Origin of the sequence: Bacillus sp. ES1-5, from assembly GCF_022487605.1 — a bacterium.
In the GTDB taxonomy this organism is placed as follows: domain Bacteria; phylum Bacillota; class Bacilli; order Bacillales; family Bacillaceae_G; genus Bacillus_A; species Bacillus_A wiedmannii.
In genome coordinates, this window is record NZ_JAKVPU010000012.1 from 57,672 (window position 1) to 115,342 (window position 57,671).

General features: G+C 36.2%; 63 protein-coding genes and 2 pseudogenes (2 of these 65 cut by a window edge). 15 read left to right on the forward strand and 50 right to left on the reverse strand.

What is annotated here, in order from left to right:
• From ytaF to MKO96_RS26235, 6 genes and pseudogenes are all read right to left on the reverse strand, one after another.
• Positions 1–525 carry the 5' portion of a sporulation membrane protein YtaF gene (ytaF, locus tag MKO96_RS26210; protein ID WP_000281739.1) on the reverse strand. 108 nt of this gene lie to the left of the window's left edge, so only the first 525 of its 633 coding nucleotides appear in the window; it begins with the start codon at positions 523–525; its stop codon lies off the left edge, out of view.
• A 72-nt stretch (positions 526–597) separates the two neighbouring features.
• A complete protein-coding gene (gene mutM, locus MKO96_RS26215; protein WP_087982317.1) occupies positions 598–1,428 on the reverse strand; it encodes a DNA-formamidopyrimidine glycosylase in 831 nt (276 codons plus the stop codon).
• 12 nt (positions 1,429–1,440) lie between these two features.
• Positions 1,441–4,074 (reverse strand): DNA polymerase I, encoded by a 2,634-nt coding sequence (polA, locus tag MKO96_RS26220; RefSeq protein WP_140386899.1) that lies wholly within the window; start codon positions 4,072–4,074, stop codon positions 1,441–1,443.
• Between the two features lie 284 nt (positions 4,075–4,358).
• Positions 4,359–6,122 (reverse strand): sensory box histidine kinase PhoR, encoded by a 1,764-nt coding sequence (gene phoR / locus MKO96_RS26225; RefSeq protein ID WP_001032126.1) that lies wholly within the window; start codon positions 6,120–6,122, stop codon positions 4,359–4,361.
• The gene (gene phoP, locus MKO96_RS26230) at positions 6,115–6,834 is read right to left on the reverse strand and encodes a two-component system response regulator PhoP (RefSeq protein ID WP_001065222.1); all 720 of its coding nucleotides are present in this window, start codon (positions 6,832–6,834) and stop codon (positions 6,115–6,117) included. Before phoP ends, phoR begins: the two co-directional genes overlap by 8 nt.
• A gap of 159 nt (positions 6,835–6,993) precedes the next feature.
• A pseudogene (locus MKO96_RS26235) lies at positions 6,994–7,229 on the reverse strand (hypothetical protein).
• Between the two features lie 101 nt (positions 7,230–7,330).
• On the opposite strand from MKO96_RS26235, the gene MKO96_RS29435 reads away from it, so the two are divergent.
• Positions 7,331–7,462, forward strand: coding sequence for a hypothetical protein (locus MKO96_RS29435; protein ID WP_001241581.1), 132 nt, complete (start codon positions 7,331–7,333; stop codon positions 7,460–7,462).
• 57 nt (positions 7,463–7,519) lie between these two features.
• On the opposite strand, the gene MKO96_RS26240 is transcribed toward MKO96_RS29435, so the two are convergent.
• The 5 genes from MKO96_RS26240 to MKO96_RS26260 all read right to left on the reverse strand — a co-directional run bounded on the left by MKO96_RS26240 (position 7,520) and on the right by MKO96_RS26260 (position 12,617).
• Entirely contained in the window at positions 7,520–7,993 is a 474-nt protein-coding gene (locus tag MKO96_RS26240; RefSeq protein WP_000914190.1) for a MaoC family dehydratase, read from the reverse strand.
• 216 nt (positions 7,994–8,209) lie between these two features.
• Positions 8,210–9,148, reverse strand: a complete 939-nt coding sequence (mdh, locus tag MKO96_RS26245; protein WP_000153236.1) for a malate dehydrogenase — start codon at positions 9,146–9,148, stop codon at positions 8,210–8,212.
• Positions 9,149–9,167: 19 nt separating this feature from the next.
• The gene (icd, locus tag MKO96_RS26250; protein ID WP_048562141.1) at positions 9,168–10,460 is read right to left on the reverse strand and encodes an NADP-dependent isocitrate dehydrogenase; all 1,293 of its coding nucleotides are present in this window, start codon (positions 10,458–10,460) and stop codon (positions 9,168–9,170) included.
• A 160-nt stretch (positions 10,461–10,620) separates the two neighbouring features.
• On the reverse strand, positions 10,621–11,769 hold the full coding sequence (gene citZ, locus MKO96_RS26255; protein ID WP_240589140.1) for a citrate synthase: 1,149 nt from the start codon (positions 11,767–11,769) through the stop codon (positions 10,621–10,623).
• 386 nt (positions 11,770–12,155) lie between these two features.
• Positions 12,156–12,617 (reverse strand): DUF441 domain-containing protein, encoded by a 462-nt coding sequence (locus tag MKO96_RS26260; RefSeq protein WP_000625511.1) that lies wholly within the window; start codon positions 12,615–12,617, stop codon positions 12,156–12,158.
• 421 nt (positions 12,618–13,038) lie between these two features.
• On the opposite strand from MKO96_RS26260, the gene ytvI reads away from it, so the two are divergent.
• Entirely contained in the window at positions 13,039–14,157 is a 1,119-nt protein-coding gene (gene ytvI / locus MKO96_RS26265; RefSeq protein ID WP_240589141.1) for a sporulation integral membrane protein YtvI, read from the forward strand.
• Between the two features lie 634 nt (positions 14,158–14,791).
• Here the strand turns inward: ytvI and MKO96_RS26270 are convergent.
• The 8 genes from MKO96_RS26270 to dnaE all read right to left on the reverse strand — a co-directional run bounded on the left by MKO96_RS26270 (position 14,792) and on the right by dnaE (position 25,620).
• Positions 14,792–15,181, reverse strand: coding sequence for an FxsA family protein (locus MKO96_RS26270; protein WP_087982329.1), 390 nt, complete (start codon positions 15,179–15,181; stop codon positions 14,792–14,794).
• A gap of 195 nt (positions 15,182–15,376) precedes the next feature.
• Positions 15,377–17,134: a pyruvate kinase gene (gene pyk, locus MKO96_RS26275; RefSeq protein ID WP_087982331.1), complete on the reverse strand. Its 1,758-nt coding sequence runs from the start codon at positions 17,132–17,134 to the stop codon at positions 15,377–15,379.
• Between the two features lie 53 nt (positions 17,135–17,187).
• Positions 17,188–18,147 carry a 6-phosphofructokinase gene (pfkA, locus tag MKO96_RS26280; RefSeq protein WP_000821162.1) on the reverse strand — a complete coding sequence of 320 codons (960 nt, stop codon included), beginning with the start codon at positions 18,145–18,147 and terminating at the stop codon, positions 17,188–17,190.
• A 128-nt stretch (positions 18,148–18,275) separates the two neighbouring features.
• Entirely contained in the window at positions 18,276–19,250 is a 975-nt protein-coding gene (accA, locus tag MKO96_RS26285) for an acetyl-CoA carboxylase carboxyl transferase subunit alpha (RefSeq protein WP_000818786.1), read from the reverse strand.
• The gene (gene accD, locus MKO96_RS26290; RefSeq protein WP_087982333.1) at positions 19,238–20,107 is read right to left on the reverse strand and encodes an acetyl-CoA carboxylase, carboxyltransferase subunit beta; all 870 of its coding nucleotides are present in this window, start codon (positions 20,105–20,107) and stop codon (positions 19,238–19,240) included. Before accD ends, accA begins: the two co-directional genes overlap by 13 nt.
• A 185-nt stretch (positions 20,108–20,292) precedes the next feature.
• Positions 20,293–20,937: a FadR/GntR family transcriptional regulator gene (locus tag MKO96_RS26295; RefSeq protein ID WP_000204434.1), complete on the reverse strand. Its 645-nt coding sequence runs from the start codon at positions 20,935–20,937 to the stop codon at positions 20,293–20,295.
• A 14-nt stretch (positions 20,938–20,951) separates the two neighbouring features.
• On the reverse strand, positions 20,952–22,160 hold the full coding sequence (gene ystJ, locus MKO96_RS26300) for an NADP-dependent malic enzyme (protein WP_170957615.1): 1,209 nt from the start codon (positions 22,158–22,160) through the stop codon (positions 20,952–20,954).
• 133 nt (positions 22,161–22,293) lie between these two features.
• Entirely contained in the window at positions 22,294–25,620 is a 3,327-nt protein-coding gene (gene dnaE / locus MKO96_RS26305) for a DNA polymerase III subunit alpha (protein ID WP_240589142.1), read from the reverse strand.
• Positions 25,621–25,662: 42 nt separating this feature from the next.
• Here dnaE and ytrH point away from each other — a divergent pair, with 42 nt between their 5' ends.
• Positions 25,663–26,076: a sporulation membrane protein YtrH gene (ytrH, locus tag MKO96_RS26310; protein ID WP_073516695.1), complete on the forward strand. Its 414-nt coding sequence runs from the start codon at positions 25,663–25,665 to the stop codon at positions 26,074–26,076.
• Positions 26,073–26,576, forward strand: a complete 504-nt coding sequence (ytrI, locus tag MKO96_RS26315) for a sporulation membrane protein YtrI (protein WP_001265727.1) — start codon at positions 26,073–26,075, stop codon at positions 26,574–26,576. Before ytrH ends, ytrI begins: the two co-directional genes overlap by 4 nt.
• Before the next feature lie 51 nt (positions 26,577–26,627).
• Here the strand turns inward: ytrI and MKO96_RS26320 are convergent, their stop codons facing one another.
• Entirely contained in the window at positions 26,628–27,560 is a 933-nt protein-coding gene (locus MKO96_RS26320) for a DHH family phosphoesterase (protein ID WP_240589143.1), read from the reverse strand.
• Positions 27,561–27,798: 238 nt separating this feature from the next.
• Between MKO96_RS26320 and MKO96_RS26325 the strand changes: the two genes are divergently transcribed.
• A complete protein-coding gene (locus tag MKO96_RS26325) occupies positions 27,799–28,095 on the forward strand; it encodes a YtpI family protein (RefSeq protein WP_001144772.1) in 297 nt (98 codons plus the stop codon).
• 17 nt (positions 28,096–28,112) lie between these two features.
• On the opposite strand, the gene MKO96_RS26330 is transcribed toward MKO96_RS26325, so the two are convergent.
• The 3 genes from MKO96_RS26330 to MKO96_RS26340 form a co-directional block, all read right to left on the reverse strand.
• Complete coding sequence (locus MKO96_RS26330; RefSeq protein ID WP_240589144.1) at positions 28,113–28,376, reverse strand: DUF3949 domain-containing protein; 264 nt, start codon at positions 28,374–28,376, stop codon at positions 28,113–28,115.
• 121 nt (positions 28,377–28,497) lie between these two features.
• The gene (locus MKO96_RS26335; RefSeq protein ID WP_240589145.1) at positions 28,498–28,821 is read right to left on the reverse strand and encodes a hypothetical protein; all 324 of its coding nucleotides are present in this window, start codon (positions 28,819–28,821) and stop codon (positions 28,498–28,500) included.
• 148 nt (positions 28,822–28,969) lie between these two features.
• On the reverse strand, positions 28,970–30,283 hold the full coding sequence (locus MKO96_RS26340; protein ID WP_240589146.1) for a DRTGG domain-containing protein: 1,314 nt from the start codon (positions 30,281–30,283) through the stop codon (positions 28,970–28,972).
• Positions 30,284–30,527: 244 nt separating this feature from the next.
• On the opposite strand from MKO96_RS26340, the gene MKO96_RS26345 reads away from it, so the two are divergent.
• Positions 30,528–30,689: a hypothetical protein gene (locus tag MKO96_RS26345; RefSeq protein WP_000976299.1), complete on the forward strand. Its 162-nt coding sequence runs from the start codon at positions 30,528–30,530 to the stop codon at positions 30,687–30,689.
• Positions 30,690–30,729: 40 nt separating this feature from the next.
• On the opposite strand, the gene MKO96_RS26350 is transcribed toward MKO96_RS26345, so the two are convergent.
• Positions 30,730–31,413, reverse strand: coding sequence for a metal-dependent hydrolase (locus MKO96_RS26350; RefSeq protein ID WP_240589147.1), 684 nt, complete (start codon positions 31,411–31,413; stop codon positions 30,730–30,732).
• A gap of 149 nt (positions 31,414–31,562) precedes the next feature.
• Between MKO96_RS26350 and pepQ the strand changes: the two genes are divergently transcribed.
• On the forward strand, positions 31,563–32,660 hold the full coding sequence (gene pepQ / locus MKO96_RS26355; RefSeq protein WP_240589148.1) for a Xaa-Pro dipeptidase: 1,098 nt from the start codon (positions 31,563–31,565) through the stop codon (positions 32,658–32,660).
• A 29-nt stretch (positions 32,661–32,689) separates the two neighbouring features.
• Here the strand turns inward: pepQ and MKO96_RS26360 are convergent, their stop codons facing one another.
• Both MKO96_RS26360 and MKO96_RS26365 read right to left on the reverse strand, forming a co-directional pair.
• Entirely contained in the window at positions 32,690–33,061 is a 372-nt protein-coding gene (locus tag MKO96_RS26360; RefSeq protein ID WP_240589149.1) for a DUF3221 domain-containing protein, read from the reverse strand.
• Positions 33,062–33,084: 23 nt separating this feature from the next.
• Positions 33,085–33,471, reverse strand: a complete 387-nt coding sequence (locus MKO96_RS26365) for a hypothetical protein (RefSeq protein WP_240589150.1) — start codon at positions 33,469–33,471, stop codon at positions 33,085–33,087.
• Between the two features lie 226 nt (positions 33,472–33,697).
• Between MKO96_RS26365 and MKO96_RS26370 the strand changes: the two genes are divergently transcribed.
• Positions 33,698–34,525 carry a DUF2785 domain-containing protein gene (locus MKO96_RS26370; protein ID WP_240589151.1) on the forward strand — a complete coding sequence of 276 codons (828 nt, stop codon included), beginning with the start codon at positions 33,698–33,700 and terminating at the stop codon, positions 34,523–34,525.
• A gap of 14 nt (positions 34,526–34,539) precedes the next feature.
• Here MKO96_RS26370 and MKO96_RS26375 read toward each other — a convergent pair whose 3' ends face one another.
• The 9 genes and pseudogenes from MKO96_RS26375 to MKO96_RS26415 form a co-directional block, all read right to left on the reverse strand.
• Positions 34,540–34,746 carry a hypothetical protein gene (locus MKO96_RS26375; protein ID WP_001248905.1) on the reverse strand — a complete coding sequence of 69 codons (207 nt, stop codon included), beginning with the start codon at positions 34,744–34,746 and terminating at the stop codon, positions 34,540–34,542.
• Between the two features lie 63 nt (positions 34,747–34,809).
• Positions 34,810–35,010: pseudogene (locus MKO96_RS26380) on the reverse strand (anti sigma factor C-terminal domain-containing protein); the annotation flags it as partial.
• A 138-nt stretch (positions 35,011–35,148) separates the two neighbouring features.
• Positions 35,149–35,604, reverse strand: a complete 456-nt coding sequence (locus MKO96_RS26385; RefSeq protein WP_240589152.1) for a GNAT family N-acetyltransferase — start codon at positions 35,602–35,604, stop codon at positions 35,149–35,151.
• Positions 35,605–35,676: 72 nt separating this feature from the next.
• On the reverse strand, positions 35,677–36,021 hold the full coding sequence (locus MKO96_RS26390; RefSeq protein ID WP_240589153.1) for a DUF6176 family protein: 345 nt from the start codon (positions 36,019–36,021) through the stop codon (positions 35,677–35,679).
• A 2-nt stretch (positions 36,022–36,023) separates the two neighbouring features.
• The gene (locus MKO96_RS26395) at positions 36,024–36,812 is read right to left on the reverse strand and encodes a GNAT family N-acetyltransferase (protein WP_240589154.1); all 789 of its coding nucleotides are present in this window, start codon (positions 36,810–36,812) and stop codon (positions 36,024–36,026) included.
• Complete coding sequence (locus tag MKO96_RS26400; protein WP_240589155.1) at positions 36,809–37,141, reverse strand: cupin domain-containing protein; 333 nt, start codon at positions 37,139–37,141, stop codon at positions 36,809–36,811. Before MKO96_RS26400 ends, MKO96_RS26395 begins: the two co-directional genes overlap by 4 nt.
• 44 nt (positions 37,142–37,185) lie before the next feature.
• Positions 37,186–37,614 (reverse strand): hypothetical protein, encoded by a 429-nt coding sequence (locus tag MKO96_RS26405; RefSeq protein WP_240589156.1) that lies wholly within the window; start codon positions 37,612–37,614, stop codon positions 37,186–37,188.
• 138 nt (positions 37,615–37,752) lie between these two features.
• Positions 37,753–38,886: an alanine dehydrogenase gene (ald, locus tag MKO96_RS26410; protein WP_240589157.1), complete on the reverse strand. Its 1,134-nt coding sequence runs from the start codon at positions 38,884–38,886 to the stop codon at positions 37,753–37,755.
• Between the two features lie 211 nt (positions 38,887–39,097).
• Positions 39,098–39,889: an SDR family oxidoreductase gene (locus MKO96_RS26415; protein WP_098275990.1), complete on the reverse strand. Its 792-nt coding sequence runs from the start codon at positions 39,887–39,889 to the stop codon at positions 39,098–39,100.
• Between the two features lie 147 nt (positions 39,890–40,036).
• Between MKO96_RS26415 and MKO96_RS26420 the strand changes: the two genes are divergently transcribed.
• Positions 40,037–40,495, forward strand: a complete 459-nt coding sequence (locus tag MKO96_RS26420) for a universal stress protein (RefSeq protein ID WP_001066680.1) — start codon at positions 40,037–40,039, stop codon at positions 40,493–40,495.
• Between the two features lie 272 nt (positions 40,496–40,767).
• Here MKO96_RS26420 and MKO96_RS26425 read toward each other — a convergent pair whose 3' ends face one another.
• Positions 40,768–41,190 carry a VOC family protein gene (locus tag MKO96_RS26425; RefSeq protein ID WP_098275928.1) on the reverse strand — a complete coding sequence of 141 codons (423 nt, stop codon included), beginning with the start codon at positions 41,188–41,190 and terminating at the stop codon, positions 40,768–40,770.
• Between the two features lie 98 nt (positions 41,191–41,288).
• Positions 41,289–41,984, reverse strand: a complete 696-nt coding sequence (locus MKO96_RS26430; RefSeq protein WP_240589158.1) for a hypothetical protein — start codon at positions 41,982–41,984, stop codon at positions 41,289–41,291.
• Positions 41,985–42,080: 96 nt separating this feature from the next.
• Here MKO96_RS26430 and MKO96_RS26435 point away from each other — a divergent pair, with 96 nt between their 5' ends.
• Positions 42,081–42,260, forward strand: coding sequence for a ProA domain protein (locus MKO96_RS26435; RefSeq protein WP_088097985.1), 180 nt, complete (start codon positions 42,081–42,083; stop codon positions 42,258–42,260).
• Between the two features lie 39 nt (positions 42,261–42,299).
• On the opposite strand, the gene MKO96_RS26440 is transcribed toward MKO96_RS26435, so the two are convergent.
• From MKO96_RS26440 to MKO96_RS26450, 3 genes are all read right to left on the reverse strand, one after another.
• Positions 42,300–42,653, reverse strand: coding sequence for a DUF3139 domain-containing protein (locus MKO96_RS26440; RefSeq protein WP_087982382.1), 354 nt, complete (start codon positions 42,651–42,653; stop codon positions 42,300–42,302).
• A gap of 98 nt (positions 42,654–42,751) precedes the next feature.
• Positions 42,752–44,140 carry an argininosuccinate lyase gene (gene argH, locus MKO96_RS26445; protein WP_240589159.1) on the reverse strand — a complete coding sequence of 463 codons (1,389 nt, stop codon included), beginning with the start codon at positions 44,138–44,140 and terminating at the stop codon, positions 42,752–42,754.
• A complete protein-coding gene (locus MKO96_RS26450) occupies positions 44,137–45,342 on the reverse strand; it encodes an argininosuccinate synthase (protein ID WP_087982386.1) in 1,206 nt (401 codons plus the stop codon). The genes argH and MKO96_RS26450 overlap by 4 nt, the downstream gene beginning before the upstream one ends.
• 166 nt (positions 45,343–45,508) lie before the next feature.
• Between MKO96_RS26450 and MKO96_RS26455 the strand changes: the two genes are divergently transcribed.
• The gene (locus tag MKO96_RS26455) at positions 45,509–45,826 is read left to right on the forward strand and encodes a radical SAM protein (protein WP_098275932.1); all 318 of its coding nucleotides are present in this window, start codon (positions 45,509–45,511) and stop codon (positions 45,824–45,826) included.
• Between the two features lie 28 nt (positions 45,827–45,854).
• Here MKO96_RS26455 and MKO96_RS26460 read toward each other — a convergent pair whose 3' ends face one another.
• Positions 45,855–46,049 (reverse strand): hypothetical protein, encoded by a 195-nt coding sequence (locus tag MKO96_RS26460; RefSeq protein ID WP_240589160.1) that lies wholly within the window; start codon positions 46,047–46,049, stop codon positions 45,855–45,857.
• Positions 46,050–46,902: 853 nt separating this feature from the next.
• Between MKO96_RS26460 and MKO96_RS26465 the strand changes: the two genes are divergently transcribed.
• Positions 46,903–47,565, forward strand: a complete 663-nt coding sequence (locus tag MKO96_RS26465) for a YitT family protein (protein ID WP_048544413.1) — start codon at positions 46,903–46,905, stop codon at positions 47,563–47,565.
• A 31-nt stretch (positions 47,566–47,596) separates the two neighbouring features.
• Here the strand turns inward: MKO96_RS26465 and MKO96_RS26470 are convergent, their stop codons facing one another.
• On the reverse strand, positions 47,597–48,430 hold the full coding sequence (locus MKO96_RS26470) for an EcsC family protein (RefSeq protein WP_240589161.1): 834 nt from the start codon (positions 48,428–48,430) through the stop codon (positions 47,597–47,599).
• Between the two features lie 137 nt (positions 48,431–48,567).
• Here MKO96_RS26470 and MKO96_RS26475 point away from each other — a divergent pair, with 137 nt between their 5' ends.
• Together MKO96_RS26475 and MKO96_RS26480 are read left to right on the forward strand one after the other, a co-directional pair.
• The gene (locus MKO96_RS26475) at positions 48,568–49,197 is read left to right on the forward strand and encodes a DUF1796 family putative cysteine peptidase (RefSeq protein ID WP_240589162.1); all 630 of its coding nucleotides are present in this window, start codon (positions 48,568–48,570) and stop codon (positions 49,195–49,197) included.
• Positions 49,198–49,274: 77 nt separating this feature from the next.
• Positions 49,275–49,730: an NUDIX hydrolase gene (locus tag MKO96_RS26480; RefSeq protein ID WP_240589163.1), complete on the forward strand. Its 456-nt coding sequence runs from the start codon at positions 49,275–49,277 to the stop codon at positions 49,728–49,730.
• Between the two features lie 4 nt (positions 49,731–49,734).
• Here MKO96_RS26480 and ackA read toward each other — a convergent pair whose 3' ends face one another.
• The 5 genes from ackA to MKO96_RS26505 form a co-directional block, all read right to left on the reverse strand.
• Entirely contained in the window at positions 49,735–50,928 is a 1,194-nt protein-coding gene (ackA, locus tag MKO96_RS26485; RefSeq protein WP_087982400.1) for an acetate kinase, read from the reverse strand.
• 299 nt (positions 50,929–51,227) lie between these two features.
• Positions 51,228–52,214 (reverse strand): class I SAM-dependent methyltransferase, encoded by a 987-nt coding sequence (locus MKO96_RS26490; protein ID WP_240589164.1) that lies wholly within the window; start codon positions 52,212–52,214, stop codon positions 51,228–51,230.
• Between the two features lie 199 nt (positions 52,215–52,413).
• Positions 52,414–52,914: a thiol peroxidase gene (tpx, locus tag MKO96_RS26495; RefSeq protein WP_000024525.1), complete on the reverse strand. Its 501-nt coding sequence runs from the start codon at positions 52,912–52,914 to the stop codon at positions 52,414–52,416.
• Positions 52,915–53,048: 134 nt separating this feature from the next.
• Positions 53,049–53,444 (reverse strand): GerW family sporulation protein, encoded by a 396-nt coding sequence (gene ytfJ / locus MKO96_RS26500; protein WP_000350003.1) that lies wholly within the window; start codon positions 53,442–53,444, stop codon positions 53,049–53,051.
• A 12-nt stretch (positions 53,445–53,456) separates the two neighbouring features.
• Complete coding sequence (locus MKO96_RS26505; protein ID WP_240589165.1) at positions 53,457–54,095, reverse strand: DUF2953 domain-containing protein; 639 nt, start codon at positions 54,093–54,095, stop codon at positions 53,457–53,459.
• Between the two features lie 204 nt (positions 54,096–54,299).
• On the opposite strand from MKO96_RS26505, the gene MKO96_RS26510 reads away from it, so the two are divergent.
• Positions 54,300–55,103, forward strand: a complete 804-nt coding sequence (locus MKO96_RS26510; protein WP_000785181.1) for an NAD kinase — start codon at positions 54,300–54,302, stop codon at positions 55,101–55,103.
• A 103-nt stretch (positions 55,104–55,206) separates the two neighbouring features.
• Here the strand turns inward: MKO96_RS26510 and MKO96_RS26515 are convergent, their stop codons facing one another.
• The 3 genes from MKO96_RS26515 to mbcS form a co-directional block, all read right to left on the reverse strand.
• The gene (locus tag MKO96_RS26515) at positions 55,207–56,775 is read right to left on the reverse strand and encodes an amidohydrolase (RefSeq protein ID WP_240589166.1); all 1,569 of its coding nucleotides are present in this window, start codon (positions 56,773–56,775) and stop codon (positions 55,207–55,209) included.
• A gap of 88 nt (positions 56,776–56,863) precedes the next feature.
• On the reverse strand, positions 56,864–57,295 hold the full coding sequence (locus tag MKO96_RS26520; protein ID WP_088048009.1) for a VOC family protein: 432 nt from the start codon (positions 57,293–57,295) through the stop codon (positions 56,864–56,866).
• A gap of 91 nt (positions 57,296–57,386) precedes the next feature.
• A protein-coding gene (mbcS, locus tag MKO96_RS26525; protein WP_240589167.1) for an acyl-CoA synthetase MbcS crosses the window boundary here: on the reverse strand, positions 57,387–57,671 show its 3' portion. It continues 1,302 nt past the right edge of the window; the window shows 285 of its 1,587 coding nt (coding positions 1,303–1,587); the start codon falls outside the window, past its right edge; its stop codon occupies positions 57,387–57,389.

The window sequence follows — 57,671 nt, forward strand, 5'->3', positions numbered from 1 at the left end:
TAAAAACAAAGAACTCATAACCGCAACCAATATTGCCATCATAGCGGGCGCATACCCTAATAAAGATGCACCAATTCCAGCACCGAACGAATCTATAGAAAGAGCGATACCAAGAAGTAACGCTTCTCCTGCAGAAATGGTGCCTGATTTATCAAAATCTGCAACAGTCGGTTTCCGTAAAATTTGAATCACTAGCCCGAGCGAAGCAATTTCTAATTTCCAAACCTTCTCCTCTTGCTTTGGTTCTTCTTTTTTCTCACTTCGAAAAAATTGGTATAATACCCAAATTCCTATTCCAATAAGAACAAGCCCACCGATACGCGTTGCGATAACAGGTGAAAATATTTTCGCGATCATATGTCCAATTCCCATTGAAACAAGCATAACAGCCGCTGAACACATTCCGATAATTATAATTGATCTTAGTGGAATTCTTACGCTTCTTAAACCATATGTTAGCCCTACACTACAGCTATCTAAGCTTAATGTAAAAGCTAATAAAATAAGAGATAAATAAAGGTACATCGGTAAGCTCCTCCCTTATACATAGCCCTGCTGTATGTATATGACAAATGCCTATCCGATGTTATCTCTTTTCTATATTCTTGGCTGACAAATCGGGCAGTAATGCGTTCCTCTTCCGCCAACAACTGTTTTTTCTAATATCGTACCGCAAGTTACACACGGTTCTCCCTTTTTTCCATATACATTTAGAAGTTCTTGGAACGAACCAATTTGCCCTTGCGAGTTGATATACGTTCGAATTGTACTTCCGCCACGCTTCACTGCTTCGCCTAACGTTGTAACAGTCGCCTCATAAATTCGTTCAATTTCTTCTGCTGTTAAAGACGAAGCTTCTCGTTCCGGATGAATTTGAGAACGGAATAAAACTTCATCTACATATATATTTCCAAGCCCTACTAAAAGACGCTGGTCTAATAATACGACTTTTATTTTACGATTGGTCTTTTGCAATCTTTCTTGTAAATACTGCGGTGTCAATTCAGCATCAAACGGCTCCGGACCTAAGTCAGCAAGAGGCATTTGATTCAATTCTTCACCTTTCTTAAAGAGATGCATCGTACCAAACTTTCTCACATCTTTATAATGTAATTCAGTTCCATCTGTAAATAAGAAACGGACGTGCGTATGCTTATCAATTAGTTCACCCTCTTGATGCAGTAAAAACTTACCTTCCATACGTAAGTGTGAAACAATAACATAATTCGTTACATATAAAAGTAAAAACTTTCCTCTTCGCTTTATACTTTCAATCTTCTCGCCTCTTAGCATTTCTTTAAAAATTTCTGCATCATCCGGTCGTTTTACTATTTTCGGATAAGTAACAATGACATCTTCAATTGTTTTTCCTGTCACAAGATTTTCAAGTGTCCGTCTGACGTTTTCAACCTCTGGTAATTCAGGCATTTCATCACTTCCTTATTTTGCGTCGTACCAAGTTGGACCGTAAGAATAATCAACTTTCAGCGGAACTGCGAGTTCAATTGCATGCTCCATTACTTCTGGTACAAGCTTCTCTAATTTTTCAATTTCTTCTTGTGGTGCTTCAAATATCAATTCATCGTGTACTTGCAGAAGAAGACGAGCTTGTAATCCTTCTTCTTCTAAACGATCTGCCATAATAATCATCGCTTTTTTAATAATATCTGCTGCAGTACCTTGAATTGGTGTATTCATAGCTGTACGCTCAGCAAAGCTACGTAAATTGAAATTACGACTCGTAATTTCCGGAATATAACGGCGGCGATTTAATAATGTAGCCACATATCCTTTTTGTTTCGCATCTTTTACGATGTCACTCATGTAATCTTGTACACCAGGGAAGCTTTCTAAATACTTTTCAATAAATTCCGCTGCTGCTTTTCTTGTAATTCCTAAGTTTTGTGAAAGACCATAATCACTAATACCATACACAATTCCGAAGTTAACAGCTTTCGCTTGTCGTCTCATATTTGAAGTTACTTCATCTTTTTCAACGCCAAATACATCCATCGCTGTTTTCGTATGAATATCCATATCATGTTGGAACGCGTCAACTAGCCCTTTATCATTTGCAATATGAGCTAATACGCGAAGTTCAATTTGTGAATAATCTGCCGCGTACATAATCCATCCTTCTTCTGATGGAACAAATGCCTGACGAATCTTTCTTCCTTCTTCTAATCGAATCGGGATATTTTGCAAGTTCGGATCCGTTGAACTTAATCGACCTGTTTGCGTTAATACTTGATTGAAACGAGTATGGATTTTAGATGAATCTTCATGTACAACTTTTAATAAACCTTCAATATAAGTTGAATTTAGTTTCCCTAATTGACGATAATGTAAAATGTTTGGAATGATTTCATGACGATCCATAAGCTTTTCTAGTACATCAGCTGACGTAGAATAACCTGTTTTCGTCTTTTTAATAACTGGTAAGTTTAAGTTCTCAAATAGAATAACACCAAGCTGCTTCGGTGAATTAATATTAAATTCTGTTCCCGCAAGCTTATAAATTTCCTGTTCCATTTCCTTTAATCTACCTGCAAGTTCTTCTCCCATATTACGAAGACGCTCCGTATCAACTTTGACACCTTTTACTTCCATATCAGCTAATACACGCGCAAGTGGTAATTCTAACTCTGTAAACAGTTCATATTGCTCATTCTTTTGTAACTCTTCTACGAATGTTTGCTTTACATCATATAATACGTGCACTTTACGAGCTACATGCTCCGCTACTACTTCTAGCTCTGGAACAGCACGCTTCGCACCTTTTCCATAAACTTCTTCGTCGGATTTCACAGCATGTGTTTCTTTCATTTTTGCTACAGTACGGAAATCTTTATCCGTATCAGCCGGGTCAAGTAAATAAGCAGCGATTAATAGATCAAAGTCAATCCCTTGCATATCTATCCCGTTCCATTTAAGTGCAACGATTGCGCGCTTCGCATCAAATGTATGCTTTCTCATTTCTCCATCTGCAAGCCACTCTTTAAAAGCGTCTGACTTAAGAGCAATGTCTGTTTGAATAAAGTAACAGCCATTTTCATTTTGAATACCAAAACCTTGAATGTCCGCTCTATGATAGTTATCTTCTTGTACTTCAACGATAAGCGCACTATCTTGCTGAAGCATTTCTTCTGTAACTTCTTCCACAATATCAAATGTAATATCATCTAATTCAGCTGGAGTCGTTTCTTCTGGCGTAACACCTAATTTATTTAAGAGGGATGTAAATCCTAAATTCTCGAACATCGGAATCACATCACTTGCTTCATACCCTTTATACTCCATATCATCCACATGCACTGTAATCGGTGCATCTGTAATAATAGTTGCAAGATCTTTACTCATAAGAGCTTGATCTTTATTTGCTTCTAGCTTTTCTTTTAATTTCTTCCCGCTTACTTGATCTATATTTTCATACACTGCCTCGACCGTTTCAAACTGTGTTAACAATTTAATCGCAGTTTTTTCACCAACTCCTGGTACACCTGGAATATTATCTGACTGGTCTCCCATTAAACCTTTCATATCGATAATTTGCTTTGGTGATAAGCTGTATTTCTCAAATAAAGCTTCTTTCGTATATTCATCCACTTCTGTAATCCCTTTGCGTGGAATACATACGAGTGTATTATCTGAAACAAGTTGCAGTAAGTCTTTATCTCCTGAAATAACTTTTACATGAAACCCTTGTTCACTCGCTTCTTTCGCTAACGTCCCCATAATGTCATCCGCTTCATAATTTTCTAATTCATAACGCGGTACGTTGAATGCATCAAGCATCTCACGAATAAACGGGAATTGCTCTGATAATTCAGGTGGAGTCTTTTGACGTCCTCCTTTATACTCACTATACGTTTTATGACGGAATGTCGTTTTACCCGCATCAAACGCTACTAACATATGCGTTGGTTTTTCTTCCTCTAATATTCTCATTAACATCATTGTAAAACCGTAAATTGCGTTCGTATGTATACCTTTGTCGTTATTTAAAAGCGGTAGTGCAAAGAAAGCACGATACGCGATATTATTACCATCTACTAATACGACCTTTTTTTCCAAACCAGAAACCTCCCCATACAAATTTGAAATGATTTTTTTCACAGAAAAAAAACCGTTCCTTTCCTCTCTCTATATTAACATGACTAATAGAGAGAAGAAAAATAACGGCTATTTTCTATCATATATACAAACGTTTACTAACATAAAAGGGAAGTGACGAGAACAGCATAACTATTCTCGTCCAAAATTACTCCTTGGATGAAGGGGTTTTCATGTATTATATTAACAGACCTTTATTAATATTTAATTAAGCCATTGTTAATATATTGTAAACATCCTTCATCCTATTTTTCAGTTGCTGATTTTGGTAAAACAACTGTAAATGTTGTCCCTTCCCCAACTTCACTATCCACTGTAATCGTACCGTGATGTGCCTCAACTAAATGCTTTACAATCGATAATCCAAGGCCTGTACCACCAGTATTTCTACTTCTCGCTTTATCCACTCGGTAAAAGCGTTCAAAAATACGCGGAATTTCATCTTTACTAATACCAATCCCCGTATCTGATACTTTTATATAAGCATTATATTTATCTTCTGCTAATTCTACAGAAACAACGCCTCCAGCCGGCGTATATACGATTGCGTTATTCATTAAATTAATAAAGATTTGCTTTAAACGACTTGGATCTCCAATGACCGAGACTCCTTTTAGCGCATTTACTTGTAAAGAAATTTCTTTTTCTCCTGCTTTGTTATCAAGCACCATATGAATGTCTTCAAGAAGTCCCTTCATATCAACGGTCCCCATACTCAATTTAAATCCTTGTTGCTCAATCTTTGATAAATCTAATAAATCTTCAATTAACCCTTGCATGCGTTCACTTTCTTTTAAAATAATGTGCAAGAAATGTTCGCAGAATTTTTTATTATCCATCGCTCCATCCAAGAGCGTTTCTGAAAAACCTTTAATAGAAGTAATCGGTGTCTTTAGTTCATGAGAAACATTCGCTAAAAAGTCTTTTCTCATTTGTTCTAATTTCTTTAGCTCAGTAATGTCATGGAATACAAGGACAATCCCTTTCCATTCATGGTTCGTCCCGATAATCGGTGCTCCATATACTTCGAAATGCTTTCGCTCAATTCCAAGCGGCAGCAACATTTGTTTACGCACTTTCACTTCTGTCATAAAGATTTCTTCCACGAGCTCTATAATTTCTGTATGATGAAACGACTCATAATATAAACGATCTAAATATTCTTCATCTGTTACGTGGAAAGTCTCCTTATAAGAACGGTTTACAAGGTTTATATAACCGCGGCTATCAATTAAAATCATTCCGCTTCCCATATTTTCAATTAACGTATGCAGACGATCTTGTTGCATTTCTTGCTCAAGTGTCATCTCTTGTAAATTACGGGCTAAAATATTAATCGCTTTACTCAGCATTCCCGTTTCATCCGAATGACTTTCATAAGCGCGTGCTTTATAATTTCCCTTCGCTAATTCGATAGCAACTTTCGTAACGGATTCAATCGGCCTAATATATTGCCCTGTAATTTTCATACCTAAAAATACGACTACGAGACAAGCGATAACAAATCCGATAATTAATAATCCCCACGTTTTTTGATGAACAGATTTCAAAGGCTCAATTGTACTTTTCACCAAAATGTACCCTTGTTTTCCTGCTACATCTTGAACGAACACCGCATGGTAAAATTCATTATTCTGCTCTGTTTCTTTCGTAATGACTTTATTTCTTTGTTTCGTTGTTTCAGAAGTAAGTTCTTTAATTATTCCTTGGCTAAAAGCAGACTGTTCTCCTCCGCTATATTGAACTTTCTTTTTTTCATCTACAAATGCAATAGAAGCCTGTATTTTTTCTTCTAACTTTTCAAATACATATGGATTTTTTAAAACATCATCAAAACCCTGTTCTTCTGCTAATACCGCAACATACTCTGTCTCTTTTACCATTCTCTCTTTGGCATGATCTATATAGTAGTTTTCAAACACGGTTTCCAGTAATAAACCTAGTCCAACTAAAATAAAAACAATAAGAGAAACAAATGTAAAAAGAAGCCTGGAACGAAATTTATTCATCCCCTTTTGGCTCCTCTAATTTATATCCTAAACCACGTATCGTTTTAATGTACGTCGGTTTTTTCGTATTTTGTTCAATTTTATCGCGCAAATGGCTAATATGAACGTCAACAATTCGTGTATCACCAGCAAAATCATAGTTCCATACAGCACTTAATAATTGATCACGTGTCAACACGCGACTTTTATTTTTCGCAAGATAAACAAGTAGTTCAAATTCTTTTGGTGTTAATTCAAGCTTTCTTCCTTGGAAATAAGCCTCATAAAATTCCGGCAAAATTTTAAGTTCAGCAATTGTGATGCTCTCTTCATCTGACGCTTCTTTCACTTGTTCTTCTTGTTGTAATTTCGTGCGGCGCAGAATTGCCTTCACACGCGCAACAACTTCCCTTGGGCTAAATGGCTTCGTCATATAATCATCTGCCCCAAGTTCAAGACCTAGCACCTTATCAAATTCATCATCTTTTGCTGTTAACATTAAAATAGGCGTCATAACGCGCTGCAATCGTAATTCTTTACACACTTCCATACCATCCATTTTCGGAAGCATTAAATCTAATATAATTAAATCTGGGCGTTCTGTTGTCGCTTTTTGAAGCGCCATTTCTCCATCCATCGCTGTTATCACTTCAAACCCAGCTTGTTGTAGATTAAATTCAATTAAAGTTAAGATAAATTCCTCATCATCAACTACTAAAATACGATTGTTCATTCTTTTCCTCCAAGTTATAGACTTGAAACCTTCTTCATCCTAGTATTTTCCCCGTTATTCTCATCATACTAGAAAACAAGGTCCCTCTCAATATAATTGTCTATACATGGAGCTCATTTGTACTAACATTATTCCTAAAAACAATTCCACTCGGCTTAATTAACTTGTTGTTATCCATACTTTATACACTTCTATATCGTTATTAAACTCAACATTCGTATAAATATTAAATTCTCGATTTTGTGCTAAAAAAACGCTAGAGCATACGCTATTTTATAGTCTAGTGTTTCATATCCATTAAATACTCTTCCGTACATTTCATTCGCGACCCCGTCTGCCCACACTTCAGCTTCTCTTATCGTTTCAAAGATAACGTCTTCTCTTTTCCATCTCATCTTAAAAAACCACTCCTTCAATTGACTTCAATTATCAAATCACGATATAGTAAATATTGTTAATCTAGAAATCCTAATATAAAAGATAAGGAGACTCTATTATGCGACTAGTGCTACCTATTCTATCTTTAATAGTAACGTGCATTCTTACATTCAACGCCCCAAGCTGGGACACGATTAAAACAGGTTGTTCCGATTTCGCCGAAGGATTCACACAAGGATTCTTCAACTAAAAATAGCGCTAGCCCCCTTATAGAAAGGTATGCTAGCGCTATTCATATTTTCATGTTTTAAAAATTATCTAATGCTTTTTCCATAATAGAAACCGATTTAAAAGGCGGTGTTACTGTTAAGGAACCTTTTACAACCGTTTCTCCTTTTTCATCATGAGCAGATACAAGCATATCAATTGTATGTTCCTCCTCAGAAACAGCCACAACTTCAAAGTGGATTTGTAACGTTTCATAATGGTGAACATGCTTCACGAACGTAAGGTCCTTCCTAGTAATATGACTGCCTGGACCTGGTAAATATTTCGTAACTGCCGTTGTAATCATTCCAGTTAGCATAATGCTTGGTACAATCGGCTTTTCATACGGAGTTTGGGATGCGTAATCATGCTGAATATATAATGGATTGGCATCATTCGTTAACCCTAAGTACAATAACAAATCTTTATCCTCAATTTTTTCAGTGATAGATAATTTCTCTCCTACTGTAATTTCATCCATTCTACGACCAATTTGAACTTTTTTCTTTAACATGTTACAACCCCCTCCGATTTTTTCACCTTATTATCCTACTAATAGCGATACCTTATCCGAAATTTACTATGATGAGGGCAATGTATAGTATAAATCTATAGTTTCATTATAGGATACACCAAATGATAGCGTTTTCATATTATTTCAAAAAAACATTTGAATAAATAGTAGAAAAAGATTCGGGGCCCCGAATCTTTTTCCGCTTATATTTAATTATTAAACAAGAACCTTCATAACATTACGTACAGATTCTACAGAGCGATCTAACGCTTCTCTTTCATCTGTAAGAAGTTCTAACTCAATAATTTTTTCAATTCCGTTACCACCTAGAATTACTGGTACCCCTAAGTAAAGGTCGCTATAACCATATTCACCTTCAAGGTACGCAATAGCTGGTAATACACGGCGTTGATCTTTTAAGATTGCTTCTGTCATTTCAACTAAAGAAGCAGCTGGTGCGTAATATGCACTACCGTTTCCTAATAAGCCTACAATCTCGCCGCCACCTTTACGGGTACGTTCTACGATTGCTTCTAAACGCTCTTTCGGAATTAACGTTTCTAACGGAATGCCACCTGCATAAGAATAACGTACAAGAGGTACCATATCGTCACCGTGTCCACCAAGAACAAATCCTGTAATGTCTTTCACAGAAAGATTTAATTCTTGTGCAATAAATGTACGGAAACGAGCTGTATCTAATACGCCCGATTGACCGATAACACGCTCTTTCGGGAATCCTGCTTCTTTAAATACAGAATATGTCATTGCATCAACTGGATTTGTTAATACAACAATAATCGCATTTGGTGAATGTTTTGCAATGTCGCGCGTAATACTTTTCATAATTTTAGAGTTTGTTGCTACTAAGTCATCACGGCTCATACCAGGCTTACGTGCAATACCTGCTGTAATAACGACAACGTCAGAATCAGCAGTATCTGCGTAATCAGATGTTCCAATAATGTTAGCATCAAAACCTTGTACTGGGCTCGCTTCTAACATATCTAACGCTTTCCCTTTTGTTGGATTTTCCAGTTGTGGAATGTCCACTAATACAACATCTGCAAGTTCTTTTTGCGCTAGTAAGAATGCTGTTGTTGCTCCTGTAAATCCTGCACCGATGACTGAAACTTTCTTGCGTTTGATTGTCATAATTTACCCCCCGCTTTAATTATGCGTTTTTGATTATCGCTACATCCATGTTTTTAATAAGTTCATTAGCGAACTCAGAACATTTCACTTCTGTTGCACCTTCCATTAAGCGTGCGAAATCATAAGTTACTACTTTTGAAGCAATTGTGTTCTCAACAGAAGCAGTTACTAATTGCGCAGCTTCGTTCCATCCTAAGTGCTCTAATAATAATACACCAGAAAGAAGAACTGAAGATGGGTTTACTTTGTCTAAACCTGCATATTTTGGAGCTGTACCATGTGTAGCTTCAAAGATAGCATGTCCAGTCACATAGTTAATGTTTGCACCAGGTGCAATACCAATTCCACCTACTTGTGCAGCAAGTGCATCAGAGATGTAGTCTCCGTTTAAGTTCATTGTTGCAACAACGTCGAACTCACGTGGACGAGTTAAAATTTGTTGTAAGAAGATGTCTGCAATAGAATCTTTTACGATGATTTTTCCAGCCACTTCAGCATCTGCCATCGCTTTATTCGCTGCATCTTTACCATCTTTCTCAACGATACGGTCATATTCAGCCCAAGTAAATACTTTGTCGCCGAATTCTTGTTCCGCTACTTCGTAACCCCAGTTTTTGAAAGCACCTTCTGTAAATTTCATAATGTTTCCTTTATGAACTAATGTAACAGAAGAACGTTTTTCGTTAATTGCATATTGAATTGCAGCACGAACAAGACGCTTTGTCCCTTCTTCTGAGATTGGTTTAATACCAATACCAGATGTTTCTGGGAAGCGGATTTTATTAACACCCATTGCTTCTTTTAAGAAAGCAAGAACTTTTTCTGCTTCTGGAGATCCTTGTGCATATTCAATTCCAGCATAAATGTCTTCTGTATTCTCACGGAAAATAACCATATCAGTATCTTCCGGACGTTTTACAGGTGAAGGAACACCATCAAAATAACGAACTGGACGTAGACATACATATAAATCTAATTCTTGACGAAGTGCTACGTTTAGAGAACGAATACCACCGCCAACTGGAGTTGTAAGTGGACCTTTAATCGCGATTAAATATTCACGGATTAAATTTAAAGTTTCTTCTGGTAACCACTCGCCTGTTTGGTTGAATGCTTTTTCCCCTGCAAGCACTTCTTTCCAAACGATTTTCTTCTCACCATCATAAGCTTTTTCAACTGCTGCTTCTAGTACACGAGATGCAGCTGCCCAAATATCAGGACCAATTCCATCTCCTTCGATAAATGGAATAATCGGATTGTTTGGTACATTCATAACACCATTAGTTACAGTAATTTTTTCACCTGTCGTCAATGTGATAACCCCCATGTTTGAAATTTCATATGTATGAAACTGAGGGAATAACCCCTCAGTTCAAACCGTTATTTAAATTAAAATATTCTAATCATTACGTCTTCCCTAAAAAATCAGACTTTTGAAAGCGTATTTTCACTATCAAAATAGTGTTTTTCGCTTATCGTTGTGCAATTGGAACGTACACTTGATGTGTTGGTCCATTATAATCAGCACGCGGACGGATTAAACGGTTGTTTTCATATTGTTCTAGAATATGAGCTAACCAGCCTGACATACGGCTAATTGCAAAGATAGGTGTAAATAAGTCATGGTCAATTCCTAAACAATGGTATACAGAAGCTGAATAGAAATCAACATTTGGTGGAAGACCTTTTTCTTTTGTTACAATGTCTTCAATTTTGATAGACATATTATACCATTTGTCTTCTCCTAAAAGCACGCATAATCTCTTAGACATTTCGCGTAAATGTTTTGCACGCGGATCACCCTGCTCATATACACGGTGGCCAAAGCCCATGATTTTCACTTTATTTTGAAGAGCATTATGAATATATGATTCTACATTTTCTTCTTCGCCAATTTCAGTTAGCATCTTCATTACATTTTCATTTGCCCCGCCGTGAAGAGGACCTTTTAACGCACCGATTGCTGCTGTAATACCAGAATATACATCTGAAAGTGTAGCTACACAAACACGTGCAGTAAATGTAGAAGCGTTTAACTCATGATCTGCGTGAAGTACAAGCGCCTTATCAAAAGCTTCAATTTCAACTTCATTTGGCTCGCGATCATTTAACATGTACAAGAAGTTTGCAGCTAATGATAAATCGTTTCTAGGCTCAACAACATCTAAACCTTTACGAATTCTTGCATAGGCAGCAACTAAAGTTCCCACTTGAGCCTGCAATTTAACCGCTTTCAAATAATTGGAGTTTTCATCCATAATTTCAGCGCTCTCATCGTATAATGATAGCATGGAAATTGCAGTTCGTAAAACAGACATCGGATGTGCGATTTTTAAATCTACTTGTTTCAAATATGTTAAAATCTCACCTGGAACTTTATAGTATTCCGATACAGTCTCTTTAAATTTCGCTAGTTCTTGTTCATTAGGAAGCTTGCGATGCCATAATAAGTACACTACTTCTTCAAATGTAGCATTCTCAGCTAAATCATCAATATCATACCCAACATAAGTTAATGTATCATCAATAATAGAGCTCACAGATGACGTTGTTGCTACTACCCCTTCTAAACCTCGAATAACAGTCATGACATTCTCTCCTTTTCCTGAAAATTCTCCCAACCTTGCTCCTTATATCTATTTGCTCCCCTTTTGAATTATGAACGCCCGTTCACTCTTTAGGCAAGCAAAATGCACGATCATGCAAATTTGTTGCGATGTTCCCCTCTTATGTCCATTGTCTACATGGAAAGCATGAGCGTGAATGTCTCCCCGAATCCTCACGCTCAAAACAACAAGTTAGTGAGGAAAATTAATTCCGAAGAGTTTTATGATAAAAACAACATAAAACAATATCATTATAAAATTGTTTTATGTTGTTTTTATTTTATCTGGTGTAAAGTCTCTGCTGTTATGTAACTTTTCAAAGTTTCTAATCCTATTATAAACAATTATCTGACTTTTGTGAACAGAAAGAATTCAAAAAATTTATATTACTATAAAATTTCTTATTTAAACATCTGTATAATACTCATAACTGCATAGGCAATTCCAGCTCCAATTAATGGACCTACAGCAACTCCATTAAATAAAGCAACCGCTATAATTGTCCCGAAAACGAGCGCAGTTGTAATATGAGGATCCGTCGTCAATAATTGTACGCCGCCTTTCGCTAACAAAGCAACCGCTACCCCTGAAGCTAAAGCAATCCATGCATAGTACGATTTCGCCGCTTCTCCAAGTTGTTTAAAACCTATTTCCCCCGTTGCAATCGGTACGAGTACTGCTATTGTAATAACCGTTACACCGAGGTTAATCCCTTTCGTTTGTAGATAAGGAAAGACTTTATCTCCTAGGAACGTAAATTTCAATAAAAATAACACACCAATGGCTACAGTAAGCGATTGGTTTTTAGCAACAAGTCCTATAATAAGTAGTATGAATAAAAATAACGTTGACTGACTAATCATGTTTGCACTTCCTTTCTGAAAATAATGAACTCATTTCCAAACAAAAATACCTTTAAACCTATCGTTATACATGCTATATCGATGTATATTCAACAATAACCACTTCATTTTTTATGTATTTTAAAATGACAAACTGAGACTTTCATCATCAAAATTTTAAGCATGTATACAATTTTGAAAACGATTGTCTCTCCTTTCTTTTCTAATGAGAAACAGGTAAAATAAAAAGAAGAGAAAATGAAGTTTTTACCATATAGTAGAAGCATTAACACCAAGCTTTTACAGTCACTCATGTACTGAAAAAGCAGGGAAAATCCATCATTCCACTATAACATAAAGTGAAACTTTAATCAGTGGCGGCACACTCGTTATAAGTTGAACGAATTAGGATAATCCAAATTGGAATGGGAGGTATACATCTTTGAACCGAAACTTACTATATATGATATTGCGACTCATATTTGTCATTGTAGCAACGGTAGCCGGGTTCTATGCATTACTATATATGTCAGGACTTATCTACCCTTTTATTATCGCTTTCGCATTTGCTTATTTGATTAATCCCGTCGTCAATTTCCTTAATCAAAAACTACAATTCCCTCGCGCACTAGCAGTACTCGTTAGCTTAATTCTCGTATTCGGAGCTATCGTCGGGCTCGTTACATATCTTGTAACGGAAGCAATATCTGCCACAACATACTTACTACAACTTGTTACAGTAAAGTTTCCGGATATCGTTAAATTCGCAGAGCAATTTGCACTTAATCATATTATGCCTCTCTATGATGATTTAATTTCTAAATTTAATCATCTTGGGGAACCACAGCGCTATACGATTACACAAAACATTCAAAACTTAGGAACCGAAGCAACGACGCAAATGAAAGAACTTCTAACTGCTATTATAAGCGGGTTAACAAATTTCATTAGTGCATTACCAACAACTTTAACTGTCCTTGTATTCGTTTTATTAGCCACTTTCTTCATTAGTTACGATTGGCACCTTCTTGCTCAGAAAGTAAGAAAATTTTTGCCGAATCGTGTTCATGGCTATGGAAAAACTATTTTTGTCGATTTAAGAAAAGCTTTATTTGGTTTTGTTAAAGCGCAACTTACACTCGTATCTATGACAACTGTTATTGTACTAATCGGACTGTTAATATTGCGCGTACCATATGCCATCACTATCGCGATTATTACAGGAGTTGTAGATTTACTCCCGTATTTAGGAACAGGCGCCGTCTTCGTTCCTTGGGTTATATACGTATTTTTCACTGGCGACACTGCTTTCGCCATCGGTCTTCTCATCTTATACATCGTCGTGATTGTCCAAAGACAAATTATGGAGCCTAAAGTACTTTCATCTAATATCGGCCTCGATCCATTAGCAACACTGATTGCTCTATTTGTCGGCTTTAAGCTTTTTGGCTTTTTAGGATTAATCATCGGTCCAGTCATCTTAGTACTACTTAATACATTGCACAAAGCTCGTGTATTCCATGATTTGTGGAAATATATTAAAGGCTCACCTTCAAAATAATAGTTTCTAATTCATATACAACAAAAAACTTACATGTAATCAGTGGGAATTTCCCACTGATTATTCCTTATACTTATTTTTCACACTCATTACATACAACAAGAGAATCCCCTAGAAAAAGGATAATACTCTTGTTTTTTTGCATAGAAAACGCATATTCCGAGGTATTTTTACATATTTATTCTACTATTTTTATAATTATTACTTACATTTATTACTTTTTATGTAAATGAATAAATATACAAAATGGTATAAAATAAGACTTAAACTAACAATTTTCCTGTTCGTATCTAACTTTTCCATACCAATTGATTCTTTTTATATGCAAAAACCAGCTTGAGTTCACATGAATTTCCCTACAGCATACTCGGTAAGAACTACCTACATATCCAATCGAAAAATACATAGCAAATATAATAAGGCAAAACTACGATTAGTAAGGATTTTGCCCACCACCGATTATTAACTTTCACCAACCAGACTTATATGAGCAGTCTGATTTCCACGTAACTCCTTCGCATTCACCAAATTGTAAGGCATGATACAACAAAACTTTAATTAACAGAACTTCATCCATCTCCCATCCTTTTGCGGGCAAAAAAAAAATAGTGCTTAGATTGCTATAATCTAAGCACTATTTCTGCACAATAATAGTAGAACTCTTTCTAAACTTCCATTCCATCCACTTCATAACAAATGGCTTCAACAAAGCCCTCGTCATAGGGATAACGAAGATCAAACCTATTATATCCGTTACGTATCCAGGAAGTACCAAAAGAATACCTCCTACAAAGATAAAAATACCATCCAGTACCGCTCCTCCTGGCATTTCTCCTCTATTCAACTTAGATTGAATCTCTCTAAGCACTTTAAATCCTTGTCTTTTCGCCAAATAGACACCTACAACACCCGTAAATATAATCATGGCGAACGTAGACCATAAACCTATTACATGACTCGATCCAATTAAGACTGTAATCTCAATCGCCGGTATTAAAATAAACAAGAATAGTAACCATTTCATAGTTCTACACTCCTCTCACGCATCACTTTAAACGAACCCAGAGCCCCCATATACACTACACAAAAACTAAACACCTTTCCCTATTGAAGCTCGTAACAAACGGCTTCTAAACGCAATTCCAGGCGTTTCAAGCTGGATCCACCTCGTTTTTGTGTAAAAAAAAGAGAAGGACTCCGATCCTTCTCTTCGTATTACTTATAGCACTTCCGCATGTCCATTATAAACAATTCCGCGTGCTGCATCAACTGTTACTTCTTGGCCATTTTTTAAAGTTGCTGTTACGCCGTTTACACCAACGATAACAGGAATACCGATTGATACACCTACAACAGCCGCGTGGCTTGTTAGACCGCCTTCTTCTACAACTAGAGCAGCAGCTTTTTCGATTGCAGGAATCATATCTTTATCAGTGCTTGTTGTAACAAGGATATCACCTTTGTTTACGTTCGCTACAGCTTCAGCAGCTGTTTTCGCTACAACTACTTTACCTTTTGCAGCTTTACGACCGATTCCTTGTCCTTTCGCAACTTCTTCACCAACAACATGGATTTTCATTAAGTTTGTTGTACCAGTTTCAGCAACTGGAACACCAGCAGTGATTACTACAGTGTCTCCAAGTCCAATTAGACCTGCATCCATACCTGTTTGAATTGCAGTATCTAACATTTCGTCAGTAGACGCTGCACGTTTTCCAGCCATAAATGCTTGTACACCCCAAACAAGTGCAAGACGACGTCCTACTTGCTCGTCAGATGTTACAGCTACGATTGGAGATTTCGGACGGTATTTAGAGATCATTTTCGCAGTATGTCCACTTTCTGTTGGAGCTACGATTGCAGCTACATCAAGAGCAAGCGCTGTATGCGCAACAGATTGGCTAATTGCATCTGTAATTGTTGGAGTGAACTCTTTAATACGTTTTTTGAACATATCTTCATATTGTAATGATTTTTCAACACGTACTGCAATGTTAGCCATCATTGTTACTGATTCTACTGGGTATTGACCAGCAGCTGTTTCACCTGAAAGCATGATTGCATCTGTACCATCGAAGATTGCGTTAGCTACGTCACTTGCTTCCGCACGAGTTGGACGTGGGTTACGTTGCATAGAATCTAACATTTGTGTCGCAGTAATAACTGGTTTACCTAACACGTTACATTTTTTGATTAGACGTTTTTGCACTAATGGTACTTCTTCTGGTGGAATTTCTACACCCATATCACCACGAGCTACCATTAAACCGTCAGAAACTTCTAAGATTGAATCGATGTTATCGATACCCTCTTGGTTTTCGATTTTTGGTACGATTTGGATGTATTGAGCGTTATGCCCTTCTAATAATTCACGGATTTCTAATACGTCAGATGCTTTACGTACGAATGAAGCTGCGATGAAATCAACTTTTTGCTCGATACCGAAAACGATATCTTTTACGTCTTTTTCAGTGATACCAGGAAGCTTAATGCTTACGTTTGGTACGTTAACACCTTTTTTATTTTTTACAGTTCCGCTGTTTAAAACTTTTGTACGGATGTTTCCGTCAGCTTTTTCGATTACTTCTAGTTCAATAAGACCGTCATCGATTAGAATACGAGAACCTGGGTCTACATCGTCATAAAGACCAGCATAAGATACAGAGAACTTCTCTGCAGTACCTAATACTTGCTCAGTAGAAAGAACTACTTCCGCACCTGTTACAAGCTCAGCTTGTCCGTCTACGAAGTCGTGAGTACGGATTTCTGGACCTTTTGTATCAAGTAAAATACCAACTGTTTTACCAGTTTTCTTTGAAGCTTCACGAATGTTTTTAATACGAGCGCCGTGCTCTTCATGGCTACCATGAGAGAAGTTTAAACGAGCAACGTTCATACCCGCTTCGATTAATTGTTCTAATTTCTCAATACTTTCACTAGCAGGACCTATAGTACATACAATTTTAGTTTTACGCATATTGCACCTCCGAAAATTATGAAACCGTTCCCAAATATCCGACATTAAGCCGATTAGATGGATAATTCTTTAGATAATTGATACATATCTTTATCGATTGTATGCTTTTGAGCTAACGCTTCGATAATATCATGATCAACAAGTTTATTATCTTGAATACCTACACAACGTCCACCTCTACCAGCAATTAACAATTCAACTGCTCTTGCGCCAAGACGACTTGCTAATACACGGTCTTGTGCACTTGGTGATCCACCACGTTGTACGTGACCTAATACAGTTACACGAGTATCAAAGTTTGTTGCTTCTTCAATGTGCTTACCGATGTCAATTGCACTTCCAACACCTTCAGCCACAATGATAATACTGTGTTTTTTACCACGTTCACTACCGCGCTTCAGACGAGCAATAACATCTTCCATGTCATACTCTTCTTCTGGAATTAAGATTGTTTCGGCACCATCAGCTAAACCAGCCCATAATGCGATATCTCCAGCATGACGTCCCATTACTTCAATAACATATGTACGTTCATGAGACGTAGCTGTGTCACGAATTTTATCAATTGCATCAATAACAGTATTTAAAGCTGTATCGAAACCAATTGTGAAGTCTGTTCCAGGAATATCATTGTCGATTGTACCCGGTACACCAACACATGGGAATCCTTGTTCAGTTAATTTTTTAGCACCTTGGTAAGAGCCATCTCCACCAATAACAACAAGTCCTTCGATACCGTGTTTCTTTAATTGCTCGATACCTTTTAGTCGTACTTCTGGATCTTTAAACTCAGGACATCTTGCTGTATATAATTTCGTACCACCACGGTGGATAATATCGCCAACAGAACCAAGTTCTAATTTTTCAATATGACCAGAAATTAAACCAGCGTATCCATGGTAAATACCATATACTTCAATATCATGGAAAATCGCTTTACGAACAACTGCACGAATGGCAGCATTCATACCAGGTGAATCTCCACCACTTGTTAATACACCAATACGTTTCATTTGTACTCACCTCATAAAGATTATTTGCCTTATAATAAAATAACACGAAAAAATATAAAAACACAATGGAGAAGATGTGTCTTTTCATAATAAAAACGTGCATTCGCGAAGAGGAACGCACGCTTTTATTATTTTATCCCAATGGAAGCGTTTGAAAACGAAACTTGCCCAATTTTCATATATTTTTCATAACGTTTTTCGATTAATTCATCTTTCGAAATTCCGCTTAATTGTTCAAAAGTTTTCTTAAGCATTAAATCTATATTTTCTGATTGTTTTAAAATATTACGATGCGCTCCACCTTTTGCCTCTGGAATAATTTCGTCAATTACACCTAATTCCTTCAAATCTAATGCTGTAATTTTCATCGCTTCTGCAGCTTCTTTTGCTTTACCAGCGTCTTTCCAAAGAATTGCCGCCGCACCCTCTGGTGTAATAACAGAATACGTGGAATTTTCCAGCATATGAATGTAATCTCCTACTCCAAGACCTAACGCACCACCACTACCACCTTCACCGATAACAATACAAATAACAGGGACAGTTAAACCCGCCATTTCAAATAAATTACGGGCAATCGCCTCACTTTGTCCACGTTCTTCAGCTGCTTTACCAGGATAAGCTCCCTTCGTATCGATGAAACAAATAATAGGACGATTAAACTTTTCCGCTTGTTTCATTAGACGCAGTGCTTTTCGATATCCTTCTGGATGAGGCATCCCAAAATTACGACGAATATTTTCTTTCGTATCTTTTCCGCGTTGGTGCCCAATTACAGTTACAGGCATCCCTTTATATTTCGCAATGCCGCCGACAATCGCTGCATCGTCGCCAAATAGGCGATCTCCATGACATTCAAAAAAATTAGTAAATAAGTGCTCAATATAATCGAGCGTTGTCGGTCGTTCTGCATGACGAGCAATTTGAACACGGTCCCATACTTTCATATTGCCGTATATATCTTCCTCTAATTTTTCTAGCTTGTCTTCCAAAATACGAATCTCCTCACTGAAGTCCATCTGGCTGTTTTTCGTATAGTCTTTCAGTTCACGAATCTTATTTCTTAGCTCAACAACCGGTTTCTCAAATTCTAGCTCTGCCATACAGCCATTTCCCCTCCTTGATGAACTTCTAAAATCTTACGGAGCGATTCTCTCATATCATCACGATGCACAACCGCATCTAATTGACCATGGTCTAGTAAGAATTCTGCCGTTTGGAAATCTTCCGGTAGTTTCTCACGCACAGTTTGTTCAATTACACGTCTACCGGCAAATCCGATAAGCGCACCTGGTTCTGCAAGATTATAATCACCAAGTGAAGCGAAACTCGCTGAAACCCCGCCCGTCGTTGGGTGAGTCATAACAGAAATAAATAACCCTCCTGCATTACTATGCTTTTTCAAAGCTACGCTTGTTTTTGCCATTTGCATTAAACTTAATATCCCTTCTTGCATACGGGCACCACCCGACGCAGTAAAGATAATAAATGGAACTTGTAAGTCGTATGCTTTTTCAACTGCACGGGCAATTTTCTCTCCTACAACAGAGCCCATGCTACCCATTCGAAAACGAGAATCCATTACTGCAACAACAACAAGCATGTCATCAATTGTTCCTTCACCAGTTACAACCGCTTCGTTCAATTCAGTCTTCTTACGATCGCTCTCTAGCTTCTCTTCGTATCCTGGAAACTCGAGTGGATTTAATGAAACCATTTCTTTGTCATACTCACGGAATGACCCTTCATCCAATATACTATCAAGACGTTCCCATGCATTCATAGGATGATGATATCCACAATTCACACATACTTTTAAATTTTTTAGAAGCTCTTTCGTATACATGATTTTTTTACAATTCGGACATTTCGTCATAACGCCATCCGGTACATCTTTTCGTACTTGTTCTGAAGGTATTGCAGCGTACTTTTTCTTTTTCACGAATAAATCTCTTAGCACAATTTGACCCCCTTCATTGAGAGCTAAGGTTAGCGCAAGAAGAAAATTGGGCTAACACCAAAGTTTGATGTTAGCCTTATCTTCTCAATCTGTCTAATAACCTCACTCTTTACGTTTAACTTTAACCGCTACGCGATAGAATGTTTGTCATAACGTGTCATGGTCATTTCGACAAATTTTATACATTACGAGTGAAACTGTATATTCTCTACTAATTCATCGTAAATTTTTAGTGCATCATTTTCTTGTTTTTCTTCCAAAGTAGCATAAAGCTTTCTATACATATCGATAGAATCTCCTGAAACTTCACAAGAAAGAGTTGATACGTAATCATTTACGATCATCCAAATGCGATATAGTAAATAATTATCGACTTGTTCAATGAGTGTTTTAAAGAACGTTTGATGAAGCATCGGAATTGAGTTTTCATTTTCTTCAAGCACTTGATTTAATTTTCTTAGCACTTTAGAAAACGTTTCTTTCGGTAAATTACATACAATTCGAATCATATCTTTCTCAAGCAATCGTTTTGTTTGTAATAAATCACGAATTGTTTTCTCATCTTGCAGCAAGAACGGCGCAATCAATTGTACAAGACCGTTATCGTAAAAGTTTCGAATAAACGTACCTTCACCACGTCTCGTTTCAATCAATCCTACCAGTTCTAAAGCACGCAATGCTTCTCTTACAGAGGAACGCCCTACGTTTAAACGTGAACTTAACTCACGCTCAGACGGCAAACGATCCCCCGCCACCAATCCATCTTCTTCCATAATGGAACGGATTTTTTTTACAATTTCGAGATATACTTTTGTATTTGATGATGTCAATGGAAATTCCTCGCTTATTCTTTACCAATCAGCGCTAATTGTTTTGTTTTCTCAGCAATCTCATTTGGGTCTACTTGACGGCGAGCTACTCCTGTCTCCATTGCAGCTTTCGCAACGTAAGATGCCACTTGAGGCGCTACACGCGCGTCAAACGGTGCCGGAATGATATAATCTGCATTCAACTCATCTTCTGCTACAAGCTCAGCAATAGCCTGTACAGCTGCCATCTTCATTTCTTCGTTAATTTGTGTCGCATGTACGTCAAGTGCACCACGGAAAATACCAGGGAACGCTAGTACATTATTTACTTGGTTCGCGAAGTCAGAACGACCCGTTCCAACAACAGCTGCGCCCGCTGCTTTTGCCAATTCTGGCATAATTTCTGGAACTGGATTCGCCATTGCAAAAATAATTGCATCGTCATTCATTGTACGAACCATCTCTTCTGTTAATGCACCTTCTGCAGATACACCAATGAATACGTCCGCACCTTGTACAACGTCAGCTAAAGAACCTTCGATACGATTCTTATTTGTATATTTTGCAACTTCATCCTTCACCGGATTCATACCTGTAGGACGACCATCATAGATTGCGCCTTTACGGTCACACATAATAATGTCGCGTACACCATAGCGATATAAAAGTTTAATAATTGCAATACCTGCTGCACCTGCGCCATTTGCGACAACTTTAATATCAGACATTTTCTTTCCAACTAATTTTAGCGCGTTCACAAGACCTGCTACTGTTACGATAGCTGTTCCGTGTTGATCATCATGGAAGATAGGAATATTTGTTTCTTTTTTCAAACGTTCTTCAATAATGAAGCAGTTTGGTGCTGCGATATCCTCTAAGTTAACGCCGCCAAAAGTTGGCTCCATTAATTTTACAGTTTCAACAATTTTATCTACATCGTTTGTATTTAAGGCAATTGGGAATGCATCTACACCAGCAAAGCTCTTGAATAATACAGCTTTACCTTCCATTACTGGAAGAGATGCTTCAGGTCCAATGTTACCAAGACCAAGTACAGCCGTGCCATCTGTCACAACTGCTACCATATTTCCCTTCATCGTATATTCATATACCTTACTTTTATCGTCATAAATTTCTTTACAAGGTTCTGCAACCCCTGGAGAATATGCAAGACTTAAATCTTTTGCATTTTCTACTTTTACTTTTGATACAGTTTCTAATTTTCCTTGATGCACTTTATGCATGTGAAGTGCTTCTTCACGAAGTGTTGACAAACTATCCACTCTCCTCAAATTATTCTAGCTGATATCAATTTCTCCAAGTGGTCTGACCACGAACACTACTACTATAATAATCGAAGTGTAGGGAAATTGTCCATTATATTTTCACAACCACATTTTCTTCCCCGACAATTTCACGAAGTGCTCCTAAACATTCTTCACTTGGATGAATCGATAAACTTCGAGATAATTGTACCATTTTATGTTCCTTTTCATAATAAATTAGTACTTTCGCAAAACCTGAATAGTCAAACAATATTTTAGTAACCTGATTTAAAAGCTTTTTCTCATACTGAGACGGCAATTTCACGTAAACAGATGCGTCTTTCTTTTCTTCATACACATCCATTTCTTCTAATGGATATAGTCCATTTACAATCCATTGTAACTTATGATTTCTTAGCTCAATCATGCCGTCAACTAAAATAATTGCTCCTTCTTGTAACTTATCTGAGAAATGTATATACGTTTCAGGGAAAAGAACTGCTTCCATTTCATCATTTTGATCACAAAATGTAATAAACGCCATCTTTTGTAACTTTTTCGTACGAATCACTCTCACGCTTGTTATATACACGATAGCCCTTTGTACTTTTTTCTTATGTCGCATTGCCTGAGCGAGAGATGGAATTTCTAATTCTTTCGCTAACTTTACATACTGCGCTGTCGGATAGCTTGATAAATAAAAGCCTAATGCTTCCTTTTCTTTATTTAACTGTTCAATAAAAGAGAGCTCTTCTCCTTGTACGTATTTTGATTTCGGAACAGCATCTCCTAAATCACGCGCAAGATTTGCGTACTCTAACGCTCCTTTAAGGCTTTTCCATAAATTTGTTCTCGAAACACCAAAATCGTCAAAACACCCCGACCAGACGAACGCCTCTAAATTTCGCTCTGTTACAAACTTTGATGGCATGCGAAGACAAAATTCAAATAAATCTTCAAACATTTTTTTCTCTCGTTCTTCAAGTAATGCTGTCACTGTAGCCATTCCGATGTTTCGAATGGAAAGTAAGCTGTAACGTATCGCATTGCCTTCTATTTGGAAATTGTAACCACTTCTCTGAAGAGACGGCGGCAAAACATGAAAACCTTTTCGCTTCGTTTCTCGTATATACTGTACAATCTTATCTTCATTTCCAATTGCACTTGATAATAATGCTGTCATAAATTCCAGCGTATAATTCGCTTTTAAGTAAGCAAGCTGGTACCCAATCATACTGTAAGCTACAGCGTGACTTCGGTTAAAACCGTAATTCGCAAATCTTACAATTAAATCATAAATTTTCTCTGCAGATGTCTCATCATAACCATTTTGTAAACAACCTTGTACAAAATGCTTACGTTCTTGATCTAAAATATCACGATTTTTTTTACTCACTGCACGGCGTAATAAATCTGCTTCTCCGAGCGAGAATCCTGCTAATTTCGACGCAATTTGCATAATTTGTTCTTGGTATACAATTACACCGTACGTTCTTTCTAAAATTGGCTTTAAGTCCGGATGTAAATATTCAATTTTTCTTTTTCCATGCTTTGATTCAATAAAGGTCGGAATTTGTTCCATTGGTCCTGGTCTATATAACGAGTTAACAGCGACAATATCTTCGAATTCATTCGGTTTTAACCCACGAAGTACATTTCGCATACCACCTGATTCAAGCTGGAATACACCTGTTGTATCCCCTCTACCTAACAATTGGAACGTCTTTTCATCTTGAAGTGGTAAATTTCTTAAATCAATTTGTGTCCCCGTCTTTTTCACGATAAACTTTATAATATTTTCAAGTAACGTTAAATTACGTAATCCTAAAAAGTCCATCTTTAACAAACCAAGTTCTTCTAATGCATCAGCTGGATATTGCGTAACATACACATCGTTATGCCCTTCTTGAATTGCAACACTTCCTGTTAACGGCTCTTGGCTCATAATAACGCCAGCTGCATGAATAGACGTATGACGTGGTAAGCCTTCTACACGTTTTGCAATTTCAAACACACGCTCATGTAACAGATTCCCTTGTATGAACTCACGGAGTGATTGCGATTCCTCATATGCATCCTTTAACGTTATACCGAGCTTTGATGGGATAAGTTTTGAGAATATGTCAATATCTCGCGGTGGAACCCCCATTACACGCGCAATATCTCTAATTGCCGCTTTCGCCGCAAGCGTCCCAAACGTTACAATTTGTGCAACACGAAGCTGACCATATTTATCTTTCACATATCGAATCATCTCATCACGTCTTATATCTGGAAAATCGATATCAATATCTGGAAGCGTCACACGTTCAGGGTTTAAAAATCTTTCAAATAATAAATCGTATTCAATCGGATCAATATCCGTAATTTCTAATACGTAAGAAACGAGTGAACCAGCTGCCGATCCACGTCCTGGTCCTGTTAAAATATGATTTTCATGCGCATACTTCATAAAATCCCATACGATGAGGAAATAATCACTAAACCCCATACTAGAAATAACGTTTAATTCATGATTCAAACGCTTTATATGTACTTCTTTCGGCGTACCATATCGTTTCTGCAACCCTTCTTCACAAACACGGCGTAAATACATATCATTCGTCTCGTTAGCTGGAACAGGAAATTTCGGTAATTGATTTATATGAAACGGTATTTCTACTCTGCAACGTTCTGCAATTTCTACTGTATTGTAAATCGCCTCTTCTACATGAGAAAATAGTGCTTCCATTTCATCTGATGATTTTAAATAATATTGATCTGTTTTCAGCCTCGGCCTATCTGGATCCGTCATTTTCGATCCACTTTCAACAGATAATAAGCACTCATGAACAAGTGCGTCACTTTGATTGATGTAGCGTACATCGTTTGTTGCAACGACTGGAACATTTATCCTACTCATAAATGCAGGTAATTTCTCTTGCAGCAACAGCTCATCTTGAATCGCATGATGCTGCAAACTCATATAAAAATTGCCGAACATGCTTTGATACATGCGAGCTACTTCTTCAGCTTCACTCTCTTTGTCTTCTAATAATAATTGTTCAATTTCCCCATCTTTACCTGGTGAAATAGCAATTAATCCTTTCGCATAATGGGCAAGCCACTTTTTCGGAATACCTTCTTTTGACTTCGTCATAATGCTACTAGAAATCTTTAATAAATTTTGATAGCCTATTTCATTTTCAGCAAGTAAAACAAGCGGATAAGATTTTTCGTCTTCTTCACTAAAAATAGAAGCTGTTAAGCCGATAATAGGCTGTATACCATGTTTCTTACATGCTTTATAAAACGGAATAACGCCATACATAACATTTTCATCCGTAATAGCGAGTGATGAAAAACCAAGTTCTTTCGCCCTGACTACAAGCTCATCAATTTTACAAGCACTTTTTAATAAACTAAAAACGGTTTGACATTGTAAATGCACAAACTTCACTGTTGTACCCTCTCTTTACCAATTTGACTACTTTTATTATAGGTGATGAGGAAAGCGGAAATCAAAACATACTTCTTATACTTTGTCCATATATATGAAGAAGAAAGGGGAATGACGATGGATGTAAGAGAACACACTTTTTTCTCTCTGCTTATTATTAGTTATTTTATTGCCTTTGGGGTTATACTCGGTGGCTCATTAATTGGCGGCTTTGGTGCATTTCTTATCGGAAAACCAACTCTAACTTACATTAATCAATTCGCCCAAAATTTAAGAATTTGGGCACTCGTCGCAGCAATTGGCGGAACATTTGATACTTTTTATAGCTTTGAAAGAAGTTTCTTTGGCGGAGATATGAAAGATATTGTAAAACAAATTCTCCTTATTTTTTTCGCAACGGGTGGTATGCAAACAGGTCTTACTATTATTAAATGGCTAACGCAGGAACATGTATGAGAGTACCAAGTGCCAATACAGCAAAAAAATGGTATTTAGTTTTAGCTGGTGCTGCTGTTGGAGGCGTGTTGAGCTGGTTTGTTTTTTTGTACATATACGGTGTTTTTCAAGAAGAACAAGCTAGTAAAATAGCAGAGCAACGAGAAATTATTGAAAAACAAGAAGCAAAGCTCCACGTCCTTCTCGAAGATCAAGAAAAATTGAATACAGAAAATAAACGACTCTTAACTATTCAAGAGATTAAAATAAAAATAATCAATCGAGAAAAATACGATTTAGACAATCTTACACTCGAAAATATGACCACTTCTATCCATAATGACCTCCAGCATCTTTTAACGAAAAACATTCAAAGTATCGCAAAAAATAAAGACCTACTCAAAAAAGCAATCGAAAATAAAACGTATAAACATTACGATCGTCTATATCGTTTTAAAGTTGATACAATATCTTTTGATACCGTGCTTGAAATTAGCATTGCTATAGAGAAAGAAAAATAAAGAAGGAGGGCTTTAGCGCCTCTCCTTCTTTTCGTTCTAACATATACTCTCTTATTTACAAATCTCACGTAAATCAGCAAACAGACGATCCGCTTCTTCCCAAGAAGATGCTTTTGCACCAGAAGCCATCGGATGCCCTCCGCCATTATATTGCATCGCTAATTTATTTATCACTGGTCCTTTTGAGCGAAGACGAACACGAATCACATCGTCTTCCTCTAAAAATAGAACCCACGACTTTAATCCATCAATATTACCAAGTGCTCCAACAACGCCAGATGCCTCAGAAGGAAGTACATCAAACTTTTCTAATACTTCTTTCGTTAATTTAATGTAAGCTGCTCCTTCTTCTACCATCGTAAAGTTTTGTAAAATATAGCCGTTTAAACGAGCAATCTTTTCTTTCGTCTTATACATTTCATTGTATAAATCTGTGAACTTCACATCCATATCAACAAGCTCACTCACGTAACGAAGTGTTTTCGCTGTTGTATTCGGGAATAAGAAACGACCTGTATCCCCAACAATACCCGCTAAAATAAGACGAGCTGCTTCTTTCGTTATCTGTAATCCTTTATCTTTTCCATAACTGTAAAACTCATAAATCATTTCACTTGTAGAACTTGCTTTCGTATCTACCCACGTAATATCTCCGTACGGATCTTCATTCGGATGATGATCAATTTTAATTAACATCTTCCCTTTTGCATAGCGTTGATCGTCAACACGTTCTTGGTTCGCAGTATCACATACGATAACAAGTGCATTTTCATATACACTATCTTCAATATCATCCATTACTCGTAAATATTCTAGTGACGGTTCATTGTACCCAACCGTATAAATATTTTTCTCTGGAAACGATTCTTGTAGAATTGTACCAAGACCGCCCTGTGAACCTAATGCATCTGGATCTGGACGCACATGACGATGAATAATAATTGTATCAAACTCTTTAATTGCTCCTAAAATTTGCTCATGCATATGTATAATCTCCTTTTTACTCAATTTCTTCACTTTAACGTGCAGTAAAAGCCCAATTGGTGCGGGCAAATCATTAGCGTAGAAACATCCTCACACTAATTAAAGTTTCACTTTAGCCTCCATTATAACGGAAATTATTTCATACATGCGAACAATTGCTTTATAATAAAAATTAGAAAGTTTAGACATTTCTTTTTTCTCCACTATTATTTTTCAAAAAGCGATGGGAGTGTTCATTATGCCAGTATTAGTCTTCTGTATTATCGTCTCATTTATGTTGTACCTCTTCTACAAAACAAAATACTTTCGTACAAACCGCCCAATGGAGAAAGGTTGGCTCTCAGGAAAATCCGCAATGGCACTTGGTTCATTCGTCTTATTCTTTGGGATAAACCAATTCTTTTTAGAACTTTCAACCGCTCGAATTATCGTTGGTGTTTTATTTGTTCTATTTGGTAGTGCAAGTGTATTTAATGGATTTCGCCAATATAAACATTTCTTACCATTAGCAGTTGAAGAAGCTGAATCTGTCTGAAGCAACATAAAAAAGCATCAATATTGTGATGCTTTTTTACGTCCCTTAACTTTTAAAATCATATATGCAACAAAAGCAGAAGGTATATTAAAGGGGTTGCCTTGTACGTGAAAATGTAATTGTTCTTCTTCAAAAGACATTTTTTCATATAGTTCTCGCTGAGATAATCCTGTTCGTTTCTTTTTTTCATGTAAACTTTGTAAGTATAAATATTGAAACGGTATCATCACAAGAAAGTAAAATAGTGCGATCCCACCAAAGAAGAGCACTTCTGATGACATATTGCATACCACCTTCCTGAAATCCATTTTATTACAATTCAATTATAACATAGTATAAACTCTAATTAAATTAATATTCTGTTTTTTAACTGTATAATTACCTCTCCATATATATATCCTGCTACTCCTTTGCGTTCCCCCTAAAACCCTCCCTCATCTTTAGCAACAGCTTCAAAATCCAATAAAACAAAATAAAGTTAAAGAAAAAGCCTAATGGATTAAACCAACATTCCCATCCACCATAATAAACAAACGTTTCAGCTGGTACACCAAAGTAAAGAAAATCCGGCTCATTTTCTCCTGATATGGGAATAAAGGCACCTATACTAGTAAGAGTCAAACTTACAAAATACAACCTCTTTTTAAGACCATTCATTCTTCTATGCGTTAACACATGAATAATGATGAAACATACGACCACTAAAAAGAAAAGTATTCCTCCCATTCGCTTCCTCCTTATCGCTATTCCATTTCCATATCTTCAAATTTTTTAGTATTTTTATTATAAATATGAAATGATACGCTATTTATTTTTTGTTTCTATCCCTTTAACAAAAAAAATAGAACAAACCAAAGCGGTCTGCTCCATCTTTTTATTTATCGATCAACTGCACCATAAGTAATGCTTTCCCGACAACATTACCTTCATGATGCACTTCTACATCAACCTTACCAAACTTACGTCCAATTTCTAACACTTTCGGATGAACTGATACAACATTATCAATTTGAACTGGTTTTACGAAATAAATTGTTAAGTTCTCAACAATTAAATCACTCTTCTTTTGCGCACGAATAACGCGATTCGTTGCTTCCGTCACAATTGTTGTGAATACACCGTAAGATAACGTTCCGATTGAATTCGTCATTTGCGGCGTCACTGAAAATTGATATAAATGTTCATTTTTCGCTTCTTTCGGCGTCATAAATTGATTCGTTACAATATCATCGATTGTTTCGCCGACTTGTGGTTGACGCTGAATCATTTGCAGCGCCTGAAGTACATCTTGACGACTAATAATTCCTTGCAGTTTATTTCCTTCATCAACAACTGGAAGTAACTCAATACCTTCCCACACCATCATACGTGCTGCAGCTGCGACAGACATTTTACCGTTTACCGTAATCGGATGCTTTGTCATCACTTTATCAATTGGTGTTTCTTTCATGACACCAATCATATCTTTTGAAGTTACGATACCTAACACCTTTTTATTTTCATCAATAATTGGATATCTTCCGTGCATCGTCTCTTCGTTATACGCATGCCATTGCTGCACTGTATCACCTGGTTTTAAATATAATGTCTCTTCAATGGGGGTTAAAATATCTTCAACGAGTACAATTTCTTTCTTAATAAGCTGATCGTAAATTGCACGGTTAATTAACGTCGCAACTGTAAATGTATCGTAACTACTTGAAATAATCGGCAATTTTAATTCATCTGCTAATTTCTTCACATGATCTTCCGTATCAAATCCGCCCGTAATTAATACCGCAGCTCCGGCTTCTAACGCTAATTGATGTGCGTTCGTACGGTTACCAATAATAAGTAAGTTTCCAGCTTCTGTATAGCGCATCATCGCTTCTAATTTCATTGCCCCGATTACGAATTTATTTAACGTTTTATGTAGTCCTTCTCTGCCCCCAAGTACTTGACCATCGACAATGTTAACGACTTCTGCATATGTCAGTTTTTCAATATTCTCTTTCTTCTTTTGTTCAATTCGAATTGTTCCGACACGTTCAATCGTACTAACATATCCTTTATTTTCTGCATCTTTAATTGCACGGTAAGCTGTCCCTTCACTTACACTCAAATCTTTCGCAATTTGCCTTACAGAAATTTTATGCCCTACTGGTAGGCCATTAATATGTTCTAAAATTTGGTTATGCTTGGTAGCCAAATGGTTTCACCATACTTTCTTTTCCCTAAATTCTTCATGTGTTGTATTTTCAGTATACTATATTTTCAAAACTGTTACACTCTCTCTTTATATATCTGTACTATTTTTTTTATAACAAAATACACCTTACATTACACCACTTCTTCTATTACAACAATGTAATGGTATTGTCATCCCGTTCGATAGTTTGTCCAGCCGCTTCAATATACAATTAAGACAAGAAATGAAACAAAGGAGCGGATACATGATGAAAAAATTATTAGAAGTTGTAGGTGCTGTATTTTTAGCTTTCGTAGACGGAAAAAAAGTTGCAATGGAATTGAATGAAACACCTGAACAGCCACTTCCAAAAAGAAAAGAATCACCAAAACAAGTACAAACTTTAAAAGCTGTCCTACACACGTAAAAAACCCTCCACTTGTCTTTTCAAATGAAGGGTTTCTTTTCTATAGTGTAATACTTTCTCCAGCTTCTAGTACTTTCCCTGTACAATTTTGTAGCTTTTCTACAAATTGATATGGATCTTGTTCAATTACTGGGAACGTATTGTAATGCATCGGTACAACAGTTTTCGCCTGAGTCCATTTTGCTGCTAAAACAGCATCTTCTGGTCCCATTGTGAAATTATCACCAATTGGTAAAAATGCTATATCTATATCATTCAGTTCCCCAATTAACTTCATATCAGAGAATAGAGCCGTATCCCCTGCATGGTAAACAGTTTTCTCTTCTGCTGTAAACAAAATACCAGCGGGCATACCTGTATATGTAATCGTCTTATTTTCTTCATCAATATAACTAGAGCCGTGGAAAGCTTGTGTAAACTTCACTTTTCCGAAATCAAATTCATGCGAACCTCCAATATGCATCGGATGTGTATGTACTCCTTGCCAACTTAAAAATGTTGCTAGTTCAAATGGTGCTACGACAACCGCATTATTTTTTTTCGCAAGCTCTACTGTATCTCCAACATGATCACCATGTCCATGTGACAAAAGAATCGCATCTACTTTTACATCTTCAGCCTTTAAATCCGTTTTCGGATTTCCTGTTAAAAACGGGTCAATTAAAATAACTTTTCCATTCGCCTCAATTTTCACAACTGAATGTCCATGATAAGATACTTTCATTATTACATTCCTCCCCTTATTCACATTCTCACTTTTATTCTACATGATTTTTCAATTCCCTGTCTTTTCTAACATCTATTTACTTGTCATAACGCTTTCTTCCGAGGTAAAGTTATATTTGTAATTAAATATCTCGGGGGTGCCAATCGATGAATGCTAGATTAGAAAATTTAATGCAATGGCTAAAAGAAAAAAACGTAGAAGCTGCGTTCTTAACTTCTACACCAAACGTTTTCTACATGACAAACTTCCACTGTGAACCACATGAAAGACTACTTGGTATGTTTGTATTCCAAGAAAAAGAGCCTATTTTAATTTGCCCTAAAATGGAAGAAGGCCAAGCACGTAACGCTGGCTGGGCACATGAAATTATCGGATTTACTGATACTGACAGACCATGGGATATGATTGCAAAAGCAATTAAAGACCGTGGCATCAATCCAAATGCAGTTGCAATTGAAAAAGAACATTTAAACGTAGAACGTTACGAAGAATTAACAAAATTATTCCCAAATGCAGCTTTCAGATCAGCTGAAGAGAAAGTTCGCGAGCTTCGTTTAATTAAAGATGAAAAAGAACTTTCTATTTTACGTGAAGCAGCTAAAATGGCAGATTATGCTGTTGAAGTTGGTGTAAATGCAATTAAAGAAGATCGTAGTGAGCTAGAAGTATTAGCAATTATTGAACACGAATTAAAAACAAAAGGCATACATAAAATGTCATTTGATACGATGGTATTAGCAGGTGCAAACTCTGCTCTTCCACATGGTATTCCAGGTGCAAACAAAATGAAACGCGGCGATTTCGTACTATTTGATTTAGGTGTAATTATTGACGGTTATTGCTCTGACATTACACGTACAGTAGCATTCGGTGAACTTTCTGAAGAACAAACTCGCATTTACAACACTGTACTTGCTGGACAATTACAAGCAGTTGAAGCATGTAAACCAGGCGTTACACTTGGTGCAATCGATAATGCTGCTCGTTCTGTTATCGCAGATGCAGGTTACGGAGACTTCTTCCCACACCGACTTGGTCACGGACTTGGAATTAGCGTTCACGAATATCCAGATGTAAAAGAAGGCAACGATTCTCTATTAAAAGAAGGTATGGTCTTCACAATCGAACCAGGTATTTACGTACCAAACGTAGGTGGCGTTCGTATTGAAGATGATATTTACATCACAAAAGACGGATCAGAAATTTTAACGAAATTCCCGAAAGAATTACAATTTGTAAAATAAGAAAAAGGCAGCTTAATTGCTGCCTTTTTCTATTTTTCTACTACTTCAAATTTCTCTACAATCATTTGCCCTGGGTAACTTTCAAGTATGTGAGAAGACCATACTTTTATTTTATCCCCTGTTTTTAATTGATTAGATGCGTTTTTCTCCTTAAAGCTCAACACTATATCTGATGGATGCTCTTTATTCATTTGTTGTTCCATATAATTTCGCAACTCTACTTTTGTTTCAAACGTCTTATCACCGACAAAAAACACAGTGTCATTTCTTACTATAATATATCCTTCTTTAGGTACTGCTTTTACCGCTACTTGCTCTACTTGTTTTGTAGTACACGCTGATAATACAAGTAGAAAGACACTTAAAAATATATACATAGAAAATTTCATATTCCTATTCATTTTTAACTCCCTACTCTATTTTGCTATTTCTGATTTAACACCATCTTCTCCTCATACTTATCATTCCATTTAATCACAACCTCTATCGGTTCATCTTTAGATAGAGGTGCACAACTTACACAAGAAGATTTCATTTCAATCTTTGCTCCTTTATGACTTTCTGACGTTTCTGTCATTGCACTAAAGGCTCCATTAATAGCAATCTCTAAATTTTTAAATTCTGTATTTCCATCTCCGCCCTTATACTGAAACGTAAATATTCCGTCTTCACTGTCATCCTTAATATGCCCTTTATATTGCCCTGTCCAACTTTTGCTCTCACTAGAAAAAGTAACATACGAAATCGAACAACTTCCTAAAAAGAAAATACAAATAAAAAAGAATAATGCTCTCTTCATAATGCCCTCCATTCAAAAGCACTTATTTATCCCACATTAACGGGCAGTAAGATCCCTACATCAAAATTCGGTGAAAGCAAAGAAGTTAGGTGGGGTATCAACTGTCCGTAAAAGTCCGATTGGGAAAGCTAATAATCAGTGGGGGATCCCCCCACTGATTAAAGTTTCACTTTATTGTCTATTTCTTCCTCTTATTATACTATTAAAATACAGAATTTTCTAAAACGGGAGGGTTTACATGTTACAACAACAGTTAGAAGAAATTCGTAATAATAATTACATCATAGATAATACACTTCATATTGATTCTTTAAGTTCCAATATGCTTGAACATATCGGTGTTACTGATAGTTATTTAAGGGATAAACTTATTTACTCTACTTTTTATCATCTCATCAAAAAGGACTACATTTCACATGCACACTTACAGAAATTATTATTAGAAAGCATCAGCGAAAAATATTTATTTTATAAAATTCATTCAGATGACGAAGATGCTGTATTTACCCGTGCATTTACGACATTATTAATTGCGCTCATTATTGATGCGGATACAAATTATAATTTCTTATCACAGGCTGATCTTTTACATGTAAAAGATCAATTAATTCTATATATGAACAATGAACATGATTTCCGTGGATATGTGCAAGACCACGGCTGGGCACATAGTATCGCTCATGCTTCCGATACATTTGAAGCGCTTGTTCGTAGTCCTAAACTGGAAACTTTATATTACGAAGAAATATTACAAACTTTATTAAACAAAGTTTGTGTTCATTCCATCTATTACAAATACGAAGAAGATGAGCGTCTCGTTTATCCTATTGTCACAATGCTGCAAAATGGTCTAAAGGAAGAAGTACTCATATTAGCCCTTCATGACTTAGTAGCTCGATTACCAGTCCAAAAACAAACACTACATATTGAATCGTACGAGTTTCTATACGGAAATATAAAATCTTTCTTACGTAGCTTATTTTTCAGACTACGCACACTTTCTATATGTAAAGAAACCGAATGCGAAATTGAAAAATTGCTACGAGAACTTCCAAAATATTATTAAAAAAAGAAGGCCACTTAAAAAGTGCCTTCTTCTATTTCACTAATATTTAATTGAAATTTCACGATCCAAACTGAGAAAAGGTGGACAAGAAGCGCAAACGCCATACATGCTCCGCTTAAAAAAGTTAGTATAGGATGCGAATACACGTGCCCTAATCCATAGGATATCGCCACGAAAAACATTGTTATGTAAATATAAATTGCTCCATGTATTTGCCTCATATGAACCTCCTTTTCCCATATTATAACATAAATTTTCTGATTATTCACATTAATCACTTGTAATCAATATTTCTCAACTGTTACACCTCTAACAGCAGCCTTAATATATGGTGCTCCTTGTAAACTTTGTAAATCCTCTGTTTTTCCTGTTACGACTACACCGTATATTCATATGTTTTTTGGTTTTTGGTTTTTTTGCTTTTTTATTTCTTTATAGTTTGTCCTAAAAGATTCTTAATATCCCCTTTTATTTTCACTTAAAGATATCCAAAATACAGCTTTCTAAATTTTTATCATAATAAAAAGCACATCTATTTTGATGCGCCCTTCACATATATTTTATTAACATATAAATCATTTTTTTGAAACAAAAACTCCCACTCATCTTTCCCCAAACTATCGTTATGACTTAGTTGCCATAATAATTGAACGAGGATAAAACCCCAGCTTTTCATAAAACGATACAGCTTCATTTCCGTACACTACTGTTAATTCAATTTCATCTATCTTCTTCGCTTTAAACCATTCCACTGTACTATTCATTAATTTTAAACCAAATCCGTTTCTTCGGTATTTTTCATCAACGAATAAAACTTCAATCTTTCCGCTTACACTTTTACTATACGCTATACAAAATCCTAATATATCAGTTGTTTCCGCCTCAACTAATAATTCAATTCTATATTCTCGGTACTTTGAATTTTTTTTATAATCCTCAATACGTTCCTCAAATGTCATTCTTGGATAATCACCAGAAAAATATTTTGATTTACTGTTATGATATTCATGCAATTTATCTAAGTGGTCTCTTACTATCTCTATTTCATCGAGAGTGATATATTTATTACTAATTCTCATCCTACAGCATCTCCACTAATATATATTTCAACAAAAAAGAAGACCGTCTTACGGTTACAAAATACCAATCTATTATTTCATCGTGTCCTTCACAATATCCTGAATCATAACAACTTCTGTTTTCATATCAACAGACGGTGCTTCTTCATCAATACATTCATACCAAAATTCCAAGTGCTTTTTATCAATTTCATGATGAGAATTTTCGACAAGAGCCCCGCCTTCTCCTTGCACAGAATACCAATATAAGTACTCTTCTCCATCTCTTATTTCCCGGAAAATTGTCTCTACGTACATTTTCTCGTCGTTTAGTGTCAAAAGCACTTCTTTCATATTGTCATTAAGAAGCTGCATCCATTCATCTACACGATGACTTTTACCTTGTTTCACTTTAAATCTCGTTAACTCCACATTCATTTTTATTCCCCCGTTCTCTTACGTACAAACAAACTATATTCTATTGGATGATGAAAACTTAATTTACTAGCTAATTTTTGCGAAGGAATATTGTCTACATAACAATCCCAGCACGGTGTAATATCATTTTGTATGCAATGTTTAATGAACCGCGTTGCAACAGCTTGGGCTAATCCTTTCCCTTGATATGCTTTATGCGTTGCAATATCAATTTCAGCAAAACCATCCCCGCTAAATATCGAAACACATTCCGCTACAATCATTCCCTCTTGTTCTATACAAAATCCAAAACCACCGTTTAAGAACGTTTCTTTTGATCCCCAATATTCTTTGTAGTACTCCTCTGTAAATTCATTGCTTCGTTCTATATCTCTTCTATCAATACGCTTCACTTCATATGTATTTTTGTTACAATCTCGTTTTCTCTCTTCAAAGGTTACTCTTTGAAATTTCATTCGCGGGATGTTCCGAAGTACATTACTAAAACGCTCCTCTATCATCATTTCCCACTCTTCACTCGAAGTGAACAATGTAAATCTCTTCTCTGTTTTTTCAATCGCCTTTTTTATAAACGAAAATAAATCTTCGTTATAATTTTGATCATCAGTATTACCAAATAAATAATAAATACCATTAGCTGTACGAATTAGTCCTGCTGTTAATTTCTCGTTTGCAAAAACCTCACCATCTATCATTTGATCACATACCGCATAAGCAAACGTCGTCGTTCTTGTAAGACTTTCTAAAATCGGAAGGATTTTTCTATACTGGGCTACAGATATTTTTTTCATAATTGCTCCACTTTAATCGTATCAGCCTCTATATTTTCAAAACAAAGATTTACCGTTCTCTTGAATGCTCTCGTTCTATGAATCGTACATGCTGGAATTAAAATAGAATCATTTGGCTTTAATACCTTTGTTTCTCCATCTTCAAAATCAATAAGTAATTCTCCCTCTAACACAATAAATAATTCATCCGAATTAGAATGGTAGTGCCAATCATATTCACCAGTAAATACAGCGATTCGTAAGCAATGACTATTTACATTTGAAACGACGAAGTTTTTATGTTGATCTTGAATGTCCTTTGTTAATTCTATTAAGTTCACAGTTTCCATCTTTCGTCTCATCCTTTCATTAGTCGTTCTTCTGAAAAATTAACTTAGTCTCCACCACCTCCGCAATCTCCTCCACCATCACTTGAACTACTACAATCACTGCTACTGTAGTCACCGAATCCACTTGATGAACTTGAAGCGTATGAAGATTTTTTGCTCATGTTTCTTTGCTTATCTTTCTTACCTTCATGACTAGGCCACACTGTATCAAAGAATATAACGAATAAAACTAATTCTATTACGGCAAGTATAACCTCTGAAATACTCTCAATAATATTCGGGGTTATCCCAAAACTGTAAAGCACCCAAAATGAACCCATACACAAAATCACATACATAACCATACAAACATACCGAAACGTTTTTTCTATCATAATGACTATTTTTTTTGAAGTTAGAATGTTCTGTTCCTGTTTTTTCTTTATATATTTTTGTCTCTTAGCTTGCTTTTCCTTCTTATTTTTTCTCCCCATTGAATCCCCTCTTTTTATTGTATAATTCTAAATTATCACAACGAATATCTATTAACATCAATAAGTAACAATTTTTTACATATTATTCCCTAAAAAAAAGACCCTCCTCATAAGAGGAAGGTCTCTAATGTATCTCTATTATGATAAAGCAGGAGCTTTTTCAAGAAGCTCTTTCGCATCAGCGTATTGTAAGCCGTGAGCTTCTGCAACTGCTTCAAATGTTACATAGCCATCTAATGTGTTAATACCTTTTAGTAATGCAGTGTTGCCTAAGCAAGCATCTTTGTAGCCTTTGTTCGCAATTTGTACTGCATATGGTACTGTTACGTTTGTTAATGCAAGAGTTGATGTACGTGGAACTGCTCCTGGCATATTAGCAACTGCATAATGAACAACGCCATGTTTTTCGTAAGTTGGGTTGTCGTGAGTTGTAATACGGTCAGTTGTTTCGAAAATACCACCTTGGTCAATCGCGATATCTACAACGACAGAACCTGGTTCCATTGATTGAATCATTTCTTCTGTTACAAGTTTTGGCGCTTTTGCACCTGGAATTAATACTGCTCCAATAACAAGGTCAGATTCTTTTACAGCTTCTGCAATGTTGTATGGATTAGACATTAACGTTTTTACTTGGTTACCGAAAATGTCATCTAGTTGACGAAGACGTTCTGCGCTTAAGTCAATGATTGTTACATCTGCACCTAAACCTACTGCAATCTTCGCTGCGTTTGTACCAGCTTGACCACCGCCGATAATTGTTACTTTTCCGCGTTTTACCCCTGGAACGCCTGCAAGTAAAATACCTTTACCACCTTTGTTTTTCTCAAGGAACTGTGCACCGATTTGTGCAGACATACGACCAGCTACTTCACTCATAGGTGCAAGTAATGGTAAAGAACGATTGTCTAATTGCACTGTTTCGTATGCAATTGATGCAACTTTGTTATCAATTAATGCTTTCGTTAATTCTGGTTCTGGAGCTAAGTGTAAGTATGTGAATAAAATTAAACCTTCGCGGAAATAGCCGTATTCACTTGCAACTGGCTCTTTTACCTTCATAACCATATCTTGGTTCCATGCTTCTTCAGCAGTTTCAACAAGTTTCGCACCAGCTTGTACGTATTCTTCATCTGTAAAGCCTGATCCTATACCTGCTCCTTTTTGAACAAAAACTTCATGACCATTTTGTACTAAATGTACAGCTCCCGCTGGCGTCATCGCCACGCGGTTTTCATTGTTTTTAATTTCTGTTGGAATACCGATACGCATTATTAGTTCCCCCTTGAGTTATGAAATGACCCCTGAATCATTTTTTAAAGCGCTTTCTACGCTCTTATATTTTAACATAATATCTCAATATTTGACAAAAAATAATACAAGTTTTCCGATAGATTTAATCTTAAATTAAAGGACAGTATTATCCGCACCTCTCAGCATACAGGATAAACTGTCCAATTATTCGAAACTTCACTTTATTTCACTATCGATGTCTATGAATAACATCTACTGCACCAGTTACTTCAATAATTGTACCGGTAATCATATCGGAATCGTCCTCACATAAAAACGAAATCGTTCTTGCGATATCTTCACCTGTTCCAGATCTACCAATTGGTGTGTTATGTTCTTTCAATTGACGTGCTTCTTGAATTGTCGCTTCTTTCATTTCACCAATAATATCACCCGGACATACCATATTTGCAGTAATACCATATTCTGCTTCTTCGTAAGCAACTGTTTTCGTTAATGAAACAAGTCCTACTTTCGCTGCTGCAAATGCTGAACGATAAATCCATCCCGGTGCGCTATCTGCCCCTTGGAATCCGTAATTAATAATACGGCCAAAGTTCTGTTTTCTCATAACCGGAACGACAAGTTTCAACAAACGAAACACCGCTGTTAAATTACCCTGAATCATTTCATTCCATTCGTCTTCTTCATAATCGACTAACTTTTTTCGTTCAAATACATATGGACCAGCATTATTAATTAAAAAGTCAATTTTGCCAAAACGGCTTATCGCTTCTTCTACTATTTTATGTAAATCTTCCTTTTTCGTGACATCCGCTTGCACGAATTGTAGACGCTCTTCCATATTTTTATATGTTTCTTTCATCGTTTCCATAGCCGCCATATCGCTATGGTATGTTACTGTTACTGAATATCCTTTAGCCAATAACTTTTCTGTTACTTGCTTTCCTAAACCTTTCGTACCGGCTGTAATGAGCGCGTGTCTCACAAACATGCCTCCTTTTAAATTGCTATACTTCATATGTAACAAGTTCTCGCCCCAATTACAACTAAAATGAATTAAAGCAAAGTTTTCAAAATTCTGTAACGTTTCCAACAAGCACATTACCAAAATTTGTTTTATAATAAAGTTGTAAACGGTAATAAAAATGATTGGGAGGAATTTACTATGAATAATACATATACAAATATTTTAATCGCGGTGGACGGTTCTAAAGAAGCAGAAAGAGCTTTTAAAAAAGCAATTCAAGTCGCAAAACGCAACAATGCAACATTAACAATTGCTCATATCGTTGATGTAAAAGCATACTCAGCAGTAGAAGCTTATAGCCGGGCAATTGCTGAACGTGCAAATCTATTTGCAGAAGACTTATTAGAAGACTACAAAAAAACTGCGCTTGAAGCTGGCCTTGAAAAAATTGAAACTGTATTAGAATTTGGTAATCCTAAATCTAAAATTTCAAAAGAAATCGCTCCAAACCATAAAGTAGATTTAATTATGTGTGGTGCAACTGGTTTAAATGCTGTTGAGCGTTTCCTAATTGGTAGCGTCTCTGAACATATTATTCGCTATGCGAAATGCGATGTCCTTGTTGTTCGTGGTGATGAGGAGCAAGGTGATCTTTAATTCATAAATAAGACACCAAGTCCACATGTTGTACTGGTGGATAAGGGAAATGAAGCTTTAGGCTTGAATGAACGATAAATACATGTTGTTAAACAATGATAAAAAATAAAAAGGAGTGGGTAATCCACTCCTTTTTTTCACGACTGTGTAAGAAGAATAAAGATGTTTAATGTTACTCATAAAAATAAATCTTCTCTGTTTTTCTCCACTCTTACATGGATTTTAAAATCCTCATTTTTCAACTGATTGTTTAATAAATTTCAAACTGTATTCTACTTAATTCTTTGAGCAATTGGATGGTCATCTTTTAGTTGTAACAAATCCCATAAATTCCCGTACAAATCCTTGAATACCGCAACTATTCCATATTCTTGCTCTTTCGGTTCTCTCACAAATTCTATTCCTCTTGAAATCATTTCATTATAATCTCTCCAAAAATCGTCAGTATTTAAGAAAAGAAAAACTCTGCCGCCTGACTGGTTACCGATAAAGGAGTCTTGCTCAGGTTTAGATGCTCTAGCCAGTAATATTGTGGTGCCGACTGAACCAGGAGGAGATACCACTACCCATCTTTTGTTTTGTTCTGGCTGATATATATCTTGGACTAATGTGAAATTTAGTTTTTTTGTATAGAACTCTATTGCCTCATCGTAGTCTTTTACTACTAATGCGATATGAACTATTGATTGAATCATTATTATTCCTCCTATTATTACTGAACAATCAAATCATAGTATAACATTTCTTACTTTAATCCATCTATTAGCTTAATAACACAGGCTCTTGTTTTTCTTCATTTCACATACTTCACTATAAATACAAGACAAACAACCACTACAACAGCTACTGCCAGCACATATGGCGGTAAGAACTTCAAAGACCATAATGCCATCATGATCGTCGCAACCGTTAAGTACGTTTGCTTTGCATCTTCTGTCATTTTTTTACGAAGCAAGAACACATACAAATAACCGATTGGCGGCGTAATAAAGCAAAGAACATATATGATTTTAGATTTTAAATACCATTTTTGTTCTCCGAGTTTCTGTATATCTTCTTCTATTCTCTTATGCTCTTGCTCTCTCGCTTCTTCTACAAGCGGATCTTCCTCTTCTCCTCGCTTTTCTTTCATATAAGGAAGAAAGTGCACGAAAAAATAGTATGCGAATACGAACGCTCCAAATCCAATATCTAATCTTTTCAATGGAATATTCTCACTAAAAAAAGCAGCAGCAATCGCTAAAGAAAAACAATACGTCGTCATCCAAAATGAACGTTTTCTCTTTTTCCGTTCCATTTCTTTTTTATCTTGTACATATTTTCTTTTCGAAAGCCATATTGAAATACAGCAATCTACTATAAATAGAATAAAGATAAATATCCCAACGTGTACTGTTTCTACATCCTCAAATGAAAAGATATTTGGGAATACAACGTGTAATACAATTAGCGTGTACAAAATTATCCCTATAAAATAAATACGTCTCATTTTCCATTCCTTTCTTATTTCCTAACTTTAGGTTAACATACATTTTTTAGAAATAGACGGGCAATATATATATATGTTAAAAAAGGAGGATGCTATATGAATGATTCTGAGCGTATTATTTTAGACGTGAATGGGAAAGAACTCGAAATGCTAGATATGATTCGTACTCATTTTAAAGAGAAACATGGCGTTGAACTAAGTAATGGTGCATTGCTGCGAGATTTGATGGATATTGAGTATATTCGAATTACGGAAGATCGACATAAGTATGATTAAAAGAAAACGACTGCAGGCGAATGCCGTCAGTCGTTTTCTTTATTTAAGCTCTTGATGCTTTCCGCCCATACCACCTGGCTCATTGCTATCTTGGTGTACAGTTAGTTTATTTGTTTTAGCATCTTTCAAAACTCTATATGTGTATGATTCATTTGGTTCATCTTTAAATTGTACATTCATACCGTATGAACCGATTTTGCTATAAAATGCCGGTTTTATGTATGAAATATCACTTTCTTTATATCCTTTCTCTTGCAAATGCCACATCGTTGCGATAATCGCTTCTTCTCTCTTCTCTTTTTCACCAACAAGCATATATTTGTCCAAAAGAAATACTTTAACATTTGCAATTAAGCTAATTAATAGTAACACGATAAATACTATTTTTTTCATAGATTTCCCCTAAATTGTTATTTTTCACTATATTGTAACTTAAATACTAGTAAAAAATAAAGTACGCCAGACTTTAACAGACTGGCGTACTTTCCAACTCAATTCCTAATAACTTCTTTAATGAACCCCTTCGCCTTCTCCAAAGCTTTCTCAATTTGCTCAAACCCTGTCCCGCCAGCACTGTTACGACGCTTTACAGCTGCATATGGTGAAAGAACTTCATATAAATCTTCTTCAAATAATGAGCTCATTTCTTTATAAGTTGCAAGTGGTACATCTAGTAAATAAATTCCTTTTTGTGTGCAGTGTAGCACTAGTTTCCCAACAATTTCATGAGCTTGACGGAATGGTAGTCCTTTGCTTGCCAAGTAGTCAGCAATTTCTGTTGCGTTTGAGAAATCTTGCGTTACAGCTTGCCCCATCTTTTCTTTGTTGACAGTCATCGTCTCTAGCATGCCTGCCATAATATGAAGGCATCCTTCTACTGTTTTTACTGTATCAAACATTCCTTCTTTATCTTCTTGCAAGTCTTTATTGTAAGCGAGCGGTAATCCTTTCATGACTGTAAGTAAACTAAATAAATTACCGTACACTCTGCCTGTTTTACCGCGGATTAGTTCCGCCATATCTGGATTTTTCTTTTGCGGCATAATGCTGCTTCCCGTTGCGTATTGATCGCTCATTTCAATAAATTGAAACTCTTGGCTACTCCATAAAATAAGTTCTTCGCAGAAGCGTGATAAGTGCATCATGAGCATAGATGAGTTACTTAGGAACTCCAGTATGAAATCACGATCGCTTACTGCATCTAAACTATTTTCATAGATTCCATTAAATCCAAGAAGCTCCGCACTATATTCTCGGTCAATCGGGAATGTTGTCCCAGCTAATGCTCCTGCTCCTAATGGTGAAATGTTAATGCGCTTTAATGAATCTTCATAACGATTCACATCACGCTCTAACATCCAAAAGTAAGCGAGAATATGATGCGCAAATGAAATTGGCTGGGCACGCTGCAAATGCGTATAGCCAGGCATAATGGTTTCAATATTATTTTCTGCTTGATGAACAAGAACCGTTTGCAATTGTTTTGTAGCTTTAATAATATGTTCTACTTTTTCTTTTAAATATAAATGCATATCAATCGCTACTTGATCATTACGGCTTCGGCCTGTATGAAGTTTCCCTCCTACTTCGCCAATTTGTTCAATTAACATTTTTTCAATGTTTAAGTGAATATCTTCTGCTTCTACTGAGAATTGAAGCTTATTCTCTTTTGCTTCTTTTAATAAATACTGAAGACCTACCTTTATTTTCTCTGCTTCCTCTTTCGTAACGATGCCTTGCTTTGCTAGCATCGTTACGTGTGCAATACTTCCCTTTATATCTTGATTTACTAATTGTTGGTCGAAGGAGATGGATGCTCCAAACTCTTCAACCCATGCTTCCGCTTCTTCTGTAAAACGTCCGCCCCAAAGTTTGCTCACGCTTCCACCTTCTTTTGATTCACTTGGCTGTATACTTTCGTCGGTAAACCGAATAATGAAATGAATCCAACTGCTGCATCATGATTAAATTCGTCCTGAGCAGTATATGTTGCTAATTTTTCGTCATATAAAGAGTACTCAGATTTACGTCCTTCTACAATCGCATGGCCTTTAAATAATTTCACACGCACTGTACCTGTTACATTCTTTTGCGTTTCTTGTAAGAAAGCATGAAGCGCTTGTTTTAAAGGAGAGAACCATAAACCGTTATAAATAAGTTCTGTTATTTTCTGCTCAATCACCGGTTTAAAATGTGCTACTTCTTTTACGTGCGTTAAATCTTCCAGCTCTTTATGTGCTGTGATTAACGTCATTGCCGCTGGACATTCGTATACTTCACGCGATTTAATACCAACAAGACGATTTTCTACGTGATCGATACGTCCAACGCCATGTTTTCCAGCAAGTGCATTTAACGTTTTAATTAATTCTGAAAGTGAATATGCAGTGCCATTTAAAGTCGTCGGTACCCCTGCTTCAAATCCAATTTCTACAAAATCTGGTTTATTCGGTGTATCTTCTAATGCCAATGTCATCTCATATGCATCTTCTGGCGGCGCTGCCCATGGATCTTCTAGAATTCCACATTCGTTGCTGCGTCCCCATAAGTTTTGATCGATTGAAAATGGGCTATCTAAATTAATAGGAATTGGAACATCGTTTTCTTTTGCATATGCAATTTCTTCTTCACGTGACCATTTCCATTCACGTACAGGTGCAATCACTTCTAAGTAAGGATTTAATGCTTGAATAGAAACTTCAAAACGAACTTGATCATTCCCTTTCCCTGTACATCCATGTGCAACTGCAGTCGCCCCTTCTTGTTCTGCAATTTCTACTAATTTCTTAGCGATAAGTGGACGAGATAATGCAGAAACAAGAGGGTATTTCCCTTCATATAACGTGTGTGCTTGCATAGCCATCAATGCATATTCATTTGCAAATTCCTCTTGAACATCAATCATATATGATTTAATTGCACCTACTGAAAGTGCCTTTTCTTTTACGAATGCTAAGTCTTTGCCTTCCCCTAAGTCTAAACAAAGCGCGATAATATCATAATTCTTCTCTTGTAACCATTTAATTGCAACGGAAGTATCAAGACCTCCGGAATATGCTAATACCACTTTTTTCTTCTCCATTTTGCATCCCCCTAAAGAATAAATATTCATTTTCTTTTATAATAATACACACTTTAACACCTTTTATAAAATGTATCAAGAGTCATTTTCAAATTTTTTCAAACAATTTCGTCGAGCTTATTTCTGTTTTCATGTACAATATAAGCAGGAAAACGGGGGTGAACTGATGGAAAAGTATTTCTTATACGATGAACATCTAGGAATTGAAATTCCTCATTTACAAGAAGACTGGGAAAGTATCCCCGAAAAAATGCAGCATGCTATTTTATTAAAATGGGAACAAGTTCGTGGAAAGATTCCTGATCGTATAAAAGAACTCGAACACTCTATTAATGCCAAACAGCATCATTTAAATAACGAAGAAGACTTCGAAATTTCTTGCAAACTTAATTCAGAAATTGCCGATCTCGCTTCCATCATTAATGACCTTTGGCTTTGGTATCGACTCACTCAAAATGTATCTGAGGGGAAGGCACACCAATGAAAAAAGCATGCCCCTCAATTACTTTGGGTCATGCTTTTTTGTCGTAACACGATTTACAATATATTTCTTGTGCTGTTTTCGCCAAACACACATCAAACGGGCCGACTAACATACTTCTTTCTTTCGGCAACTTTACAAAAGCGACAAGTTCTTCTTCATATTGAATCTTTTTCTTACATGAAACGCATGTTAATTCTTTTCTTTTGAACATGTCTTTTAGCATATCTTCTCTCTCTTTCATCTACCTACACTGATATAATCTCATAACAATTAAGACTTGTAAAAAAATTACACATTCTGAAACAAATTATTCATATACTATGTACAAAAGGAGGTCTCACTTTTATGCGAGCTTTCATTATTATCGCTTTAACTTTTTTAAGTGTGATTAGCTGGGATGCGTTTTTTAAAGATAAAGGTGACCAGAAAGATACAACTGAATAAATGCCATCTCTTTCTTACTTATTGGACAAACTTTTAAAAACTGTCCGATTTTACGAAATAACTTAGGCTTTTCTACAAAAATATTTAAACATAACAATTTTTGTAGATTCCCTCCGTTTATTGTCGGTTTCCATCCGCATACATTTTTTGAAAGTATGATATAATAATATAAATCTTGAAGGAAGGGATTTTGATATCATGATCGCTCGAAGGAGCATGTGGCATCGTATTGACGAATCATACACGTAGCGTATTTTTCAGCTCAGATACTTTAGTCTAGCGAAAAAAATACGAGAGTGGGGAAATTATGATTGCCCGAAGGATAATTTGGCAAAAAAAAGACTCTTCTTACACATAGCGTTTTGTTTAGGACTTAATTGTTACTAGCTAAACAAAACAAAGAAGAGCAGGATTGCTAAATGAAGAATCCTACTCCACGTTTTGTTTAGTCGTTTTAAGACTTAAACTAAAACGAAGGTAGGGAGAATTGATGGACGAGAGGATTATTCGTTATTTCTTCAGCGACATATAGCGTAGTTAGTTTTTTCGTAAACTAACTGAAAGCTACATGTGAGCTCGTAGTTAGTTTACAACACAACAAGGACTACTAACTACGGAAAGAAGGAATAACGATGAGGAACATCCAAAGTCGACAAATTATTAAAGAAATTTTTATGGTTTTAATCGGTTCATTTATTTTAGCAGCAGCGCTATATCACATTCACTTCCAAAACCACTTAACAGAAGGTGGCTTTGTAGGAATTGCACTATTCATCCAAAATTTTTATGATATTTCACCCTCTATTTCAACTGTAATTATGGATATCCCAATTATTTTACTATGTGCTTCATTTTTAGGTAAAAAAATGGTTGGCTATTCATTCCTAGGTTCGATTTCATTCGGAGTATTTTATTCTCTTATGGAAAATTATTCTCCATTTACGGTCGATTTATCAAATAATTTATTTATAGCTGCAGTAGTTGGCGGTGCGTTAGCTGGTATTGGACTCGGTTTTATATTGCGATTTGGCGGTGCAACCGGCGGAGACGATATTTTAACAATTGTATTAAGTAAACGAACTCGTTTTACAATTGGGCAAATTTTCTTCGTCTTTGACGCGATTGTTCTTGCGCTTTCATTATATTATTTAAATTGGACAGAAATTGCTTTTACTATTCTTTCGATTGCCGTACAGGCAAAAACATTGGATTTAATTTATTATCCAAAAGCAGAGAAGAAAGCAGAAAAGCAACCAGTATCTATTCCAATGTCCAAAAAGCATGCAACAAATTAAAAAAGCGAAAGGCTTCGGCCTCTCGCTTTTTTTACGCTCTTTTTTCCTTCTCGACTATGTGGCGCACTTGATAAAATCTATTTGCAAATTCAGTAACGCTTCTTGTTAAACGATAGTTCACTGTAGACCCGATTGCCATTCCAATGACCGGAATACCTTGGAATAATTTACGACGAAGAGCATAAATCGAAAATGTTTTCAAAATTTGTTTTAACACAACTTCAGTAGAAGCTGGCTGTAATACCGCTTCGTCTCCTTCATAGAAGAATGAATCTTCTTGCTCTAGCTCTTGCAGTAAATTGTACCATGCGTATTGCTGAAGCCTTCCTGGTAGCAATGACGCATGAAACACCTTTAGTGCAAGCATCATTTCATAAGGCTTGTTCACATCATGCCCAAATGATGTGGCAATAAGTTGGACTGCCTTCACATTTAACGTAATCATAACCGGAAAATCAGCTGTTAATAATAATAAACCTCCAGCACCCGTTGCTCCGCCTTGTACGAATGAATATAAGCGATGTCGTGCTGTTTGCTGCTCTGCTATGTATGTTAACTGATCAATAGATAAAGCTTTTAAATCTTCTAGTTGTTCAATCGATTCATCAAATAATCTCGACGTTCCTAAAATACGATTACGTGCATCTAACTGTGATTGTGAGCTTTGAATCAATGCATGCAAATGAAAGAGCCATCCATCTGCTTTCGTAAAGAAATCTTTTCGTTTTTTCTCAGGCAATTTCGCAATTGTAGTATGTACCCATTTATCAAACATTTTTTGAAAATCAGTCGCTTCTTGCTCAAATAATTGCGATTCCCATTCTTTTATATTGTCTAAAATGGCTTGTTCTCGCTTCGATCGCATCGTAACAACCACCTCGTTCGATTTTTTTCTATTGTAACATATTTCTGCTTATTCTTTGCAAATATGCTTGTCTATCTTTATTCACATACCATTTTTTAATGACATAAAATATTAGCAAAAAGGATGAGATAAATCACATGAATCTATCCAATATAAAAAAAGAATATAATGCAGTATTCAGCTTAGGACAGAACTGTTGGCCTGCTTGGGCGTTATATCAATTCGAATTATCACCCTTTTTTGGCGTTATCGATTTTATGCTAAGTCCTTCATTAGAAAAAGTGAATGTATTATTACAAAATCGATTTGACCGTTTTCTACAGTTCGAAAACTTATCTTTCATCTCATTTTGGGATGATGGTGCGAAATTAAGACTCCGTGACACCCTATATGAAATCGACTCCTGCCACGACTTTAAAACAGATGTAAACACACCAACTTCTTGGCCTTCTTATACAGAAATTAAGTTAAACTATGAGCATCGAATTAATCGTTTTCTAACTACAATCGAAACGGCAGAATCCACATTGTTTATTCGAACGGGAGGAACATACGAAGAAGCACGTTCCTTGGAACAAATTTTATCTCAAATAGTTAAACATACATTCTCTGTCCTATCACTACTTCCTGCAGATGTACCAACTGTTGTCGAAGAAGATTGGGGATTACAAAATATTTGCATTATAAAATGCCCTATTATGGATGTATACCAATACAATGAAGCATTTTGGAATGACCTATTTGATGGGATTACGATTAGACCATAGGCTTAAATACACGATACTTTTTATTACACACTGCCTTATAATCATCCTTATACAAAAGAAATAAGGAGTGATTATATATGTATCCACGTGCAAAAGCTTTTGGCATTGCTATACATCACGATCGCCTTCTCGTACAAGAATATCATACAGGTGATGAAACATATTACCGACCTCTTGGCGGTTCAATTGAACTTGGTGAAAAATCAGCACATACCGTTATTCGTGAATTTCAAGAAGAGCTTCATACAGAAGTAGAAATCACTAATTATTTAGGTTGCTTAGAAAACATCTTTCACCTTGATGGAGAAATTGGTCATGAAATCATTCAGCTATATTCTTTACGCTTATTAGACATGTCACTATATGAAATAGAAATACTGAATATACAAGATGAGCAAACAGCATCATATGCGAAATGGATTCCCATGACAGCATTCATTCAAAAAGAGAAAGCACTATATCCAGATGGAATCTTGAAATATATCCAACAAAAAAAGACGAAACCCTATAGGATCTCGTCTTTTTTCATATAGTATATTAACCAATATCTCCAAGACGTAGTACGTCACGAGCGATCATAACTTCTTCGTCAGTTGGAATTACGATAATTTTTACTGGAGAGTGTGGGAAGCTGATGAATGCTTCTTCACCAAATACGTTATTACGTTTCACGTCAAAGTATACGCCCATGTACTCAAGGCCTTCTAATACGCGCTCACGAATAATTGCACTGTTTTCACCTACACCAGCTGTGAAGATGATTGCGTCTACACCTTTCATACGAGCAGTGTAAGAACCGATGTATTTGTGGATACGGCTTACGAATACATCAAGTGCTACTTTCGCACGGTGGTCGCCTTCTTCTTCTTTCGCAATGATGTCACGTAGGTCACTAGAATAACCAGTAAGACCTAACATACCACTCTTCTTGTTTAATACGTTAACTACTTCTTCTACTGTTTGACCTGTTTTTTCCATGATGTATGGAATTAACGCAGGGTCAAGGTTACCAGAACGTGTACCCATTGTTACACCAGCAAGTGGAGTGAAGCCCATAGAAGTATCGATAGATTTACCGCCTTCTACTGCTGCGATACTTGCACCGTTACCTAAGTGACAAGAAAGTAAGCTTAAGCTTTCAAGTGGACGACCTAATAATTCAGCCGCACGCTCAGTTACGTATTTATGAGAAGTTCCGTGGAAACCGTATTTACGGATGCCAAATTTCTCATAGTACTCATATGGTAAGCTGTATAGGAATGCAGATTCCGGCATTGTTTGGTGGAATGCTGTATCGAATACTGCTACTGCTGGTACGTTTGGTAATACTTCTTGGAATGATTTAATACCAACAAGGTTTGCTGGGTTATGAAGTGGTGCTAAATCGCTTAATTCTTCGATATCAGCTAATACTTCATCAGTAATTAAAACAGAATCAGCAAATTTTTCGCCGCCGTGTACAACACGGTGACCGATACCGCCAATCTCATCAAGAGATTTTACGATTCCGTTTTCAGTTAATTTCTTAAGAAGCATGTTAACCGCTACTGCATGATCTGGGATGTTTGTAATTTCTTTTTGTTTTTCGCCATTTACAGTAATTGAGAAGACACTATCTTCTAAACCGATACGTTCTACTAAACCTTTTGTTAATACTGTTTCACTTGGCATTTCAAATAATTGGAACTTTAAGGAAGAGCTTCCTGCGTTAATCGCGATGATTTTTGACATCTAGTCTTTCGCCCCTTTTTCTCTTGGTAGTTGTGTGGATATGTCCACAAACCGCTCGATTTTATCTAATTAAATTCACTCAATATGAAAACGTTTCATCATTAGTAAATTTTATACTCACGATTTTAATTTAAACATCGTCCGACATATATTTCAAGTGAAAAAATTGTAACACCAAGAAAAAATATATATTACAGATTTCAAAAAAATTCAGTTTAATCTAGTATATATTTAAAAATATGACATTTCATATAAAACTGTACTACATGAATTACTAACCCTGTTACATATACCCTGCCTTATTTGTGGGTTGCAAACCAAGTATTTAATTGATCCATAATGTTCTCCATCGCCTTCATGTTGGAGAATTTAGGTAACTCCACTAATAACGCCTGTTTTGGCATTGTTACACTAGGACCTTTCTTTTGGAGAACAAATATACTTTTTGCATTTTTCTCGTTTTTAAACATGGAAACAGGTAGCTGTAATAGCCCTTGAATAAAACATGTTTCTTTAATAAATGCATGTAATTTTGGTGCTTGATCACTTTCAAACATGAAGTTTGGTACTAGGAAGAATAAGTATCCGCCTTCTTTCGTATGTTTCACACTTTGTTCAATAAATAGGTGATGGGCATACGACATTCCTTCATCTGCTTTTAACTTATATTCACTTGCACCAATTTCATTTGGATAGTAACCAATCGGTAAGTCTGAAATGACTGCATCAACTGGATCGATATAAAGTGGCGCTAGTCCATCTTGATGGAAGAATTCGATTGCATGCTTTTGTAAATTCGCATTTACTAAAGCAAGTTTAATTAGCACTTCATCCACTTCTACACCAAATCCACTCATTGCTAGTCCTTCTTTGGCGCTATTAAACACTGTAGTCATTAAGTTACCTGTTCCAATTGCAGGATCTAACACAGTAATTTCATTTTGACCTTGCATAAATTTATGGAATAAGTAGCTCATGAACATGCCAACTGCATCAGGCGTCATTTCATGATTCGCTTGTACGCCTTCTTTCATTCCTTTTAAAATGGCTAACTGAAATGCTTTACGAATTTCTTCACCTTTATATGTTTCTTCATTAAACGTACTATATTCACGATTCAGCCTTTCAATTGCTGATTCGGATAATTCCTCTTGTAAAATCGCTCCTTCAAACAAGTTATCACCTGTTTCTACAAGCGCCTCTAAATATGTTACATCTAATTCTTTACGTAAAACTACCGCAGAAGAATCAAAAATAGAAAATAATGTTTCTACTGTCTGACCCACGTATATTCCTCCTTCTCTCTTTTACACATAACTTATATCATACCACAAAGTGTTTTTTTCCAAAAAGAAAAAGCGACCTCCTGCAAAGAGCTCCCCTTTCAGTTATATATGATATAACGTTTTTTCTCATATATTGGTACCATTACGCAGCAATATATGAGAAAAAACGACCTCTTTATAAGAGGTCATTTCCTTCACATTATTTTGCCGATTTAGCTGCTTCTAATGCTGCTTCATAGTTTGGATGGCTTGTACCTTCGCTTACGTATTCTGCGTAAACTACTTTGTCGTTGCTATCTACTACGAATACTGCACGAGCAAGTAAACGAAGCTCTTTCATAACTAAGCCGTAAGCTTCACCGAATGAAAGGTCACGGTGGTCAGAAAGTGTTACAACATTTTCTAAACCGTTTGCTGCACACCAGCGTTTTTGAGCGAATGGTAAGTCAGCGCTAATTGTTAATACTTTCGCGTTTTCAATACCTGCTGCATCTTGGTTAAAACGACGTGTTTGTGCATCACACACTCCTGTGTCGATTGAAGGTACAACACTAATTAATTTTACTTCACCTTTGTATGTTTCTAAACTTACCGGAGATAAGTCGTTTGCTAATACTTGGAAGTTTGGCGCTTGATCGCCAACTTTAACTTCTGTTCCAACTAAAGTCATTGGATTACCTTTAAAAGTTACGTTTGCCACTTGAGAATCCTCCCTTATTTAAACAAAATATGTACAATGTAAATGATAGTTTGTCCCTATCGATAATGCAAATAAAATCGCTTTATTTACAAAAAAATTAAAGAAGCTAATCCATTGATTAGCTTCTTTACTCATTAAATTTGAAATTCAGGATCGTCTTCTTTTCGTTTATCCATCATTTCCTTCACTTTATCAACAGCTTGTGGCGCTAATTCAATTATTTTATCGATGACGTGTGTTTGCTTATCTAAATGCAACACTTTTACACCGTCTCCATTTATAACAAGAAAAGCAACAGGATTAATAGAAACTCCTCCACCACTTCCCCCGCCAAATGGATGACGGCCTGAATGTTCTACTTTACCAAATTCACTTCCACCAGCGGCGAATCCGAAACTAACTTTCGAAACGGTAAGAATTACACTTCCATCTGCCGCTTTAATTGGGTCACCAACAATTGTATTTACATCAGTCATTTGTTTTAAATGCTGCATTGCGGTTGTCATTAAACCTTGAATTGGATGGTCCACTTTATATCCCCCCTATGCTTGAACTGATTTTTCATTCGTACCAGATCTTTGTCTTCTCATAAACGTGAGTAATTTGATACCCGTTTTTATAGCACGAAATATACGAAAAGATGCTGTTAACTCACACCTTGATGCAAATCCTTTCCCTTGAAAAACAGGGGTGATTTCAAATTCTGGTACGTCGACAATATGCATATATTGTCCCACAACTCCAGCAGCCATTCCTTTTGTCCCCCATGCATATCCAGTGACAATTCCAGTGCTAGCTGCGTCGCCTGCTCCAATTTGCGTGTGCCATTTCCACCCATTGATTTTCACTCGTTTGAGAAAATCTTTAACAATAGTATGAACTTCTTGTAGCTTTTTTATCAGCTCCCCCATACTATCAAGTTGCGCCATAATTTTATTATCTAATCCACCTTCTTTTTCAGCTTTTTCGATTTTCTGCCCTGTCTTTTTCTGTTGTTTTTCAATTCTTTCCAATACATCAAACGTATATCGAATCGTCCATATTTTCACTTGAAACAAACATTGCTTTTCCATTTCTGAATATAAAAATGTCACTTTAAGCTTTATTTTCGACAATAGTATAAGCAAAATAAAAAGGAGAAGAATTATTATTCCAATTACGAGCCACTTCATACTTATCATCCTTTCACTCCGTACCCATTATCGACAAGTTTATTCATCATTAAACAGAATTCCATAAGATTGAATATAAAAATTTTTCTAAAAATAAAAAAGGATTTTGACATTTTATATCGAAATATATTATTTGAACATATCTTCAAGAATGTATTTGGGTGATATGTAGCACAAAGAACAGAAAATTTAACTGCAGTGGAGGGATACATAATGGCAGATCGTCGCAATTTATTTTTCTTTTATGGTGATGACAAAGCAACGCTCGTTGAAAAAATGAAACCAATCTATCGTATTTTAGAAGAGAATGGATTTACCATATTAGATCATCCAAAAAATGCAAACGCTATCGTCAGTGTTGGAGATGATGCAACTTTCTTACAAGCCGTTCGTAAAACTGGTTTTAGAGAAGATTGCTTATACGCAGGGATTTCTACGAAAGATGAGATTTCTTTCTACTGCGATTTCCATATTGATCACGTTGATACAGCCCTTCAAGAAATTACAAAAAATGAAATTGAAGTGCGTAAATATCCAACAATTCAGGTAGATGTAGATCACAGTACATCTTTCTATTGTTTAAATGAGTTCTCATTACGCTCTAGCATCATTAAAACATTCGTTGTAGATGTTCACGTTGATGATCTATATTTCGAAACATTTAGAGGGGACGGTTTAGTTGTTTCTACCCCAACAGGAAGTACAGCTTACAATAAATCATTACATGGCGCGGTTGTTGACCCACTTATTCCGTGCTTCCAAGTGAGCGAACTAGCATCATTAAATAACAACACATACCGTACGCTCGGTTCACCATTCATTTTAAATCACGAACGTACATTAACTTTAAAACTAAAACCAGACGGTAACGATTATCCTGTTATCGGTCTGGATAATGAAGCGCTTAGCATTAAGCAAGTAGAAAAAGCTGTTGTACGCTTAAGCGATAAACAAATTAAAACAGTTAAATTGAAAAACAATTCCTTCTGGGAAAAAGTGCAGAGAACGTTTTTATAGCATAAGAAAACCGCCGCATTATGGAATCTCATAATGCGGCGGTTTTTTATTCCTCTCGCTATCGACCAATATTGGTAGCTTTTGTTGGTAAGTCGATATATTTTCACACGTCTTTCCTATACACAACCTTCCCATCAATTACGGTCATTTCTGCTTGCACTTCTTTTATTTCTTCTGCCTTTATTTCAAAAATATTGCGATCTACTATCGTAAAGTCCGCTTCATATCCTTTTGCAATTTGTCCTCGCTTCGCTTCTTTTCCGATTGCATAGGCACTTCCTGTTGTAAATAAAGAGACAGCCTCATATGCCGTTAATCTCTCTTCCGGCATATAACATACACCGTCAATAAAGCTTCTGCGTGTAACAGCGCTATATATGCCTAAAAACGGATTTACTTGTTCAATTGGCGCGTCAGATCCACCATTGCAGTGTAATCCTGCTTCCAGTAACGTCTTCCAAGCGTACGCATAACGAAGACGATGCTCGCCTAGTTTTTCAATGACTGATGGGAAATCCGATGATACAAAGACGGGCTGAATATCAATAATAGCCAGCAAAGGTTTCATTCTCTCAATCAACTCTTCACGAGCGAGCTGACAATGAATAATGCGGTCACGTAATCCTTCTGCTGGTGGATATAATTCAAGTGCATCAATGACATATTCTAGCGATAAGTCACCGATTGTATGAATCGCTACTGGCATATGTAAATCTCGTGCTTTTTTCACTAACTCCGCAAGTTCTTCACGTGAGAAGATTGCAACTCCATTTGTTTCCTTCGCATCTTCATACGGTTCACTTAATAAAGCTGTTCTTCCGCCAAAAGAGCCATCAGAAAAAATTTTCATCGCCCCAAATTCAATATAATGCTCATTTTCATATTCTTTTCGTTCATGTGCTACTTCATGGTGAACGAGTAAATGTGCTTTAAATGACATTTCTTTTATAACATGAGAGAACGCATTGTGCGTTTTTCTAAAACCACCGTAATAATTTAAATCTTCCGTATGCCCGCCAACGAGTCCATATTGCCAGCAGTCTTTAATCGCTGTTTGCAAAGCGCTTTGTAAATAAGCTTCATCAATTTCTGGCTGCACATGTTTAATTAATTCTTGCCCTTGTTCATATAAAAGGCCTGTTAACATATTTGATGAATCCCGGCCAATTTTCCCGCCTTTCGGGTCTTGTGTCATTTCTGTTATGTTCGCTTCTTGCAGTATGTATGAGTTCACCCATGTAACGTGGCGACAAACACGCTTTAATAATATCGGATGTTCTTTAGAGATTTTATCTAGATCACGTACGTGAACTTGTTTTGTATCTGTAAAGTTATTTTCATTCCAACCTTCTCCAATAATCCAAGAACCTTTTGGCGCTTCTTCTACTCGCCTCTGAACGAGAGTAAGCACTTCACTATAAGATGTACAATTCGATAGATCTAATCGAAGTAATCTCTCCCCATGACCAATCAGATGCATATGACTATCAACGAGACCTGGAATCATCGTTTTGCCTTCTAAATCATGCAACTTCTCCGTAGAATATCGATCTTCTAACTCTTGTTTCTCCCCTATATCAATAATCCTGCCATTTTCAACGTAAACAGCGTCCACTTTTTCATTTTCTTCTCTCATCGTGTAAATGGTGCCGCCATACCAAATTTCTCCCATATGCTCATCCCCTTTTTCCCTTTAGTCTACGAGATTAATCCGTATAAAAAAAGCACCATTTGAATTAAAAATGGTGCTTTCCCAAAAATTATTTTTGTTCAGTAGGGTTCGTTGTAATTTGCCATTCAATGCTAAATTTATCTTTTAGTTGTCCGTATGCTGGGCTCCAGAACGTTTCTTGAAGTGGCATAATAACTTCTCCACCCTCTTGTAACTTTTCGAATACTTCTTTTGCTTTTTCTGCATTACTAATTTGAATTGCAATTGTTACTTGAGATCCGATTGCATGCCCTTGACCTGGGAATGTATCAGAAATCATAAGGTCCGTATTACCAACTTTTAAAGTAGCATGTAAAACGCGCTCTTTCGCTTCAGCTGGAATCGGATATTCTGGATTTTCAGGCATGTCACCAAAAGTTTGCATGACTTCTACTTTTGCATCTAACGCTTCTTTATAAAACTGTACAGCCTCTTGCCCACTACCATCTAAAACTAAGTACGGATTAATACCTAAAATCATACGGACACCTCTTTTTTTAATTTATAAAACCGAACTTACGTTCGTTTTTATAATACCATACGGTTTACAGTTCATTCAACTATTTTCAAAATTATTTTGAAGGAATCTCCATCTCTTGTTTTCTAAGTTCAATACGGCGAATTTTTCCAGAAATCGTTTTTGGTAGTTCATCTACAAATTCAATTTTACGAGGATATTTATATGGTGCAGTAAGTTCTTTGACGTGTTGTTGAAGTATTGGAATTAATGTTTCTTCGTTCTTTTCTATATTCTCTCTTAATACGATAAATGCCTTCACGACACTTCCGCGAATTTCATCAGGACTTGCGACAACTGCGCACTCTCTTACGTAAGGATGTTTTACGAGCGCATCTTC

Bases quoted from the DNA above. Each gene is read 5' to 3' on its own strand.
- mutM (WP_087982317.1), bottom strand. From the start codon at position 1,428: ATGCCTGAATTACCAGAGGTTGAAAACGTCAGACGGACACTTGAAAAT.
- phoR (WP_001032126.1), bottom strand. From the start codon at position 6,122: ATGAATAAATTTCGTTCCAGGCTTCTTTTTACATTTGTTTCTCTTATT.
- phoP (WP_001065222.1), bottom strand. From the start codon at position 6,834: ATGAACAATCGTATTTTAGTAGTTGATGATGAGGAATTTATCTTAACT.
- MKO96_RS29435 (WP_001241581.1), top strand. From the start codon at position 7,331: ATGCGACTAGTGCTACCTATTCTATCTTTAATAGTAACGTGCATTCTT.
- MKO96_RS26240 (WP_000914190.1), bottom strand. From the start codon at position 7,993: ATGTTAAAGAAAAAAGTTCAAATTGGTCGTAGAATGGATGAAATTACA.
- mdh (WP_000153236.1), bottom strand. From the start codon at position 9,148: ATGACAATCAAACGCAAGAAAGTTTCAGTCATCGGTGCAGGATTTACA.
- MKO96_RS26260 (WP_000625511.1), bottom strand. From the start codon at position 12,617: ATGATTAGTCAGTCAACGTTATTTTTATTCATACTACTTATTATAGGA.
- MKO96_RS26270 (WP_087982329.1), bottom strand. From the start codon at position 15,181: ATGAAATGGTTACTATTCTTGTTTATTTTAATACCGGCGATTGAGATT.
- pyk (WP_087982331.1), bottom strand. From the start codon at position 17,134: ATGCGTAAAACTAAAATTGTATGTACTATAGGTCCTGCTAGTGAAAGT.
- pfkA (WP_000821162.1), bottom strand. From the start codon at position 18,147: ATGAAACGTATTGGTGTATTAACAAGTGGTGGAGATTCACCTGGTATG.
- accA (WP_000818786.1), bottom strand. From the start codon at position 19,250: ATGGCAGAGCTAGAATTTGAGAAACCGGTTGTTGAGCTAAGAAATAAG.
- ystJ (WP_170957615.1), bottom strand. From the start codon at position 22,160: ATGCATAAAGTGCATCAAGGAAAATTAGAAACTGTATCAAAAGTAAAA.
- ytrI (WP_001265727.1), top strand. From the start codon at position 26,073: ATGAGAGTACCAAGTGCCAATACAGCAAAAAAATGGTATTTAGTTTTA.
- MKO96_RS26320 (WP_240589143.1), bottom strand. From the start codon at position 27,560: ATGCATGAGCAAATTTTAGGAGCAATTAAAGAGTTTGATACAATTATT.
- MKO96_RS26325 (WP_001144772.1), top strand. From the start codon at position 27,799: ATGCCAGTATTAGTCTTCTGTATTATCGTCTCATTTATGTTGTACCTC.
- MKO96_RS26330 (WP_240589144.1), bottom strand. From the start codon at position 28,376: ATGTCATCAGAAGTGCTCTTCTTTGGTGGGATCGCACTATTTTACTTT.
- MKO96_RS26335 (WP_240589145.1), bottom strand. From the start codon at position 28,821: ATGGGAGGAATACTTTTCTTTTTAGTGGTCGTATGTTTCATCATTATT.
- MKO96_RS26345 (WP_000976299.1), top strand. From the start codon at position 30,528: ATGATGAAAAAATTATTAGAAGTTGTAGGTGCTGTATTTTTAGCTTTC.
- MKO96_RS26350 (WP_240589147.1), bottom strand. From the start codon at position 31,413: ATGAAAGTATCTTATCATGGACATTCAGTTGTGAAAATTGAGGCGAAT.
- pepQ (WP_240589148.1), top strand. From the start codon at position 31,563: ATGAATGCTAGATTAGAAAATTTAATGCAATGGCTAAAAGAAAAAAAC.
- MKO96_RS26360 (WP_240589149.1), bottom strand. From the start codon at position 33,061: ATGAATAGGAATATGAAATTTTCTATGTATATATTTTTAAGTGTCTTT.
- MKO96_RS26365 (WP_240589150.1), bottom strand. From the start codon at position 33,471: ATGGAGGGCATTATGAAGAGAGCATTATTCTTTTTTATTTGTATTTTC.
- MKO96_RS26370 (WP_240589151.1), top strand. From the start codon at position 33,698: ATGTTACAACAACAGTTAGAAGAAATTCGTAATAATAATTACATCATA.
- MKO96_RS26375 (WP_001248905.1), bottom strand. From the start codon at position 34,746: ATGAGGCAAATACATGGAGCAATTTATATTTACATAACAATGTTTTTC.
- MKO96_RS26385 (WP_240589152.1), bottom strand. From the start codon at position 35,604: ATGAGAATTAGTAATAAATATATCACTCTCGATGAAATAGAGATAGTA.
- MKO96_RS26390 (WP_240589153.1), bottom strand. From the start codon at position 36,021: ATGAATGTGGAGTTAACGAGATTTAAAGTGAAACAAGGTAAAAGTCAT.
- MKO96_RS26395 (WP_240589154.1), bottom strand. From the start codon at position 36,812: ATGAAAAAAATATCTGTAGCCCAGTATAGAAAAATCCTTCCGATTTTA.
- MKO96_RS26400 (WP_240589155.1), bottom strand. From the start codon at position 37,141: ATGGAAACTGTGAACTTAATAGAATTAACAAAGGACATTCAAGATCAA.
- MKO96_RS26405 (WP_240589156.1), bottom strand. From the start codon at position 37,614: ATGGGGAGAAAAAATAAGAAGGAAAAGCAAGCTAAGAGACAAAAATAT.
- ald (WP_240589157.1), bottom strand. From the start codon at position 38,886: ATGCGTATCGGTATTCCAACAGAAATTAAAAACAATGAAAACCGCGTG.
- MKO96_RS26415 (WP_098275990.1), bottom strand. From the start codon at position 39,889: ATGAAGTATAGCAATTTAAAAGGAGGCATGTTTGTGAGACACGCGCTC.
- MKO96_RS26420 (WP_001066680.1), top strand. From the start codon at position 40,037: ATGAATAATACATATACAAATATTTTAATCGCGGTGGACGGTTCTAAA.
- MKO96_RS26425 (WP_098275928.1), bottom strand. From the start codon at position 41,190: ATGATTCAATCAATAGTTCATATCGCATTAGTAGTAAAAGACTACGAT.
- MKO96_RS26430 (WP_240589158.1), bottom strand. From the start codon at position 41,984: ATGAGACGTATTTATTTTATAGGGATAATTTTGTACACGCTAATTGTA.
- MKO96_RS26435 (WP_088097985.1), top strand. From the start codon at position 42,081: ATGAATGATTCTGAGCGTATTATTTTAGACGTGAATGGGAAAGAACTC.
- MKO96_RS26440 (WP_087982382.1), bottom strand. From the start codon at position 42,653: ATGAAAAAAATAGTATTTATCGTGTTACTATTAATTAGCTTAATTGCA.
- MKO96_RS26450 (WP_087982386.1), bottom strand. From the start codon at position 45,342: ATGGAGAAGAAAAAAGTGGTATTAGCATATTCCGGAGGTCTTGATACT.
- MKO96_RS26455 (WP_098275932.1), top strand. From the start codon at position 45,509: ATGGAAAAGTATTTCTTATACGATGAACATCTAGGAATTGAAATTCCT.
- MKO96_RS26460 (WP_240589160.1), bottom strand. From the start codon at position 46,049: ATGCTAAAAGACATGTTCAAAAGAAAAGAATTAACATGCGTTTCATGT.
- MKO96_RS26465 (WP_048544413.1), top strand. From the start codon at position 46,903: ATGAGGAACATCCAAAGTCGACAAATTATTAAAGAAATTTTTATGGTT.
- MKO96_RS26470 (WP_240589161.1), bottom strand. From the start codon at position 48,430: ATGCGATCGAAGCGAGAACAAGCCATTTTAGACAATATAAAAGAATGG.
- MKO96_RS26475 (WP_240589162.1), top strand. From the start codon at position 48,568: ATGAATCTATCCAATATAAAAAAAGAATATAATGCAGTATTCAGCTTA.
- MKO96_RS26480 (WP_240589163.1), top strand. From the start codon at position 49,275: ATGTATCCACGTGCAAAAGCTTTTGGCATTGCTATACATCACGATCGC.
- ackA (WP_087982400.1), bottom strand. From the start codon at position 50,928: ATGTCAAAAATCATCGCGATTAACGCAGGAAGCTCTTCCTTAAAGTTC.
- MKO96_RS26505 (WP_240589165.1), bottom strand. From the start codon at position 54,095: ATGATAAGTATGAAGTGGCTCGTAATTGGAATAATAATTCTTCTCCTT.
- MKO96_RS26510 (WP_000785181.1), top strand. From the start codon at position 54,300: ATGGCAGATCGTCGCAATTTATTTTTCTTTTATGGTGATGACAAAGCA.
- MKO96_RS26515 (WP_240589166.1), bottom strand. From the start codon at position 56,775: ATGGGAGAAATTTGGTATGGCGGCACCATTTACACGATGAGAGAAGAA.
- MKO96_RS26520 (WP_088048009.1), bottom strand. From the start codon at position 57,295: ATGATTTTAGGTATTAATCCGTACTTAGTTTTAGATGGTAGTGGGCAA.